49 protein-coding genes are annotated in these 57,671 nt (G+C 46.8%); 26 read left to right on the top strand and 23 right to left on the bottom strand.

Annotation, left to right across the window (positions count from 1 at the left end; translation table 11 throughout):
* Positions 1–112: 112 nt before the first annotated feature.
* The 4 genes from Q4Q49_RS01975 to Q4Q49_RS01960 form a co-directional block, all read right to left on the bottom strand.
* Positions 113–1,852 carry a GGDEF domain-containing protein gene (locus Q4Q49_RS01975; protein WP_311889325.1) on the bottom strand — a complete coding sequence of 580 codons (1,740 nt, stop codon included), beginning with the start codon at positions 1,850–1,852 and terminating at the stop codon, positions 113–115.
* The gene (locus Q4Q49_RS01970) at positions 1,839–3,242 is read right to left on the bottom strand and encodes an ABC transporter substrate-binding protein (protein ID WP_106649945.1); all 1,404 of its coding nucleotides are present in this window, start codon (positions 3,240–3,242) and stop codon (positions 1,839–1,841) included. Before Q4Q49_RS01970 ends, Q4Q49_RS01975 begins: the two co-directional genes overlap by 14 nt.
* Before the next feature lie 250 nt (positions 3,243–3,492).
* On the bottom strand, positions 3,493–3,960 hold the full coding sequence (locus Q4Q49_RS01965) for a CopG family transcriptional regulator (protein ID WP_311998500.1): 468 nt from the start codon (positions 3,958–3,960) through the stop codon (positions 3,493–3,495).
* A complete protein-coding gene (locus Q4Q49_RS01960) occupies positions 3,920–4,762 on the bottom strand; it encodes an AAA family ATPase (RefSeq protein WP_311998499.1) in 843 nt (280 codons plus the stop codon). The genes Q4Q49_RS01965 and Q4Q49_RS01960 overlap by 41 nt, the downstream gene beginning before the upstream one ends.
* Positions 4,763–5,290: 528 nt before the next feature.
* Between Q4Q49_RS01960 and Q4Q49_RS01955 the strand changes: the two genes are divergently transcribed.
* The 5 genes from Q4Q49_RS01955 (at position 5,291) to Q4Q49_RS01935 (ending at position 7,934) form a co-directional block, all read left to right on the top strand.
* The gene (locus tag Q4Q49_RS01955; RefSeq protein ID WP_006082495.1) at positions 5,291–5,761 is read left to right on the top strand and encodes a GNAT family N-acetyltransferase; all 471 of its coding nucleotides are present in this window, start codon (positions 5,291–5,293) and stop codon (positions 5,759–5,761) included.
* A gap of 161 nt (positions 5,762–5,922) precedes the next feature.
* Positions 5,923–6,132 carry a DUF3820 family protein gene (locus Q4Q49_RS01950; protein WP_006082494.1) on the top strand — a complete coding sequence of 70 codons (210 nt, stop codon included), beginning with the start codon at positions 5,923–5,925 and terminating at the stop codon, positions 6,130–6,132.
* Positions 6,133–6,257: 125 nt separating this feature from the next.
* Positions 6,258–6,560: a hypothetical protein gene (locus tag Q4Q49_RS01945; RefSeq protein ID WP_006082493.1), complete on the top strand. Its 303-nt coding sequence runs from the start codon at positions 6,258–6,260 to the stop codon at positions 6,558–6,560.
* Between the two features lie 172 nt (positions 6,561–6,732).
* A complete protein-coding gene (locus tag Q4Q49_RS01940; protein ID WP_311998498.1) occupies positions 6,733–7,242 on the top strand; it encodes a GNAT family N-acetyltransferase in 510 nt (169 codons plus the stop codon).
* Between the two features lie 167 nt (positions 7,243–7,409).
* Complete coding sequence (locus tag Q4Q49_RS01935) at positions 7,410–7,934, top strand: GNAT family N-acetyltransferase (protein WP_006082491.1); 525 nt, start codon at positions 7,410–7,412, stop codon at positions 7,932–7,934.
* Positions 7,935–8,184: 250 nt separating this feature from the next.
* Here Q4Q49_RS01935 and Q4Q49_RS01930 read toward each other — a convergent pair whose 3' ends face one another.
* Together Q4Q49_RS01930 and Q4Q49_RS01925 are read right to left on the bottom strand one after the other, a co-directional pair.
* Positions 8,185–8,895 carry a pirin family protein gene (locus Q4Q49_RS01930; protein WP_311998497.1) on the bottom strand — a complete coding sequence of 237 codons (711 nt, stop codon included), beginning with the start codon at positions 8,893–8,895 and terminating at the stop codon, positions 8,185–8,187.
* Positions 8,896–8,907: 12 nt separating this feature from the next.
* Entirely contained in the window at positions 8,908–9,351 is a 444-nt protein-coding gene (locus tag Q4Q49_RS01925) for a DoxX family protein (RefSeq protein WP_261271499.1), read from the bottom strand.
* Positions 9,352–9,581: 230 nt separating this feature from the next.
* Between Q4Q49_RS01925 and Q4Q49_RS01920 the strand changes: the two genes are divergently transcribed.
* Positions 9,582–10,475, top strand: a complete 894-nt coding sequence (locus Q4Q49_RS01920) for a LysR substrate-binding domain-containing protein (RefSeq protein ID WP_311898818.1) — start codon at positions 9,582–9,584, stop codon at positions 10,473–10,475.
* Between the two features lie 85 nt (positions 10,476–10,560).
* On the opposite strand, the gene Q4Q49_RS01915 is transcribed toward Q4Q49_RS01920, so the two are convergent.
* Together Q4Q49_RS01915 and Q4Q49_RS01910 are read right to left on the bottom strand one after the other, a co-directional pair.
* The gene (locus Q4Q49_RS01915; RefSeq protein ID WP_311998496.1) at positions 10,561–12,306 is read right to left on the bottom strand and encodes a bifunctional metallophosphatase/5'-nucleotidase; all 1,746 of its coding nucleotides are present in this window, start codon (positions 12,304–12,306) and stop codon (positions 10,561–10,563) included.
* A gap of 144 nt (positions 12,307–12,450) precedes the next feature.
* A complete protein-coding gene (locus Q4Q49_RS01910) occupies positions 12,451–13,542 on the bottom strand; it encodes a hemolysin family protein (protein ID WP_311998495.1) in 1,092 nt (363 codons plus the stop codon).
* A 150-nt stretch (positions 13,543–13,692) separates the two neighbouring features.
* Between Q4Q49_RS01910 and Q4Q49_RS01905 the strand changes: the two genes are divergently transcribed.
* The 8 genes from Q4Q49_RS01905 to der all read left to right on the top strand — a co-directional run bounded on the left by Q4Q49_RS01905 (position 13,693) and on the right by der (position 22,709).
* Entirely contained in the window at positions 13,693–14,814 is a 1,122-nt protein-coding gene (locus Q4Q49_RS01905) for a bifunctional tRNA (adenosine(37)-C2)-methyltransferase TrmG/ribosomal RNA large subunit methyltransferase RlmN (RefSeq protein WP_311998494.1), read from the top strand.
* A 32-nt stretch (positions 14,815–14,846) separates the two neighbouring features.
* On the top strand, positions 14,847–15,635 hold the full coding sequence (pilW, locus tag Q4Q49_RS01900; RefSeq protein ID WP_106649958.1) for a type IV pilus biogenesis/stability protein PilW: 789 nt from the start codon (positions 14,847–14,849) through the stop codon (positions 15,633–15,635).
* Positions 15,632–16,729 carry a RodZ domain-containing protein gene (locus tag Q4Q49_RS01895; protein WP_311889310.1) on the top strand — a complete coding sequence of 366 codons (1,098 nt, stop codon included), beginning with the start codon at positions 15,632–15,634 and terminating at the stop codon, positions 16,727–16,729. The genes pilW and Q4Q49_RS01895 overlap by 4 nt, the downstream gene beginning before the upstream one ends.
* A 48-nt stretch (positions 16,730–16,777) precedes the next feature.
* A complete protein-coding gene (ispG, locus tag Q4Q49_RS01890) occupies positions 16,778–17,893 on the top strand; it encodes a flavodoxin-dependent (E)-4-hydroxy-3-methylbut-2-enyl-diphosphate synthase (RefSeq protein WP_106649960.1) in 1,116 nt (371 codons plus the stop codon).
* A gap of 145 nt (positions 17,894–18,038) precedes the next feature.
* Positions 18,039–19,319: a histidine--tRNA ligase gene (gene hisS / locus Q4Q49_RS01885; protein ID WP_311889308.1), complete on the top strand. Its 1,281-nt coding sequence runs from the start codon at positions 18,039–18,041 to the stop codon at positions 19,317–19,319.
* 24 nt (positions 19,320–19,343) lie between these two features.
* Complete coding sequence (locus Q4Q49_RS01880) at positions 19,344–19,964, top strand: tetratricopeptide repeat protein (RefSeq protein ID WP_063883274.1); 621 nt, start codon at positions 19,344–19,346, stop codon at positions 19,962–19,964.
* A gap of 11 nt (positions 19,965–19,975) precedes the next feature.
* A complete protein-coding gene (bamB, locus tag Q4Q49_RS01875) occupies positions 19,976–21,163 on the top strand; it encodes an outer membrane protein assembly factor BamB (RefSeq protein WP_259562155.1) in 1,188 nt (395 codons plus the stop codon).
* A 79-nt stretch (positions 21,164–21,242) separates the two neighbouring features.
* On the top strand, positions 21,243–22,709 hold the full coding sequence (der, locus tag Q4Q49_RS01870; protein WP_106649962.1) for a ribosome biogenesis GTPase Der: 1,467 nt from the start codon (positions 21,243–21,245) through the stop codon (positions 22,707–22,709).
* A 241-nt stretch (positions 22,710–22,950) separates the two neighbouring features.
* On the opposite strand, the gene Q4Q49_RS01865 is transcribed toward der, so the two are convergent.
* The 5 genes from Q4Q49_RS01865 to Q4Q49_RS01845 all read right to left on the bottom strand — a co-directional run bounded on the left by Q4Q49_RS01865 (position 22,951) and on the right by Q4Q49_RS01845 (position 29,750).
* Positions 22,951–26,073, bottom strand: a complete 3,123-nt coding sequence (locus Q4Q49_RS01865; protein ID WP_311998493.1) for an NAD(P)-binding protein — start codon at positions 26,071–26,073, stop codon at positions 22,951–22,953.
* A gap of 235 nt (positions 26,074–26,308) precedes the next feature.
* Complete coding sequence (locus Q4Q49_RS01860) at positions 26,309–26,470, bottom strand: hypothetical protein (protein WP_006080915.1); 162 nt, start codon at positions 26,468–26,470, stop codon at positions 26,309–26,311.
* Between the two features lie 288 nt (positions 26,471–26,758).
* Entirely contained in the window at positions 26,759–28,150 is a 1,392-nt protein-coding gene (locus Q4Q49_RS01855; RefSeq protein ID WP_311998492.1) for an RsmB/NOP family class I SAM-dependent RNA methyltransferase, read from the bottom strand.
* 238 nt (positions 28,151–28,388) lie between these two features.
* The gene (locus Q4Q49_RS01850) at positions 28,389–29,057 is read right to left on the bottom strand and encodes a glutathione S-transferase family protein (protein WP_011846304.1); all 669 of its coding nucleotides are present in this window, start codon (positions 29,055–29,057) and stop codon (positions 28,389–28,391) included.
* Positions 29,058–29,123: 66 nt separating this feature from the next.
* Entirely contained in the window at positions 29,124–29,750 is a 627-nt protein-coding gene (locus tag Q4Q49_RS01845) for a glutathione S-transferase family protein (RefSeq protein ID WP_259589243.1), read from the bottom strand.
* A 212-nt stretch (positions 29,751–29,962) separates the two neighbouring features.
* Between Q4Q49_RS01845 and Q4Q49_RS01840 the strand changes: the two genes are divergently transcribed.
* Positions 29,963–30,553, top strand: a complete 591-nt coding sequence (locus tag Q4Q49_RS01840) for a TetR/AcrR family transcriptional regulator (protein WP_311998491.1) — start codon at positions 29,963–29,965, stop codon at positions 30,551–30,553.
* 87 nt (positions 30,554–30,640) lie between these two features.
* Here Q4Q49_RS01840 and Q4Q49_RS01835 read toward each other — a convergent pair whose 3' ends face one another.
* Positions 30,641–31,354 (bottom strand): DUF2461 domain-containing protein, encoded by a 714-nt coding sequence (locus tag Q4Q49_RS01835; protein ID WP_259581932.1) that lies wholly within the window; start codon positions 31,352–31,354, stop codon positions 30,641–30,643.
* Between the two features lie 336 nt (positions 31,355–31,690).
* Between Q4Q49_RS01835 and Q4Q49_RS01830 the strand changes: the two genes are divergently transcribed.
* Both Q4Q49_RS01830 and Q4Q49_RS01825 read left to right on the top strand, forming a co-directional pair.
* On the top strand, positions 31,691–33,910 hold the full coding sequence (locus Q4Q49_RS01830; RefSeq protein ID WP_311998490.1) for a TonB-dependent receptor domain-containing protein: 2,220 nt from the start codon (positions 31,691–31,693) through the stop codon (positions 33,908–33,910).
* 134 nt (positions 33,911–34,044) lie between these two features.
* Positions 34,045–34,608, top strand: coding sequence for a PhnA domain-containing protein (locus Q4Q49_RS01825; RefSeq protein WP_311998489.1), 564 nt, complete (start codon positions 34,045–34,047; stop codon positions 34,606–34,608).
* Between the two features lie 134 nt (positions 34,609–34,742).
* Here the strand turns inward: Q4Q49_RS01825 and Q4Q49_RS01820 are convergent, their stop codons facing one another.
* The gene (locus Q4Q49_RS01820) at positions 34,743–35,948 is read right to left on the bottom strand and encodes an MFS transporter (protein WP_311998488.1); all 1,206 of its coding nucleotides are present in this window, start codon (positions 35,946–35,948) and stop codon (positions 34,743–34,745) included.
* Between the two features lie 230 nt (positions 35,949–36,178).
* Here Q4Q49_RS01820 and Q4Q49_RS01815 point away from each other — a divergent pair, with 230 nt between their 5' ends.
* On the top strand, positions 36,179–36,775 hold the full coding sequence (locus Q4Q49_RS01815; RefSeq protein WP_311998487.1) for a MarR family transcriptional regulator: 597 nt from the start codon (positions 36,179–36,181) through the stop codon (positions 36,773–36,775).
* A gap of 136 nt (positions 36,776–36,911) precedes the next feature.
* On the top strand, positions 36,912–37,925 hold the full coding sequence (locus Q4Q49_RS01810; protein WP_006080925.1) for a succinylglutamate desuccinylase/aspartoacylase family protein: 1,014 nt from the start codon (positions 36,912–36,914) through the stop codon (positions 37,923–37,925).
* 154 nt (positions 37,926–38,079) lie between these two features.
* Here Q4Q49_RS01810 and Q4Q49_RS01805 read toward each other — a convergent pair whose 3' ends face one another.
* Positions 38,080–40,107, bottom strand: coding sequence for a methyl-accepting chemotaxis protein (locus tag Q4Q49_RS01805; RefSeq protein ID WP_259215387.1), 2,028 nt, complete (start codon positions 40,105–40,107; stop codon positions 38,080–38,082).
* A gap of 207 nt (positions 40,108–40,314) precedes the next feature.
* On the opposite strand from Q4Q49_RS01805, the gene Q4Q49_RS01800 reads away from it, so the two are divergent.
* The 3 genes from Q4Q49_RS01800 (at position 40,315) to Q4Q49_RS01790 (ending at position 42,225) form a co-directional block, all read left to right on the top strand.
* Positions 40,315–40,941, top strand: coding sequence for a fumarylacetoacetate hydrolase family protein (locus Q4Q49_RS01800; RefSeq protein WP_259563935.1), 627 nt, complete (start codon positions 40,315–40,317; stop codon positions 40,939–40,941).
* Between the two features lie 23 nt (positions 40,942–40,964).
* Entirely contained in the window at positions 40,965–41,576 is a 612-nt protein-coding gene (locus Q4Q49_RS01795) for a Crp/Fnr family transcriptional regulator (RefSeq protein WP_259563934.1), read from the top strand.
* Between the two features lie 139 nt (positions 41,577–41,715).
* Complete coding sequence (locus Q4Q49_RS01790) at positions 41,716–42,225, top strand: YgjV family protein (RefSeq protein WP_220592436.1); 510 nt, start codon at positions 41,716–41,718, stop codon at positions 42,223–42,225.
* A 110-nt stretch (positions 42,226–42,335) separates the two neighbouring features.
* Here the strand turns inward: Q4Q49_RS01790 and Q4Q49_RS01785 are convergent, their stop codons facing one another.
* The 4 genes from Q4Q49_RS01785 to Q4Q49_RS01770 all read right to left on the bottom strand — a co-directional run bounded on the left by Q4Q49_RS01785 (position 42,336) and on the right by Q4Q49_RS01770 (position 47,712).
* Positions 42,336–42,578 (bottom strand): hypothetical protein, encoded by a 243-nt coding sequence (locus Q4Q49_RS01785; protein WP_006080930.1) that lies wholly within the window; start codon positions 42,576–42,578, stop codon positions 42,336–42,338.
* A gap of 194 nt (positions 42,579–42,772) precedes the next feature.
* Positions 42,773–45,508, bottom strand: a complete 2,736-nt coding sequence (locus tag Q4Q49_RS01780) for a family 20 glycosylhydrolase (protein ID WP_311998486.1) — start codon at positions 45,506–45,508, stop codon at positions 42,773–42,775.
* 66 nt (positions 45,509–45,574) lie between these two features.
* Positions 45,575–46,423: an ROK family protein gene (locus Q4Q49_RS01775; protein WP_311998485.1), complete on the bottom strand. Its 849-nt coding sequence runs from the start codon at positions 46,421–46,423 to the stop codon at positions 45,575–45,577.
* Positions 46,420–47,712 carry an MFS transporter gene (locus tag Q4Q49_RS01770; protein ID WP_311998484.1) on the bottom strand — a complete coding sequence of 431 codons (1,293 nt, stop codon included), beginning with the start codon at positions 47,710–47,712 and terminating at the stop codon, positions 46,420–46,422. Before Q4Q49_RS01770 ends, Q4Q49_RS01775 begins: the two co-directional genes overlap by 4 nt.
* A gap of 539 nt (positions 47,713–48,251) precedes the next feature.
* Here Q4Q49_RS01770 and Q4Q49_RS01765 point away from each other — a divergent pair.
* Entirely contained in the window at positions 48,252–49,226 is a 975-nt protein-coding gene (locus Q4Q49_RS01765; RefSeq protein ID WP_311998483.1) for an AraC family transcriptional regulator, read from the top strand.
* 10 nt (positions 49,227–49,236) lie between these two features.
* On the opposite strand, the gene Q4Q49_RS01760 is transcribed toward Q4Q49_RS01765, so the two are convergent.
* Together Q4Q49_RS01760 and Q4Q49_RS01755 are read right to left on the bottom strand one after the other, a co-directional pair.
* Positions 49,237–50,772 (bottom strand): tryptophan halogenase family protein, encoded by a 1,536-nt coding sequence (locus tag Q4Q49_RS01760; protein WP_311998482.1) that lies wholly within the window; start codon positions 50,770–50,772, stop codon positions 49,237–49,239.
* A gap of 67 nt (positions 50,773–50,839) precedes the next feature.
* Positions 50,840–53,476 (bottom strand): TonB-dependent receptor, encoded by a 2,637-nt coding sequence (locus Q4Q49_RS01755; protein WP_311998481.1) that lies wholly within the window; start codon positions 53,474–53,476, stop codon positions 50,840–50,842.
* Positions 53,477–53,818: 342 nt separating this feature from the next.
* On the opposite strand from Q4Q49_RS01755, the gene Q4Q49_RS01750 reads away from it, so the two are divergent.
* From Q4Q49_RS01750 to Q4Q49_RS01740, 3 genes are all read left to right on the top strand, one after another.
* Positions 53,819–54,946 carry a polysaccharide deacetylase family protein gene (locus tag Q4Q49_RS01750; protein ID WP_311998480.1) on the top strand — a complete coding sequence of 376 codons (1,128 nt, stop codon included), beginning with the start codon at positions 53,819–53,821 and terminating at the stop codon, positions 54,944–54,946.
* A 214-nt stretch (positions 54,947–55,160) separates the two neighbouring features.
* Complete coding sequence (locus Q4Q49_RS01745; RefSeq protein WP_311998479.1) at positions 55,161–55,946, top strand: hypothetical protein; 786 nt, start codon at positions 55,161–55,163, stop codon at positions 55,944–55,946.
* Positions 55,947–56,126: 180 nt separating this feature from the next.
* Entirely contained in the window at positions 56,127–56,549 is a 423-nt protein-coding gene (locus Q4Q49_RS01740; RefSeq protein ID WP_311998478.1) for a DUF3224 domain-containing protein, read from the top strand.
* Between the two features lie 359 nt (positions 56,550–56,908).
* Here Q4Q49_RS01740 and Q4Q49_RS01735 read toward each other — a convergent pair whose 3' ends face one another.
* Positions 56,909–57,463 (bottom strand): BON domain-containing protein, encoded by a 555-nt coding sequence (locus Q4Q49_RS01735; RefSeq protein WP_259544089.1) that lies wholly within the window; start codon positions 57,461–57,463, stop codon positions 56,909–56,911.
* Positions 57,464–57,671: the final 208 nt, after the last annotated feature.

The raw sequence follows: 57,671 nt of genomic DNA, 5'->3' as shown, positions 1-57,671 counted from the left end.
TTATCTTAATATTAGCTAATGGGGATGAAGAGGGCTTAACTCAATCCTTTGCTGAAAAAAGAAGCGCGGTTGTTGCCGCGATTGGCGGCTAAGGGATAGACGAACCGGGGGGTTAGGCATAGTGAATGGGTTGGCAGAGGAGGGCCTCGGTGCGGTTACGCCCCGTCAGTTTGGCATGATAAAGGGCTTCATCGGCTCGATTAATTAAACTATTCGCATCCAGTAGTTGCGGTAGCTGCCAACAGGTAATCCCCGCGCTGATGGTAAGTATGCCCGAATGGGGAGAGTCTTCATGGGGGATTTCTAAGCTGATGATTTTCTCACGCAACTGTTCGGCAAATAGATAGATATCCTCGAGATGACTCGATGGCAGCACTAGCATAAACTCTTCACCACCATAGCGGGCAAGTATGTCAGTTGGGCGTTTTAAGAGGGATTTTGCGGCGTTAACAATTTTCTGCAGGCATTGGTCGCCAGCGACATGGCCATATCTGTCGTTAAATTGTTTAAAGTTATCAATATCAAACAAAATGATGCCCAGAGGCATATTATGATCCCTGGCATACTCGAGTTCTTTTTGGAGTTGCATGTCTAAATAGCGACGGTTGTAGCAGCCCGTTAGTCCGTCGGTTTCCGCCATTCCTTTAACTTGCGCCGCATAGCTTTTGAGTGTTTCTAATGAACTCACCATTTGCTGCAGCTCTAGGTTATCGGTGACAGGCATACGGGTGTCGAGTTTTTCATGGGCGATGGCATTCATGGCATCTCGCGTCGCCATCACAGGCTTGATAATCCCCTTAGTGATAAAGTGCCAGCTGGTGAGCCAGATGAAGAAGCAATACAAAATGCCACTGCAGAAAATCAATATGATAAATGCGGTGCTGTCACTTTTAAGCTCGCCGCCCGTTTGTTGGATTTCATTTTCGACTTGGTTAACCAGATTCTGGGTATAGGTCGCAACTATTTGCGCGGCATCGGCTTGGTACTCTAAATGCGCATTGGCTATATAGGTACTTTTAATGGCCTTGCGGGACAGTTCAAATAGGTTATCTTCACCGACCATGGTCTGCTTTATTTGCGATAACAAATTGAAATATAAACCGGTATCCCCGTTAATCCCTTCGAGAATCGCCTCCATATTTAACAGTAGCCGCATCGCTTCTCTTTGGGTGTGGTTAAGCTCAACTAGATTGTCGATAATTTTTACTTGAGAGAGGCTGGTAAATAAGTGTTCTCCCAAATGACTAAATTGAGACAATTGCTGATTGGTATTGATGTTCACCGAAATCTTGTCAAAATTTTTCAGCTTAAGTTGACGTTCAGAATCGGCATTGATACGGTGAAATTGGGTTTGCATTTCATCGGTAAATCCCGATGCCATTGAAGTTAAATTGGCTTGAATATTTGCCGCTTGTAAATTGGCTTGAAGGGCGGAATCGGTTAACTCGCCAAGTAATGGCAACTGTTGTAAATAGTAAAGTTGAATATCTAACGCGTGATTCAATTCTTGCTTACTGACAGCAGAGGTTTCAATGGACGTCAGTAATCGGGAGTCATTAATTAGTCGTTCCCACTGCGCCGAGAGTTCACTCAATAGACGAAGTCTTTGTTGTTCATTATCATAATGATTAAGACGCGCTGTGATGATTTGGAGTTTTTCACTGTTTTTTGCCAGTTGTAGCGCAGTGGTGACTTTTACCACATCGACGCCCACCAGTTGCTCAATTTCTGATTTCAGTTGCTGAGACAGTAGTATCGCAACAACACCATTAAACAGCGCCATGCCCACTATGATATAGAAGGCTAAGGTTATTTTTTGTTTTAGGCTTTTCAGCGGCTTAGTGCTTGTCATTAGTTTTCTTGTCAATCGCAGGTACCTCTCCATAGGTATTTTGGAGGTGTTTTATCTCTGCACTTAATTTAATAAAAATATCCTCGCTGTCAGCTGGCATGCGGCTAGCGCGATAACATGCATGGCTGAGTTCAGGGTAAATCTGTCCCATGGCTGTACTGGTAAAATGCCCAAGTTCTAACACCTTAGTTGACCAAAACATATTCGCGATATGGCTTGCTTCGAATGCGCCCGCTATGGTCCTTAATGATTCACTTTTAAATTCGTTGGCGGTCACAACATCCATACGACAGGGGTTACCGCCGCCCAAGGCATAAGCGTGTTGCGCCTCATAGGTGCCCATATATTTGATGAGCCAATAGGCCGCTTGGGGATTTTTGCTGTCATAACTCACGGCAAAAGCATAGGCGCCGTTATAGGGATAACCGCCGGGTACTTGACTCACAGCAAGGCGTGCGCCGGGAATATTTTGCTCAACTTTGAAGGATTTATGCCACAAATTATTGTAAGCGAAAGGCCACATTGCCGCTTGCCCTGTGGCGATTGCATTGGCAGCCTCATTGAAGGCAAATTGCTCGTTAGCAGGTACGGCATAGGGCATTAATTCGCGATAAAGCTTAGCGGCTTTGATGGCCTCATGGTTGATAGTCGGCACCTCAAAATGACTGATCTTTTTTTGTTCATTATAAATTGGCTGCATCCAAGCGCCGCCTAAGCTCCAGATCATGCTGGAAAATTCATCGTTAATATGTGGCTTATCACCCGACATTAGCGCCAAGCCATAAAAGTCGTGGGTTAACATTTTATCCGCCAACATAGTGCCCGCTTTACGAGTGAAAAACTGGGCTTGATCCCGTAACTCGGTTAAGGTTTTTGCTGGTGCGAGCGGGTAACCGAACTGGCTCTGAAAATGTGTTTTTTCAGTGTTATTATCGAAGAGGTCGGCTCGGTAATGATTACCCATCACATAGTTATTGTAGGGAATAGCATGGATTTCTCCATGGTAGGATAAGATGTTCAGTAGCGATGGGTAATAGGGTTCTAGGTATTTCTCCATGGCCTTTTCACCGTCGGGATCGTAGAGTTTTGCGAGTTCGACTAAAGGGACTGTGTAGCCATTTGCTGCCCATTCTTTTGCCCAGCCAGCTTCCATCGTCAGCAAGTCGTATTTGCCTGAACCTTGGAGTAAATCTTGGGTCTGCAAATTAAACATACTATCGAGTTCGGTGCTGATCACTTGCACTTTTACACCGGTTTTTTCAGTGAATTTAGGCAACATTTCTTGCGTTAAATAGTCGGTCCAAAATCCCTTTTCTGCGACTAAGGTGATGGGCGCTTTGTTCGTGAGCGGCGGGATTTGTGCCAATGAAAACTCAGCATAGCAGGGCATTAGAAACGCAGCGCTAAAACATAGACAGATAAGTTGGTTTGGCTTTCGCAAAAAATACACCTTAACGTTACTGATTCACTGTTAATAAATAACACTTATTCATCATTCTGTACATTTAAGGATAGGTGGGATCAGCACTTATGCCGCGATTATATTGTGGTTTATATTTTAGTTTTTTGTTCTTGAGTAAAAAAGCCGATAACCCGAGCTTAGCTGAGTTACCGGAAAAGGGTGGGAGTATTGCGAAGTGTTAACGGTTTTGGCGCTGTTGTTCTCGTAATTGCCTCAGGGCAATGGGCAGCTCGTAATGTTGTTCAATCAAGAATCGGAGCAGTTTCGATTTGGAGAGCGTGCTGTCTTGCGACAAGGTCGCGAGCTGGCCTATGGCCACTTCGCTGAGTGAAAAGGTTGCCTTGCGATAGTGAGTTTTTGCCTCTACTTTTGCTGGCGATAAGACTTCTGTCCCTAAGCTCTGTTTATGCAAGATCAGTACATTGGAATGATTCAGCCCAGTGTCAGTTGTTATGTTAGTGAACGTTTGGTCAGCGGTTTTAGCGTTCGTCGTCGCTGCTTCAAAAGCGAAATGACTGCTTTTTGTCTTATTTAGGCTTTGTCCCATTGCATATAAGTTGGCTGCCTCAATAAACTCATCTAACGAAAGCGACGGCTGTATGTTGCTAGATGGCATAGCGTTTTTCTTGAGGTCGCTGAGTCCCATTTTGCCCCCTTTGTTGAGTGGTAAGGTGAGTGGGTTGAGCTTGATGGTGCAAGCCATTATTGACCAAACTATTATTTATCAAACCATTGTGCATCTGACCCTTACCAGTACTCTGAGCAAGCTTTGCAGGGTGTAGGTTGTCTTCTAAACTCGCGGCGCAATCGACTTGGAACAATTCACAGGCAATAGTACGGATTTCTTCTGCGGCCTTTCCGCTAGGGTCGATTTCAATCACTGATAGTCCTGACTCTTCGCTGTCATCATACACATTACGGCAGTAGGTTATTGCATCAAGGACGTTGATATCATAGGTTTTACAGACTTCTTTGGCTTCTAAAATTCGGTTAGCTTGATTCGGTAAACTTGGGCATTGGGTAATCACAAATGAAGCCTGTAGCTTTGGATTTATCATCTTACAAGTCGCGACGATATCGTCCATGTGGCTAACGGTTTTCAAATCGCGACGCTTAGGTCTTAAGGGCATTAAAATGTAAGCGGCGACAGACATGGTTGCACGTAGCGCTAAGTTATCTTGACCACCACAGTCGACTATGACGACATCATAATGTTGTTCAAGACTGAGCAAGTCATTACGGATCTTGCCGTAAAGCTGCACACAATTAATGCTGGCCAGTTTGGGATTGTTGTTTCTCGCCTGGATCCAATCTGATGTGGTGCGTTGGGGATCGCAGTCCACCATGATGACCGAGGCATTGCATTCTGTGGTTAGAAAAACTGCTATGTTTTGGGCTAAGCAACTTTTACCGCTGCCGCCTTTTTCTCCGCCGATTAACACTATCATGACGCATTCCTTAATTCTTTTGATGACCCTTGGGCAGCGAGTTGATGAGTTTGGAGCTACACCGTTTTTGTGCTCTAAATCGAATGTAAACCTTATGTTAATCTCGGTCAATTGGCTGATTTTTGACGGTTTTTGATTAAATTGTCAGCAATGGTTTTTTGTCAGTATCTGGTCACGTGCCGTTAATTTGACAAGTAATAGTTGAGGAATAATTTGTGAGTGATATTTTTAAGTTTTTATTTTTAAAAGGTTTAATTTGAGTGGTATCAAGTTGCAAGCTTGTTTGTTGTAATCGATGGCTATGCACAGGATGTGAATTCTGTTTTTTTTATTTCTCTATCGGTATAAATGTTAATTTTATATTGCTAAATGTTATTAACAAATCTGTGTAAAGAATCGGCTTCTCAGTCGAAAGTGGTCTTGTTTGGCGCGGTGCTTGTCATCAAACTGCCAAATGCTGGCTTTATCATCTCTATAGACTGCCGTCTAAATCGCTTGAAATTTCAACCATGAGAGAAGGGATGCCAAATGGATATCAAAACTATTATGCCTATTAAGTTTGAACTCGTTGAAACCGCACCGTTATTCCATGAACTCCTCAATTTGCGTAGCACTGTGGGCCGCCCTTCTATCGGCGTTGAGCTTGCGGATGTGCAGGCACTGTTTTGGGTCTCTATCCGATTGAGTGACAATGCTGAAATGGAGCATGCTGGCGCGGGAGTCGCTAAGTCTAATCTATTAGCAACGGCGTGTGTTTACGGCAATAAGCCTGGGCATTTGGCCATTGAGGATTTTATCGTGTTGCCTGAATACCAATCCTATGGACTGGCGAAGATCATGCTTGAGCGAGTGATGGACTTTGTCGATGGACACGCAAGTTCTGGGACTTGTATCAGTATTACCGCCCATGGCGAGTCTGAGCGTTTATGCAGTGAATATGGTTTTCAATATGCGCCATGCGCTAACTTAGGGCCAAATCTATTAAAGATTGTCGCTTAGGGTTCTGCGTGGAGCATTTTGTGCGTCGATGATGCCAACTTGGCCTTTGGGCGTCGGGTCACTTTTGTGTGCGTTTTTGTATAAGCTAACGGCGACATTGATTGGCTTATGTTGTAGCATCCGTGGGATTATCGGGATGAACCTGCACGAGATAACAATTTATGGATCAGCAACTACTCATCGACGCTGTAAATCAAAAAATGCCCTTTGGTAAGTACGCTGGACGTAAGTTACTCGAATTACCCGAACCTTATTTGGTGTGGTTCCATAAGCAAGGTTTCCCCCAGGGAAAACTCGGTGAGCAATTAGCCCTAATGTACGAAATCAAGCTTAATGGTTTAGAAGGCATGCTAAAACCGCTGTTGAAATGAGTTCCCCTCTTTGAAGAAAAATACTGCTTTTGCGATAAGTGTTGTATTTCGTGATAGAGATTAGCGATTTATTGTTTTTAGCGTGCTTTAATGCAGCATATTAGCAAAACAAAAGGAACGCAGGCATGATGGCAAAATGGGTAAAATTAGCGGCGGTAGCGACTTTAGCGTTAGGCATGTCAAGTGCTTGGGCTCAGGGTGTCACCCACGAAGGTACTGTTGTTGATACGATGAACGGTGGTGGTTACACCTACGTACAGATTAAAGAAGCTGACACCACTTTTTGGGCTGCAGGTCCTCAAACTGAAGTGAGTAAAGGCGATAAAGTGGCTGTGGTTGAGCAAATGTGGATGAACGAATTCACTAGCAAAACCTTAAACCGCACCTTTGATAAACTGTTATTTGTCGGTCAAATCGATAAGAAGTAACAGTGACGAGTGCGCTAACCTGTGCGCCTCTTTAATCCAACGGCTTCGATACCTTCGAGGCCGTTTTTGTTTTTAGCCTTCAATGCCGCAAAATTTGAGCCTATCTCGATTAAGCGAAACGCGGCAAAATAGCGCTATTGCTAGCGGTTATTACTTAACAGAGAACACTTAAGTGACGGCGTTTGAACAGTTCGAGATCCAGCCTTATCAGTCATGTTATGCCCGTGAGGTGAGTGAGTTATTTCATCTTTGTGTGCATAACATCACCCATGCTCGTTATTCACAGGCGCAACTTTCTGCTTGGTCTGCGGCGCCAAGATCGGCTAAACATTGGGATTTGCGCTTAAACCGCTCGAAGGCGTGGGTAGTATTAGTCAAAGATGCAGCGACAGCTTCTTTAATTTGCTGCGGTTTTATCAATGTCGAAACTCATTTTGCCCACCAAGGTTACGTAGACAGCTTATATATCCATCCAGATTATCAAGCTAAGGGATTGGGTGAGCGTGCTTATCTTGTTTTAGAAGCGTGGGCTAAGGCGCAAGGCTATGCGCGCTTGAGTGTGGATGCATCTTATCTGTCTAAAGGGTTATTTACCCGTATGGGATTCATTCAAATACAGCGCAGTTATCAGCAAAAACTAGGGCAAGTGATCCCGGGCTTCTATATGGAAAAGAATATTTAACGTTTGCTTACTAGGGTTTCAACCAAAAAGTGATGTAAGGTATTCCACAGTAAAACATTAGCTTAACGCCGTTGAGTGACACTATTTAAGTTAAATCAGTACTATTTAACTTAGATTAGAATACGGTTAATCTTAAGCGATTAACAATTCAAGATGGAGGGCAGAGAATGAAGATCCGACTATTTACGCCATCGGATGTCTCGCAGTTGGCGGCGATCTTTGAGGCGAGTGTGATGCAAGGCTCTGGCGAGTTTTACTCGTTTGCCGAGCGCTCTGCTTGGGCTTATATCGAAGGTGAGATCCGCAGTGAGAACTATTGGCTCGAACGCTTAAAGGGCACCACGATTTGGGTTGCTGAAGCCGATAACATGCTGGTGGGATTTATCAATCTTAAGATAGGTGCCGACAGTGAAGTTGAAGCCGCTGCCGAAGTGGAATGTCTGTTCGTTCATCCCGAATATGCCCGTTCTGGGGTGGCCACCTCTTTGTATTTTGCGTTGTTTGAAGAAGTTAAAATTTTAGCGCTGAAACGATTAACGGTTGAAGCATCCTATCTCGCGCGACCTTTTTTTGAAAAACAAGGATTTCGCAGTATTCGCCGTAATGAACATAAGCGTTTTTTGAATGCGGCGGATAAAGCACAGGGCCAAGCCCAAGTGTTGGTTAATTTCAGCATGACACTCGCGCTTTAACTCAGCTTATCAAAGTGCGGGTCTGGTTCGCTCAACGAGGCCGTTAGCACTGCTTTTATAACATCGCCTTATAACATGACCATAAAAACGCCAATAAAAAACACTGCCAAAGATGACTTGTGGCAGTGCTTCTAGGTTTTCTAGGTGAGTGTTTATCAAGCTGGCATGTAATCACTTGCTCAATGACTTGCTTAATCGTTTGCTCAATCGTTAAGCGGCTGTACTGAGTGGTTCAGTTAAGCCGCTCGTATTACGCGTTAGCTGACAAGTCGAATACTAGTGCGATGATTTGGCCGCTTGTCGCCGTAAAGTCGACACTCGCAAGCTGGGTCAGATGTGCGCCGTCCCCAGTCGTGAGTGTTGTGCCATTGATATCCAGCGTACCTTCAATCAATTGCACATACAGATGACGACTCGCTTGTTCGGCGGTTCTGGCCATCGTCACTTTTTCGCCTTCGCTCAACATTAAACGATATAAGGTCGCATCCTGCTGCACTTTCAGCGTGCCATTTTCACCGTTTGGTGTCACCACGGCCGTCAGTGGTGAACTCTGTTCGAATGCCTTTTGCTGATAACCCGCATCTATGCCTAAGGTATCTGGACGGATCCAAATTTGTAAAAAGTGTAGCGGCTCAGTATTAGAAGCATTGAACTCGCTGTGGTAAATGCCTTTACCCGCCGACATCAACTGAAACTCACCAGCAGGTAAAGTTTTGATATTTCCGAAACTGTCTTTATGGGCGATAGTGCCAGATATCACGTAACTGATGATCTCCATGTCTTTATGTCCATGGGTATCAAAACCTGCACCCGGTGCAACTCTGTCATCGTTGATGACTCTTAGGGATGAAATCCCCATGTGCTCTGGGTCATAGTAGCTAGAGAAAGAGAAGGTATGTTGACTCTTTAGCCAGCCTAAATCTGCTTGACCGCGATCCTGTTCTTTTCTTAATGTGATCATCTTGCTTCCCCTTTATTTGATGCGGTTAGCGAATACGTTATCGACAGCGAACTTGCCTGCACCTGAAACCGCCAATGACACTGTGGCTGCGAGTAGGGCGAGACCAAATTCGTAACCGTTGTTGGCAAGGAACAGACCGTTGCCTATGTGTACTGAGAAAATCGCTATTATCATAGTGAATGACAATACGAGGGCGGTTGGGCGAGTCAGCAGGCCGAGTAACAGGAATAGGCCGCCGAAGAATTCACTTGAACCTGCCATCAGTGCCATTAAGTAACCTGGCGTCAAACCTATGGATGCCATCCATTGTCCAGTGCCTTCTAAGCCGTACCCACCGAACCAGCCAAACAGTTTTTGTGAACCATGGGCGATTAAGATAATCCCGATAGGAAGACGCAGTGCCAGTGGGGCAAGACTAGGGGCTGATTTGAGTGTTTTTGCGATGAGTGCTTTCATGGGGTATTCCTTGTTTCAAATTATTTGACAAGTGTTTAGTGTATTGTTTAATCAGTTTTAACTCAGTTTTTAAATCTGTTCTAACTTAACTTTACTCAGTGTCTACATCCGATTTCGGCAGTGAGTTCCGCAGAGCCTCTCCATTGCTAAGCAGTGTAGACTTGACCTTTGGCAAAGAAAATTGGAACATTTTCAATGCTGACTTCAAATAATTTGAATATGAGGTTTTTATGTTGCCATCTATTAGTCTCGATGGATTAATCGTACTCGATGCCATTGATAGAAAAGGCAGTTTTTCCGCAGCGGCCGAGTCCTTGTTCCGAGTGCCGTCGGCGCTGACCTACACAGTGCAGAAACTGGAAAGCGATTTAGGCACAAAATTATTTGAACGTAAGGGCCAACGCGCCGAACTGACCTTAGTCGGTCAACTTGTGCTGCGCCAAGGTCGAGAAATCCTTTCGGCAACGTCTAGGCTGGAAGAAGCGGTGCGTCAACTCGAGACCGGCTGGGAGTCTTCGTTAACCTTAGCAATCGATACTGTCGTGCCGGATTTACCCCTATTGCAGTTGATCGGGGAATTTACTGAGCTGGGTAAGCAAGTGACGGTGAACATCAGTGAAGAGTCCTTAGGTGGCGGCTGGGATGCGCTTTATTCGGGACGTGCCGATATTGCTATTGGTGTGACGGGTGAACTGCCAAAAGGTCAATATCATGTGGTCGAAATCGGTGAGTTGGAGTTTGTGTTTGCCTTAAATCCTGCCCACCCATTGGCGCAGCACGCCGGTCCTATTCCGACCGAGGCATTACTGCAATTCCCTTCCATTGTGGTGGCTGACAGTTCGACTGCCTTAGCGCAGCGCTCGAGCGGCTTATTTGATAGTCGTCAAGTGATCCGGGTGCCGAATATGCAGACCAAGATTAAAGCGCAGCAATTGGGACTTGGCGTAGGCTACATTCCAAAACACTTGATCTTAGATGCGTTGACGGCGGGAAGCTTAGTGGCTTGTCATGTGGAAATGCCGCGCCCACCCCAAGCTGTGTTTATGGCGTGGCGCAAAGACGCGCAGGGCAAGGCGCAGGATTGGTTTACTGCGCGTTTACCGCAATGTGATTGGCAATTTTAAGCTCAGGTTTGTTTAGCGCTTTGTAAGCAGCCACTCACTTTGCTCCTCACTGCATCAATGTTGACGCCATGGGGAGCATTGGCACTTAACCCATACGTTGGCTGTGGCTGGTGTAATGCACATGCTGTGACAGTAAATCAGACAGATTCGGTGAGCGATTTAAGAATCGAATAAATGCCTGTGGCAACGTCAGAGACTCCATCGACTCCTGCCAGCGAGCTTGCAGCAATGGATGATAGCCTTCCTTACCCGCAGCAGTGTAAGAGGTCGATACCCCGACATACAGTGACTCAGGCTCAACGGGATACCAAAGAGATTGGCTGTCCTGCTGCATCATCTCCAATCTAAATAAACGCTCGCCCAGTGGACGCCGGCCATCGTAGTAATACCGTAAGCCGTAGGTGTAAGGGAAGCTACCCGCACCAGTGCCACGGACGCTGTTGTTGGTCGCCGCGTTAATCGCCGACTCGAGTGCTTGATACAGGAACTGACCTTGAATTTCATACTTAACCAGCGGCAATTCGAAGGGCAGTAATTGCCCCATCACATCCGCCAGCGTCAACTGACCTTGGGCTACCGACTGGCGCACACCGCCGGCATTATGCAAGGCAAAGTTCACCCTAGGATCGACAAGCTTAGCTTCTTGGAACATGCTGCGACTGACCCAAGGCGCAATTTCACTGCCGTGGGGCAGGGCCTTAGACGGTAAGCGGGTATGGACTAAGTTTTTTGGCACCAGTGCTAAGACTTTGTTCTCCATATCCGCGATGGCGGGTTTGTAGATGTCTCGGATCACGCCATCAATATCGGCATCGGCATCATCCCAAAGGACATTTGGGTGCTGACTGAGCTGTTGACGCACCGCTTGGTAATCTTGATTATCGACAGCTGTGTTAGCACTTAAGATAAAGTGTTGATCCAGCATGAAATAGTTGCCGCCTGTTAGGCTCAGCACTTTACCTTCAGCATCAAACGTTATCTCGGCTAAGCCGACGACTTCGGCATATTTACCCGCATGCACTATCGGCGTGTTGTTGATGACTTCACCGTAGGGCAAGTTGCTCAAACCTAAGGCGCGAAAATCGCCCTGTAGCGTATGCGTGTGACCACCGACGATAAGGCTAATACCCTCGACTTCGGCCGCAAGGCGCTTATCTTGATCTAAGCCTAAGTGGCTGAGCACGATAATATGTTTGATGCCTTGATTTTTAAGGTGCTCAATCGTGCGTGCGGTTGTCGCGATAGCATCGACAAAATGAGTGTCTGGATCGGGGCGCGCGATCTCTTTCATTTGATCTAACGTAATACCGACAATGGCTAACGTCTTATCGTGGAAAGGCTTAAGCAGATATTTCGCGCGTTTTTGCTCATGATCATAATCTAAGATATTAGGCAAACCACGCAGACAACCGGGTTTGTTGAGATCTTCTTGGCTTAAATCCATGTTGCCCGCAAGCAATGGGAAATCAATCTGCTTAGCAAACTCGGCAAGTCTGGCGTTACCTTCATCGATATCGTGGTTGCCAATGACCATAGCATCGGGCGCTAACAGATTGAGTAAGTGGGCGTTGGCCTTGCCTTTAAAATGGCTGAAATAAAGCGTGCCTTGGAAGCTGTCGCCACCGTGCAGGAAAACAAACGGCGTATTGGTTTGTGCAGCAGCTTGACGTGCCTTAGTGATGTGGTGGCCGATGCGGGCATAACCACCGCTATGGCTGGTTACATCAAGCTTATGCTGGCCGAGGTTAAGACTAAATTGGACGCGGCAGGGCTCAAAATTCGAATGGGTGTCATTAATGTGCGCGAGTGAGAGTGTGTAGCTCTGTGTCATAACTTACCTCTATTACGGCGGGTGAGTATATACCCAAGCGACCTCAAAATGCGAGGCTCAGAGGGTTCTGAGTTATCCGCATTCTAAAAGAATAAAGGGAGCTAGGCTCCCTTTATATTAACAAGCACTAAACTGGCTTAGCCTTTAACCGGATTTGGCTTCGTCATCATCGGATGCGGCTTCAAAATCACCGTCATCGGATAGGCGAATGCCTTTTTGCTTCATGCGCTTAGTCCAAAGTTTACGTGCTAATTGCTGCATATCGGTCGCGGGATCGTTTAAATCGACAATCTCTAATCCTAGCATAGATTCGATAATATCTTCTTGAGTCACAATACCTTGGCTACTGCCGTACTCGTCGACCACCATAGCAATTTGGGTGTTACGTTTAATCATACGCTCAAACAGTGGCAGAATTTTGGCGGTTTCAGGCACCACAAATAAACTCCGTTTAAGCTCACCAATCGGTGCTTCTGGTGTGTAACGCTCAGCCAGCAACACATCGGTACGGGTGATATAACCGATAATATCGTCATGATCCTGATCGTATACTGGAATACGGGTAAAAGGCTTGTCGCGATATTGACGTACAAACTCATTTTGAGTCAGATCCACTGGCAGCGAGAACATCACAGTGCGCGGTGTCATGATTGCTGTAACGGGCATATCACGTACCTTGAGCATTTGCGTCAGAATTTTCGACTCTTGCTCGTCAAGCTCACCGGATTCATGGCCGATTTTTGCCATCGCGCTCATTTCTTGGCGGATATATTGGCCTTCATCGCCTTTGCCCATCAGGCGAGTGACTTGCTGCGACATCCAGATCAGCGGTTTAGTGACACGCTTCATCCACATCACGGCAACAGACACGCTCGGTGCGAGGCGACGCCAATGGTTGGCACCCAATGATTTAGGAATAATTTCTGAGAAGAACAGAATAATAAAGGTCAATACGCCCGAGAAAACACCCAACATATCGTCACCAAATACTTTCGCTGCTTGCGCACCCGCAACGGCAGCGCCAACGGTATGAGCGATAGTATTTAACGTAAGGATTGACACCAAAGGGGCTTCGACATTTTCTTTCAGTTTACGCAAGCGCGCGGCTGCGGCACTGTCAGTTTGTTCGAGTGATGCGATATAACTTGGGGTAACCGATAGCAGAACAGCTTCGAACACACTGCACAGAAAAGAAACTCCGACAGCGACAAGCACTATAATGATGAGGGTTAACATATAGGTGGAATTACAACTCCGTATTTTAGGCCAACATTAGCCCGTGGAGATTCTAGCATAGGTTAATTGAGTTACTGGCTAAAATTTATTTGCGTCTGTATAATTCGCCGCCCTGTTACAGGATCCGGTTTTGGTGTTGAGGTTAGCTATATGAGTGAAAAGAAGATCAATTTATTAGACCTTGATCGTAAGGCGATGCGCGCATTATTTGCGGACATGGGAGAGAAACCCTTTCGTGCCGATCAGCTCATGAAATGGCTATATCATTTCGGCGTCAGTGACTTCGAAGAGATGACCAACATCAACAAAGTGTTACGTCAAAAATTGGCGGCTCGCTGCGAGATCGTTGCGCCGGAAATTTCGAGCTTCCAAAAATCGACCGACGGGACGATTAAATTCGCAATCAATGTTGGTCAAGGCCAAGAAGTTGAAACGGTTTATATTCCTGAGGATGACCGCGCGACCTTGTGCGTTTCATCCCAAGTGGGTTGTGCACTGGAATGTACTTTCTGCTCTACGGGGCAGCAAGGGTTTAACCGTAACTTAACGGTTTCTGAAATCGTCGGCCAAATCTGGCGTGTATCGCACTTTTTAGGTTTTGCTAAAGACACGGGCGAGCGTCCTATTACTAACGTCGTGATGATGGGCATGGGCGAGCCATTGCTCAACCTAGCCAATGTGATCCCAGCAATGGACATCATGCTCGATGATTTTGGTTTTAGCTTATCAAAACGCCGCGTGACCTTATCAACATCAGGCGTAGTGCCTGCGTTAGATAAAGTGGGTGATGCGCTTGATGTGGCACTTGCAGTCAGTATCCATGCGCCAAATGATGAGCTGCGTGACATTCTGGTCCCAATCAATAAAAAATATCCGCTGGATGAGTTTTTAGCGGGTATTCGTCGTTATATCGCCAAATCTAATGCAAACCGTGGACGCGTGACGGTTGAATACGTGATGCTAGATCATATCAACGACAGCACAGATCAAGCCCATGAGTTAGCTAAGTTGATGAAAGATACACCTTGTAAGATAAATCTGATCCCATTCAACCCGTATCCAGGCTCGCCTTACGGCCGTTCATCTAACTCTCGTATCGACCGTTTTTCTAAGGTGCTAATGGAGTACGGTTTTACTGTGATCGTGCGTAAAACCCGTGGCGATGATATTGATGCAGCTTGTGGTCAGTTAGCTGGTGATATTCGCGATAGAACGAAACGTTTAGCAAAAAAACGCATGCAAGAAAACCAGATTTCAGTCACAATGAATTAACTCTTTGTTTGCACAGATTTATAGGCTTGCCCATGAAGCATGGATTGCCAAGGTTTTCGTTGATTTTAACCCTGTCATTATTGATGACAGGGTGCGTCACTGAGCGTACTTATACTGGGACAGATATTCCTGTTTCGGAACGAAAGTTAGACAAAGTCGCCGCCGCGCGCGAGCGTTTGCAGCTCGGTTTAACCTATTTAAATCGAGGTAATTCGGAACAAGCCAAATACAATCTTGATAAAGCATTAGAATATGCCCCAGAGCTTGAAGATGTGCACACCGCTTTGGCTTATTACTATCAAACCGTGGGCGATTTAGTACGTACTGAAGAGTCGTACATGAATGCCATTAGTACCAAGGACGCCTCTGGCGATTCCATGAATAACTTCGGGGTGTTTTTGTGCCAACAAAAGCAATACAACAAAGCTGAAAAAATGTTTTTGGCCGCAATCGAAATGCCCAAATATACGCGAACGGCCTCAAGCTACGAGAACTTAGGTCTCTGTAGCCGCGAAGCTGGACAAGCAGAAAAGGCACGACAGTATTTTCAGATGGCGTTAAAGTATGACCCGAGAAGATCGGTGTCGTTGCTGGAGTTGGCAGAGTTAGAAGTCGACCAAGGTGATTTTATTCAGGCGCGAAACCAATTAGCGCGATATCACCAAGTGGCTGAGCAAACTCCAGAAAGTTTAGCGCTCGGGATCAAAATAGAGCAGGCAGTGAATGATGATGCCGCTGTGAAGAGATTTGGTATTTTATTGCTTGCCAAATTCCCAGCATCACCTCAGGCCAAGCAATACAGAGTTAATTTGCATCAATGAAAGATCATGAAATCAATGCGCCAGTTGAGTCGGTAGCACCGCAATCTATCGCGCTAGATGTAACGCTTGGAACCTTATTAAAAGCTGGCCGTGAAAAAATGGGCCTTAGTATTCAAGATGCGGCGGTTAAATTGCATTTACGCCCTCGTATTGTTGAAGATCTTGAAGCCGACAATTTTACCAATATTGCCTCATCCACTTATGTTCGTGGTTATGTAAAAAACTATGCCCGTATGGTCAGCGCGGATGCGGCTTTGATTGAAGCGTGTTTAGTGCGCCAAGTGCCTGTGGTGACTGAGCCTGCAATGCAAAGCTTTTCCCGTAAAACGACTTATCAAGCCCGCGATACGCGTTTAACTTGGCTGAGTATTTTTATCGTTATTGTGTTACTCGGCTCGTTAGTCGTCTGGTGGATGCAAAAAACGACTTTGTTAAGCACTATTGATGTATCGAAACCCACGGTAGAAGAGGTCGCCGCCGCGAACCAAACGCTACCTGGTGACGTACTATTGACCGAAACCGATGCGAGTCAACAATTGACCGACATCGCGGCTAACGGCTCTATGTCAATTGACGGCCCGATTAAAGATACCGATGCCAGCACTATTGATGTGAGCACTGGGCCTACTGACAATAATTATCCTCAAACGGTTGATACGAGTAATGAAGATGGTGGCTCGGCTAATGCTGCTACCACAGCGTCTCAAACGGCCTCTTCGGTAGCTGAACAGATGGTAGCTCAACAGACGTTTGTGCAACAGCCTGCAACTCAGCCCGTTGTAACTGCAACGACTTTGCCTGTTTTAACATCGCCAGCCACAACGACCAATACTCTGGTGGCCACTGCCGGTGAATCGATTATCAAGGTACAGTTAACGGGTGATTGCTGGATTAACATTGTCGATGCTAAAGGTAAAGCGTTAGTCGATGGTGTGAAAGGCGCTGGCGCCACAGTGCAAGTGAGTGGTGTACCACCATTTAAAATTATTCTAGGTGCGCCGCAAGTGGCGACATTAAGCTTAGATGGTCAAATGGTTAGCTTAGCTGATGTCCCTAAGGGACGTGTCGCGCGCTTAACCTTACCTAAGGCTTAACGACCACCTAATGATCTACAGCACGTACCGAAATAGAGCGTATTAAGCATGTATAATGAAACTCCCATAAAAAGACGTCCTTCCACCCGCATTTATGTGGGTAATGTACCGATTGGTGATGGGGCGCCGATTGCCGTTCAGTCAATGACCAATACTAAGACCACAGATGTTGAAGCGACAATCGCTCAAATTCGTGCCTTGGAAAAAGTTGGTGCCGATATAGTTCGTGTCTCAGTGCCGACTATGGATGCGGCAGAAGCCTTTAAACTCATTAAGCAAGCGGTTAAGGTGCCTTTAGTGGCCGACATCCATTTCGATTATCGTATCGCCTTAAAAGTTGCTGAGTATGGTGTTGATTGCTTGCGTATTAATCCGGGCAATATCGGCAACGAAGAGCGTATTCGCAGCGTGGTGGAATGTGCCCGTGACCACAATATTCCTATCCGTATTGGTGTGAATGGCGGTTCATTAGAGAAAGATCTGATGGACAAGTACAAAGAGCCAACGCCTGAAGCCTTGCTCGAATCGGCCATGCGCCATGTAGATATTCTGGACCGATTAAACTTCGACCAATTCAAGGTCAGCGTGAAAGCCTCCGACGTGTTTTTAGCGGTTGAATCCTATCGTTTATTGGCAAAACAAATCCGTCAACCTTTGCATTTAGGCATTACCGAAGCGGGCGGCGCACGCGCGGGTTCAGTTAAATCGGCCGTGGGTCTAGGCATGTTATTGGCCGAAGGTATCGGTGATACCCTGCGTATTTCCCTTGCGGCCGATCCCGTTGAAGAAATCAAAGTCGGTTTTGATATTTTAAAGTCGCTGCGTATCCGTAGCCGCGGGATTAACTTCATCGCCTGCCCATCTTGCTCCCGTCAAGAGTTTGATGTGATAAGCACAGTCAATGAGTTAGAGCGTCGCCTCGAAGACGTGACTACCGCCATGGATGTGTCTATCATCGGCTGCGTTGTGAACGGTCCAGGCGAAGCCTTAGTGTCGCATATTGGTTTAACCGGCGGACACAATAAGAGCGGATATTACGACGAGGGTGAACGTCAAAAAGAACGTTTTGATAACGACAATATTGTCGATTCCCTCGAAGCGAAAATTCGCGCTAAGGCCAGTCAAATGGCGAACCGTATTCAAATAAAAGACACAACTGAGTAATATGCATCTGCATTTGGGCACAGATTACGCCTAATGATTTTGAGCTTGGCCCCGAAACCGACGGGGTCGTTTTACGTTTTACGTTCAAAAGCCTATAATGCGTGACATTTTTTATTAATTTAGCTAAATCGGACGAGTCGATACAGTGGCAAAACAGATCCAAGCGATTCGCGGAATGAATGACATTCTGCCAACTCAAAGTCCTCTATGGCAAAAAGTGGAAGCGGTACTACGTTCGAGCGTTAGTGCTTACGGTTACAGCGAAATCCGCACTCCAATAGTGGAAAATACCGATCTCTTTAAACGCTCTATCGGTGAAGTGACTGATATTGTTGAAAAAGAAATGTATACCTTCGCAGATAATAACGGTGACAGCTTAACGCTGCGCCCAGAAGGTACGGCATCGACAGTGCGTGCGGGTAACGAAAACGGTCTGCTATATAACCAAGAACAACGTCTTTGGTATATGGGCCCTATGTTCCGTCATGAGCGCCCACAAAAAGGTCGCTATCGCCAATTTAACCAATTTGGCGTGGAAGTGTATGGCATAGGCACAGCGGATATTGATGCTGAAGTTTTGATGTTATCAGCCCGCCTGTGGGAAAAACTCGGTATTAGCGATCACGTGTCGTTAGAGCTTAATACATTAGGTGATCCCGCTGAGCGCGCGGTTTACCGTGATGCCTTGATTGCGTTTTTAGAACTACATAAAGATGCGCTCGATGAAGACAGCAAGCGTCGCATGTACAGCAATCCGCTGCGGGTATTGGATTCAAAAGATCAAAATGTCCAAGCTATTTTGGCTGGTGCACCTGAGTTGATGGATTTCCTCGGTGAAGAATCCAAGACACATTTTTCACAATTGCGTGAACTACTTGATGCTGTGGGTATCAAATACACCATTAATCCGCGCCTAGTACGTGGTTTAGATTATTACAATCGTACAGTATTTGAATGGGTTACATCGAGTTTAGGCTCACAAGGTACAGTGCTTGCGGGTGGTCGCTATGACGGCTTAGTCGCCCAGTTAGGCGGTAAAGATACCCCAGCAGTGGGTTTCGCCATGGGCTTAGAGCGCATTGTCTTGCTGCTTGAAACCTTAGAGCTAAACAAAGATATTCCGCCAGAAGTGGATGTGTATGTTACTGCTATGGGTGATAGCTGTCTGGTTGAAGCGATTAAAGTTGCGCAGGAATTACGCAGCGCGCTGCCAAACCTTAAAGTGATGAGTCACTGCGGTGGCGGTAATGTGAAAAAACAAATGAAACGTGCCGATAAAAGCGGTGCAGCTGTCGCCTTACTGATTGGTGAAGATGAACTGGCCGAAGGCATGGTGACAGTGAAATATTTACGCAATGATAACGAACAACAACGGGTAGCTCGAAGTGCCTTAGGCGCATTTTTGGCTGAACTGGCCATTAAGTAATAGATCATATAAGGGGACGTGCGCGTGGAAATTTATAGCACAGAAGAACAACAAGTTGATGCTATCAAGCAGTTCTGGAAAGACTATGGAACCTCGATTTTTATTGGGGCGGTCGTTGGTTTAGGCGGCCTGTATGCGTGGAATTATTATTCTGACGTTAAAGTGGCCCAAGCGGAAGAAGCCTCAAAAGCTTTCCACGAGTTGACCACTAAATCAAGCGACGAAGCCGCTATGCTGGCGGGTGTGGCTGAGTTTTCTAAAAATCATGATCAAAAAGGTTATCAAGCGCTACTAGAACTGATCGTGGCAAAAACTGCGGTAGAAGCTAAGGATTACCCTAAAGCTATCGAAGCCTTGAACAAGGTTATTGCGGCTAAACCAGGTGCTGGTTTAGATATGATTGCAACTTTACGTGTCGCTCGAGTACAAGCCGAGCAAGGTCAAATAGACGCTGCTCTGGCAACTTTAGAGCAAGTTACAGATAAAGCCTTCTTCGCCCAGCGCGATGAATTAAAAGGCGATTTCTTAGTACGTCAAGGTGAAGTTGAGAAAGCGAAAACAGCTTATCAAGCTGCCATGGACAATGGTGGTGTGGTCACAAGCCCAGCGCTTAAAATCAAACTTGATAGCCTAAATCAGGCATAAGGGATCCCTTGATGAAGTCTTGGTGCAAAAACCTGCTAGCCGCCGGATTAAGTCTGGCCATGTTATCCGCCTGTTCGTCGAGCGATGTTGAAGACGAGCCTGTCAGTGAGTTAACTGCAATTCAGGCGACAGTGTTCCCTGAAGTAAGTTGGAGCGCCTCTGTCGGTGATGGTGTAGGTGATTATTACTCTCGCCTCGCTCCTGCCGTTCGTTATGGCAAAATATTTGCCGCCGATCGTTATGGTGAAGTCACCGCGTTTGACGAAGCGACGGGCGAGCGCGTTTGGACTAAAGATTTCAGCGAAGAATTTCGTGATAACGCCTTAGCAAAAAACAAAGGTGCGCGAATCGCCGCTGGCGTAACTGCTGCGCGTAATAAAGTCTTTTTAGGGGGAGAAAGCGGGCTGTTAGCCGCGCTGAACGCCGAAGATGGCCAAGTTTTATGGCATGTGGTTGCCGGTGGTGAGTTATTGTCTGCGCCAACGGTTGCCGATGACGTTGTGGTTGTCAGCACCAGCTCAGGTTCACTCGAAGCCTTTAACGTCGATACTGGCGCTAAGCTGTGGGTGTACGAAATGCAATTGCCAAATCTGACCCTGCGCGGTACAGGTTCTGCAGCTTATGAAGCGGGCGGTTTCTTTATCGGTACTGCCGATGGCAAAGTGGCTGTTGTGATTAAAAACAATGGTCAAGCTGCATGGGAACAGGCGATTTACAATCCAACGGGCGGTAACGAGTTTACGCGTATGGCCGACGTGGATATGACGCCGCTGATCCTTGGCGACAACTTATATGCGGTGAGCTACAACGGTAACTTAGTGTCGATGGAACTGCGCACGGGTCGAGTTGTGTGGACACGTAAGTATTCTAGCTTTAACGAGTTAGCATCAGCGGGCTTAAGTTTGTTCGTCGTTGACGACCACAGCCGTATCTACTCAGTTGATAAACGTAACGGTTTAGAGCTGTGGAGCAACTCTGAGTTAGCTAACCGCACTCTGACGTCACCAGCTGTGTATAAAGACTATTTAGTTGTGGGTGATTTCGAAGGTTATTTACACTTCATCGATCGCAGTACAGGGACGATTGTCGGTCGTGTCCAAGTGGACAGCTCTGGATTATACAGCCAGCCATTAGTGGTTGACGATAAAATCTATGTTCAAGGTCGCAGTGGAAAGTTAGCTGTTGTAACACTTCCATAGTTAAAAGTGTTATCCTTGTAGAGCCCCTGGAAGTGTGTTCCGGGGGCTTTTTATTGAAAAGTTTTTTAGAGGCAAAATCATGATCCCTGTAGTGGCCCTTGTTGGTCGGCCGAACGTCGGTAAATCCACCCTATTTAATCGCCTTACGCGCACGCGTGATGCGCTGGTTGCTGACTTTCCTGGCCTAACACGTGACCGTAAATATGGTCGAGCATTCTTATCCGGCTATGAGTTCATTGTGGTCGATACCGGCGGTATCGATGGCACTGAAGAAGGGATCGAGACGAAAATGGCCGAGCAATCCCTTGCCGCCATTGAAGAAGCCGATGTTGTTCTATTTATGACTGATGCGCGCGCGGGTTTAACCTCTGCGGATCTATCGATTGCACAGCACTTACGTAGCCGTGAAAAAACCACTTTCGTGGTTGCGAACAAAGTGGACGGTATTGATGCCGATTCTGCCTGCGCCGAGTTTTGGTCTTTAGGTCTAGGTGAAGTTTACCAAATGGCAGCGTCTCAAGGACGCGGCGTGACCAACATGATCGAATACGCGCTGACTCCTTATGCCGAAGCGATGGGCATAGTGCGTCAAGACGAAGGCGAAGTGACCGAAGAGCGTGAATATACCGAAGAAGAAGCCGAAGCTGAGCAAAAGCGTCTGCAAGATTTGCCTATCAAGTTAGCGATCATAGGTAAACCGAACGTCGGTAAGTCAACCCTGACTAACCGTATTCTAGGTGAAGAGCGCGTTGTGGTATTTGATGAGCCTGGCACGACCCGTGACAGTATTTACATTCCAATGGAACGTGAAGGTCGCGAGTACGTGATTATCGATACCGCGGGGGTTCGTCGCCGCAGTAAAGTACATCAAGTCATTGAGAAATTCTCAGTGATCAAAACCTTGAAAGCGGTTGAAGATGCTAACGTGGTGTTGCTTATCATCGATGCCCGTGAAGGTATCGCCGAGCAAGATTTAGGTCTGTTAGGGTTCGCGCTCAATGCGGGTCGCGCTTTGGTGATTGCCGTCAACAAGTGGGATGGTATCGACCAAGGGATTAAAGATCGTGTGAAGAGTGAGCTTGACCGTCGTCTTGGCTTTATCGACTTTGCTCGTATTCACTTTATTTCGGCGCTGCACGGTACTGGTGTTGGCCATTTATTTGAATCGATTGAAGAAGCCTACGACAGTGCCACACGCCGCGTTAGTACTTCTATGCTGACACGTATCATGCAAATGTCGCAGGACGATCACCAGCCGCCATTAGTGAATGGTCGCCGTGTGAAGCTTAAATACGCGCACGCAGGTGGTTACAATCCACCAATCGTGGTGATCCACGGTAACCAAGTTAGCAAGCTGCCAGACTCGTATAAGCGCTACATGATGAACTACTTCCGTCGTTCATTGAAAGTGGTGGGTACGCCAATCCAACTACGTTTCCAAGAGGGTGATAACCCATTTGAAAACAAAACTGAGAAGTTGACTATGAGCCAAGAGCGTCGTCGCAAGCGCGCACAAAGCCATATCAAAGACAGAAAAACCAAATAGTGTTTTTTACTAGACACATTTGAAACAAAAGGAACCTTAGGGTTCCTTTTGTGTTTTAAGACTGTTTAATCAGGGTTTACATCAATATCAATGTCCTCTAGAGAGTAGATTCCAATAATTAGATTAAATATGGCTAGCAGATTAAACCAGCAACATACCTAACTTAATATCTCGAATATTTTAGACAACTGTCTGTATCGGTCGTGCTCTTTTGTTTAGCATTTAGCTGCTCAATAGGAACTTAGAAGTCTTTCTCGCCTTTTATTAAGGCTGGATGACCCGATATGGCTTTTGAGGTGTGCATACCCGCCATCGTCGCGGCTTCGACGCAGCCCACATTAAGGCCTGTCTTTATCCAATCGCCCGTCATATACAAGTTATCTATTCCTGTACCATCTGTTGTGATGCGATACTGCGAGCTGTCCTTAACCGATAAGACATAACGTTCGGATGGATCTACATTTGCACGCCAATATTGGCTATCGAAACGGGCAACGCCTTGACGGTCTTGTTCATCGTGAAGCCATTCCCAAGGGAAGCTATCACCGACATTTTGCCAAAGTTTATGGATTTCGGTATTGAGCTGGTGGATAGCACCGGCTTTAGCTTCTAAGGTTTTCCGTTGTTGGAAATCCACATCCGAGCTTGGCGGATAGGCTTCGACAGGCAATGCCGAGCAAAAATAACTGGCGTTTTTAGGTTCTAAACCGCGCCAATCTTCTTTGTCTAACAGTTGGTTCATCGATGCCCAAGTATCGTAGGGTTCGGTGAAGCCCGATAATACTGGCTCCTCGCCATCTTCAGAATAATTTGGCCAGCCTATTCCATTAAGATCTTGGTTCATCCACAGTTGATAGGCTTGAGTGGCAACGGTTTGTACCTTATCAACGCAAAGTGTGAGGGCTGGGCTTTGTGCCATCACTTCACTCGCCACATGGGGCACAGAACCGATGGAAAGACCGAAGATGACTTTGTCGAAATCCACACCTTTGACTAAGCGCTTTTTCGGTAGGGCTTTGCCAAAGTGCGTTTCATATACGCTGTCCCAATCGCTCCAGAAGTGTTCCAGATTGATATTATGGGCTTTAAGCAGTGCCGCTTGTTCAGGCTCAAGCTGCTCATAATTGGGCGTACTTGGCCAGCAGGCGAGACCTTTAACATCAACCAAGGGATCGTAGCTTGTGATAGCTGGTGCCAAGGCAACTTGCTCGGTGATTTCAATTGCTTGAATACTTTGATTGCGGCATTCGAGATTATCGACGCGATTGAAGTAGTGGAAGTTGACACCTCGGCGTTTGAGCACTTCGTAGAAAGGCGTAAAGACCACATCGCCCATGCCGGCCTGCATTTTCCACATTACGCCACCTTGATAGCACAGGGCGATACGTAGCATAGAGCGGATAATCGTCCCCGCCTCGACATTGGGTTTGTCGAAGTTGCCTTTTTCATAGGCGAAGACTAAGTCGTAAAAACCACGCACGGGTGCGCTGTCGACTGTGTACTTAAGGCTGGCACCGTGTTTGGTTAACCATTCGCGATAATCATAGCCATTGATGGCATCGAAGCCTTTTTCAAATACATCATCGGCAAACATGCCCTTGAGTATCGTAAGCCCCAGATCGGCGGCTATATACAAGTGGCGCAGTTCGTCATTGTTATCTAAATGGCCGCTAAAGCGTTTGACGAGTCGTTTATGCAGGGCATCGACGGCCGATTCGACCAAGCCATCGTCACTTTCACTATGGACATGCTCATCGCACTCGCGGCCAATCATTTGATTGAAATGGCATTCGAGCTTATCGCCGAGCGCGTCAAGTGATTCTTTAGCATCTTCGACCGAATCCTCTAACTTATCTTTTAAGCGTTCAAACCAGCTATTATCGAGCCAGTTTTTAGGTGTTCCCATGGCTTTTTCATCAGCATCAAGCAAGTCATCCATGTCCTTGAGCCATTCCTTGATCCACGCAAAGGCGACTTTAACAACTTTCCAGAAGGTGAGGGTTTCGGTGCCATCACCAGGGATGCCCGGTAGTGTAGGGAAAGTGATCGGCCAGCTTACCGAACGGCCTTTGACTTCTTCCTGTAATACGATGAAGTTATGGGGTTTAAAGGCATCAAAAAAGGTCGCGAGCGGCGCGTCTGCTGGCCTATCTAATTCTTCATACGCTTTACGCATTAGGGCAAACGCGTTTTGATAGAAACCAAACCAAATATGTAATCCATGTTCTTCAATGCGTTGTCCCATTGCAGCATTGCGGCCACTTGCCCCTTTGCCGCCGATACGCCAGCCGAGTTGATAGACATCAATCTCATATTGATTCTGCCAGCCGGGTTTGTCGGTCAGATAACAGGCTGCGGTCATGGCCGCGACACCGCCACCGAGAATGGCTATTTTCTGTTTTTTGATTTCGGAGTTATCGACTAATACTTCACCGGGCGGCACTTCAAAATCAAAGTTAACATGGTAAGGCAGTAAGACATGCTGCTCGCCAATCTCAACCCCGAGTGTGTCCTGTAACGGGAAGCTGGCATTATCAAAAATGGTCGCGACAAAATCATTTTTGAGCAGGGCAACACTGTGCACTTTATTCACTTGGGCAGGTGCGGCGACGATGGCTTGATAAATGGCTTTTTGACCTGAAGAGTCGGGGAACTGCTTTAGAAATACTTGATCGATTGCGGGTTTAAATAGCAGATGAAATAGCTGCTCTTCGCCGAGCTGATCGAGCTCTGGTATGAAATCGGTTTGTTCTTTAAAGAGTTGCCAGGTTTGGGTTATCGCTTCAAGGGTGGAAAGCTGCGCCTCGGGTTTGGCATCGCAATTCACTTCAATCAATGGATGCAGGGCGAGTTCAGTTTCTGGCGAAAAATGTAAAAAACTTTTGGCAGCAAGGGATAATCGCGTCAGAGGCTCACCCACAGCTGGCATAGTGTATTCACATAAATATTTAGGATAACCAAAGAGTTCACGGCCATTAATTAAGGCCATGGCATCGTTCACCCAAATGTGTAGCGGCTGAAAATAGACTTGGCTGATTTGTGTGCTGTCGCTGCTATCTTGGCGCCCGACCATGACCCAAGTGATGATGTCCGTTTCTTGGATCCAACCCTTGGCTCTGTCTTCTGGATAAGCGGAATAGGCTTTTTCAATTTGAGTGAAGGTTGTCAGTACGTAGGGAGATAACACCTTAAAATACATTGCACTACCGGCAACTTGATTCAAGGTCTTATCAATAGAGCGTTGCAGGTTTACTTGTTTCCCCTTTAGAAAAAAACCGTACATATCGGCTTTATTTAACACTAAGGGGGAGTGCATCAACATACTGCCTTGGGGATAAATAAAGTCGGGGCGCTGTTTTTCCATGGTGTTCATCCTTAAATTTCAGTGTAAGTCCAATGGCTTGGGAGTCATAACCCAAAAAGCATAGGGCAAATAAGCCATTAAGCCCATTGATTTTACAATTGATTTTTTAAGAATTTGAGAGGGTATCGCGGGATTGAGTAGCAAGTTGGATATTATCCAACTTGCTCAGATTTGGCAGGCTTAGCACAGAACGAATTCGTTAAACAAACCCGTGGGCTAGGGTACTTAGATTCAGTTACTTCGATTTATTTTGGTAGAAATCCACCTCTGTATTATCGTCCGAGTAACGTCGCTTAGTATCCCTGCGGCGCTGTTTCACGCGTTTATTCTTTTGCTTACCTTTGACGTTATCGCCCCATGGCGCATCATCGTCGTCAAATTCATAGGAGTGTGACATGGTCAAAATTCCAAAAATACCTGTGCCATTCGCAGCACCCGATCTTTTTACCCAAAGGTGAGATGAAGCTAAAGCGAAATATTTCATCATTGATGGTGAAAAGTTTTGCCCAAGAGCGATATCTTGCCACTGAAATGGACGTATCTGAGATTTTAACTGGGAGGATGTGGTTTATCTTTATGATAATAAAAGAGTAAATCTGATTTTAATCGTAAGACACAGTATACGATTGAACTTGGCGCCCAGAACGGAGGGCGCCAAGTTTTGATACAAAATAATGAGTTAGTGTTACTTGCTGCGGAGCATACGTGCGACGAACATGCCATCACTGTTGGCCTCAAAGGGCCACACGGTCAACATTTCTGTTTGTTCACCGCTAAAAGGATGGCGTATCGGCGTGAGCGTGAACTCTGGATGTTGCTGTAAAAACGCCGTTACCACGTCTTGGTTCTCGATGGGCGACAAGGAGCAAGTGGCGTAAACGAGGATACCGCCGGCCTTAACTGCGCGGCTACTGCGGCTTAAAATATCGAGCTGTAACGCGGCTTTATCGGCCACGGCTTCAACACCATCCAACCAACGCATATCAGGATTACGCCGCCAAGTGCCAGTACAACTGCACGGGGCATCGACTAACACACCGTCAAAATGATCCGCAGGCACGGGCAGGGCATCACTCTTCCAACGGGCCACACTAATGCCATTAAAGTGGGCTCTTTGGGCGCGTTTAGTGAGTTCTTCTAGGGCATTGGAGCGAATATCGGACGATATGATGCTGCCCGCAGATGACGTTTGGTTATCAGCAGCTTTAGCTAGCATCAAAGAGCGCAGTTGCAGGGTTTTGCCGCCAGCACCGCTACAAGCATCCCACCAATGGGCATAGGGTTCAGGCGCACAAATTTGACCAATGACCTGTGAAGCCAAATCTTGGATCTCGATGTTACCGTCTTTATACAGGGCTATTTCATTAAGATTCATACTCTTACTGCCAAGATTGATGGCATCGCTAAAGTAATGACCATAACTTGCTTCTATACCGAGCGCTTGCAGTTGTGTCGCTGCATCTTGACTCGTGATCCCTTGCGCGCGTCCCCAAATTGGCGGGCGACTGGACATAGCTGCAATTAATTGGGTTTGCTGCGCCGCATCAACAGGGCACACTTGCCAGAACCAGTCGGGTAATAAATCCTGTGCTTTAAACTCAGTCGCGGGAAATAAATACTGTATCAGTGCCAATTTGTCGTCGAGACTTTCAACGGCAAGTGCTTGAGCTTGCTGATAATCGATGGGCGATTGTGATAACTCATGCCAAGCGTTGGCGATATCTTGCCAAGCATGGGCTTCCAATAGGGCACTGGCGCTTAGGCTGGCAAAATAAATCGCTGATTCTTGTTGATCGTCTAATCGCTGAAACCACCCCCACCAGCGGAACAGACTAAATAAGGATTCACGAATGACTTTACGATCCTTTGAGCCGTGTTTTTTATGTTCTCTAAAGTAATTTGCCAAAATACGGTCGGCGGGCATTTTACTGCTTTGAATTTCATCGAATAATTGCTTAATTGTGCTGGCGTAACTGAGCGCACGTTTTTGCGCTGGGGTGTTCGCCTGAACATTTAACGCCGATGATGTGACTGAGTTGGATGCCATACCGGAAGAGAAGCTGCTTGGATTACCCATAAATTTAGCCTAGATCATGCTTCTGTGACTGCGCCTTTATGTAAGAGGCATAGCTGAACAGAGGAGAAAAATAAGTGGCGCAGAGTGTAGCAGTTTTGCCCGATAACAGGCAGTAAAAAAGCCCCGAATTAGCATCTGCTAATGGGGCTTTTTGTGTTTGAGTCACTGAGACTCATGGTGTATTCAGTACCTAAGGGCTATTTGCAAGCTATTCGCGCAACGACCGTTTAGCAGATGACTATTTCGTCACCATCTTTTGGATTTGTTTAGCTCGTTCTTCATCACTCATTTCCACCGGTGGCGGCGTAACTATGCCTTTTTGGCAAGCAGGTCTGAGCGCTAATTCATCTAACCAACGTTGCAAATGGGTCAAACCTTCCATATTGATGCCGCTCCACTCGTGGATACGTACCCAAGGCCAAGTGGCGATGTCGGCAATCGTGTATTCGTCACCAGCAAGATATTGATTTGTGGCGAGTTGAGTATTCATGACTTCGAATAAACGTCGACCTTCTTTTTGATAACGGTCAATCGCTGCGGGGATTTTTTCTGGGAAGTATCGGAAGAATACGTTAGCTTGACCCATCATGGGTCCGACGCCGCTCATTTGGAACATTAACCATTGGATCACCTGTGAGCGCTTTTTAGGATCGGCTGGCAGGAATTTACCTGTTTTTTCGGCGAGATACAGCAGAATTGCACCGGATTCGAATACCACAAAATCTTCGTTGTCGCGGTCGATAATGGCGGGAATTCGGCCATTTGGATTAATGGCAATAAACTCAGGCTGTTTTTGTTCGTTGGTGCTGAAATCTAGCTTATGGACGCGATATTCTAGCCCCATTTCTTCCAATGCGATGGAGATTTTAAAACCGTTAGGGGTCGCGGCTGTGTATAAATCTATCATGATGATTCCTTTAGGTTATAACGCTTATAGCTACTCACTTTTGTGCCTATTCAGGCATTTGTGCCGCTATTTTTTAGGGGTTAACGATACTATGGCAGGACGCTGCGCCATAGTGATAAACCAAGCTTTAAGATGCGGCAAGTTGTCAGTGACTTCAATATCTAAATTCTTAATAAAGCTGATAAAAACGTAAGCCGAAATATCGGCAATGCTGAATTCATCGCCTGCCATAAAGGGCGACTTGCTCAATTGTTGGTCTAAGCTTGGTAGGAAGTCAATGACCCTTTGGCGTGATTCTGCACCCCAAGACTCGACACAATTTTCCCTGTCTTTATAGACACCGCTTAAATTACGAAAGGCTTGAAACCCAACCATTAAGCCTTGTAACTCTATGATACGTTGCCACATTTCCACTTTTGCGCGCTCAAGTGGCGTATTACCAAACAGCGAGTGAACACTTGGGTGGATTTCTTCTAAATAGCGGCAAATGGCAACCGATTCACACAGGTAGCTGCCATCATCGAGTTCGAGTAATGGAATGCGGCCATTTACACTTTTGGCTTTAAATTCGGTACTTAAATTCTCCCCACCGCGGATATCGACGTTCACTCTTGCCACTTCTATGCCTTTTTCCGCAAGAAAAATACTGACGCGACGCGCGCTGGGAGTCGGAGCTAATTCGTAGAGTTTCATCTAAAGTCCTGTAGTTTTTATCTGTGCTTTATGCTCGATTTGAGCATATAAGGCTTTAACGGAACGATCGGTTAGGATAGAATTTACGCCATATCTAAACGATCAGTCAAGAATGATTTGCCCCTCAACTTTCTGTTGTAAAGAGGAGTGTGTTAAAGAGGAATGGTAAAGCTGATCGTGAGCGCGTATTCAAGAGATTAGGTCGCAGGCTTATGGCACGAAGTTGTAATTTTGATCGGCAGGAAAAACTCATATTGGCAATGGAGCTTTTTTGGCAAAAGGGCTTTGCCGAAACCTCGATTTCCGATCTCGTCGGCCATTTAGGCATTAATCGATTTAGCCTTTATAACAGTTTCGGCGACAAGCAAAAGCTATACCGCGAGTGCCTCAGTTTCTACCTCGATAACTACTCTTTTGGTGCCTCAGATACTCTGCTGCATGAAAAAGCAGGCTTGGCCGAAATAACAGCTTATCTAGCCCGCTTCGTTGCCCTGCAGCGGGAACAAAAATACGGCTGTTTTATGCAAAATGCCGTGTTAGAAAAGAGCCTCGACGATGAGAGTGTACTGCAGGAGTGTCAGCGTTTATTTTGCCGATTACAGACCTCATTCACCCAAGTGTTGCAGGACTGCCAAGCGCGAGGTGAGTTATTGGCCAATGTACAGCCGCATCAGGTCGCTGCATTTTTAGTATTGCAATTACAAGGGATTAGGGTGTTAGGTAAAGCGGGTGAATATGAGCTGCTAGACAATGCCTTTGCAGTTTTACAGAGTTACTTGGGCACTTTAAATACAAAAGTTTAAGTGCAAATTAAGCCATTTAAGGTGCAAGTTATAGTTTGAATGGCCTAGGTTTTTCGCCTAGGCCATGTTGCTTTTAGCAGTCTATTTTTAAAAATCCAAGTCCAGCGCGAAACACAGATAGGCCATCAACTGAGAGCAATGCGCAAATTGCTCGGCACAGAAACTGGCGGCATCTGGGCGACAGAGTTCTTCAAAGGTGATATTTTTTATGGCGATAAAATCTTTGCGTTTTAGCTCCGCCAGCATAGGGTGGTTTTTATCAAACCCTTTTGGTGGTCGAGTTAAGCTGTCACCGTCCATGTTAAATCCATGACTCTGCAAGGTTTGTAGTGCCTTTTTATAGCCGTTGGGATTTTCATCGATACAAGTGCGAATGGCATTTAAGGCTTTCGATTCTGGGTGCCAAATCCCTGCGGCAATAAAACAGCCATCTTCGGCAATGTGTAAATATAGTCCCGGCGCATGCACGTCTTTGCCCTGAAAATGGCGGAATTGAATACCAACATTGGTTTTATAGGGCGTTTTATCTTTGCTGAAACGGCTGTCTCGCTGCGGGCGCATAAGACTGCCACCGACTTTTTTCGGTACGGCAGTGAGCCGAGGCGAGAGGGCGAGGATACTGGGCTGCATTTGCTCGATAAACTGCAGCGCAGGGGTTCGCACTGTCTCTTCGTATTCCGCCTGATGGGCTTTAAACCAGTCGCGGGAGTTGTTTTGCGCCAGTTGATTTAAAAATTGCAAACTCGCGGCGCTGAACGTTGCACCTGTCGCAATAGGGATTTTAGTCGTGAGCGTGGCCATTATCGGTGAACCTTATTAATGCATTTGAAACGAGTGCCAACAGCCTAGATGCGCCAAGATACAAGCAGTGCGAACGTCAGGCGAGTCGCCCGTATATTCACTCGTACTGCAAGGTCGTGCACTCTTAAGAGGATGAAAGGCTGTCAAATATGGCACCAATACTGCCATCCTTCGGTAAGATCTTCACTTAATTTTTTGAAGTGCGCCGCTTCTCTTTTGTTTTCAACCAGCCCGTTATTTACACGTAAAGCCAAGTGAGAACTATTCTTATCCTCTTCATTCGTGCCTATAATGCCGCCCTATTTTTAGATTAGTTTGTTAATAGGAAGACGTTAAATGGGTTGCCTGCCTAAATTTGGGAAATGGAAAGCGAGTAGAAATCTGTCGCTGATGGGATTATGTTTGTTGCCCTCAATGCCCTTGTACGCAAATGAGGTATTGGGCGAGCCTAAGGTTGAGCCGATTGAAATCCTGCAGGTTCATGGGCAGCAATATCGTAGGGCCATCACAGTCGCTAAACCGGGTGAAGCGATTATTTCCATGGAACAAATCGAGGAGATGCAGGCGACGACCTTCGCCGAAGTGATTGATGATATGGCGGGGGCGCATATCGATGGTGGCACCCGCAGCGGCGGTGAGCGGATTAATATCTGGGGCTTTGGCGAGACCGAAGATTTTAACGTTTATGTGGATAATGCTCCGGTGGGATTTGAGCAGTATCGCTATGGCTCATTTTTCCTCGATCCTGATCTCATCAAACGAGTGGAAGTGATCAAAGGCGCCCATGATGTGCGCTCGGGCAATGGCGGTTTTGGTGGGGCCATGTATGTGGTCACTAAATCGGCCGATGATTTTCTTAAATACGATCAAGCGATTGGCGCGCGAGTCAAAACCAGCTACGCCAGCAATAATGACGCTATGGGTTATACGGGAACTGTCTATGGCAGGGTGAATCCACATTTATCGGGGTTGTTGCACCTTACACGCCGTGATGCGGGGGATGTGACTTTAGCTAATGGCGATGAGTTTGAATATTCGGGCTATGAGCAAGATAATTATCTAGGCAAGATTGATTATGAGCAGGGCGATCACCAACTTGCCTTGAGCGTGACCCATTATCTCGATGAGGGCCGCAAACCTTGGGCTAATCGCCGTGGCCCCATGCCTGCCATCTCAGACTACAACATCAAAAAGTACGGCTCCTACGAGCAGGCGCTGTATGCCACAACCGCCTATAACACCTATGAAGACAACACTTGGTCTGCCAATTATCGTTATTCGCCGAGCAATCCGCTGATTGATACTCAAGTGGTGATCTCCCATTCGGCGAATGTGCGTCACTGGGTAAGACCCGATATTGCGTGGGAGAAAATGACGGTTTCCGTAGGTAACTTCGGCCACGAATCTTGGCTAGATTACAAACGTGATTATATTGATATCAACAACTTGAGTTTGATTGGCGATCACGAGATCACCACTGGATTGCAGTACCGCAGCCTCGACCGTACTTCGCTTGTGTTTAACAAGAGTTATGAGAAGAATCCTGAGAAAAACTTTGGCTGGTACACACCTTATTATCAACCTGAAGGTCGCCAAGACACCTATGCCGTGTATGTTCGCGATGCGATTCATCTCACCAACGACTTAACTGTTACTCCCTCGCTGCGATATGACTTTATCTACAGCATAGGTCGGCCAAATATTGCGCCAGATTATAACGACATCAGCGCGGGTCACGATTATAGCTCGACTCACCACTCGGGGTTCTCACCAAGATTAGGCATAGATTACCAACTAACAAACTACGCTCGGTTAAACTTTGATTACGCTTATAGCCTGCAGGCCCCTGTGGTGGATGAGATTTATGCCGTGCAATACGCGAAAGCCAGCATTACCGGCACGAGTCGCGACATCGATGTCGAACGCTTACACGCTTTCAAGCTAGGCTTGATGACACAGCACCAGCATCTGATTGCCAACGATGATGCGCTGTCGACGCAGCTCACTCTGTTTGCCAACCTAGGCCGCGATGATATCGCCCAGCGCCGTGGGGCTAAGTCTGATAAAACCCAGTTAATTCAAAGCGGTTACACCAATCTTGATGGTTACCATATTTACGGTGCTGATTTTGAGGCCCAATATCGCTATCAAGACGTGTTCAGTGATCTGGCGGTTTCATGGCTGCAAGGTCAACACAATGGGTCACTCAGAGATAGCCAAGATGACGACGAGTATTTAGCCAACATGGCACCGCTCGATATTCGTTTGCGTTTAGGCATGTATATTACAGATGATATTTCAGTAGCTTGGCAAGGTGCTTGGTATGATGCGCAAACTAATGTTCCCCACGGCGATATCTTTAATGCCGAGTCGCCGAGCGAAAATTACTTCTTGCAGAACCTGTACCTCGCCTATGAGCCCCAAGCTGGTTTAAAGGGATTAAGCGTGCGTTTGATGGTGAAAAACCTCACCAATCTGCAAGTGGTGCCGTTTCTCTCCGATGGGATCCCAGCTGCTGGGCGCGATGTTCGCTTGAGTTTAGCTTATGAATTTTAAAGATTAATCACTAAGGCAGTGTGGGCGCGGTTTATAAAACTTATAAAAAATAGGGTTATATTGCCTCAGCCCCCTGCCGAAAAAAGCCCGTTTATGGCATAATCCGCGTTTTACTAGGCATATAGAACAGAAAAATGACTGAAAATGAATTGCTAAGTCGCTGTGGCGGCAAGTGTGAACTGTGTGGCAGCGAGATCGAACTCTCTATTTATGATCTGCCAGCCTCCGATGGCCGTGACAATGAGATCATGATTTGTGAAACCTGCAGTGGCCAAATTGCGGCACCGGATACCATGGACATGAACCACTGGCGTTGTCTGAACGACAGCATGTGGAGCCCTGTACCGGCAGTTCAAGTGATGTCATATCGTATGCTTAAGCGCTTAAATGGCGAAAGCTGGGCGCAAGATTTACTGGATATGCTTTACCTTGAAGACGATGTAAAAGCGTGGGGCGATGCTGAAGTTGCCGCCGCAGGTGACGACACAACCCCAACGTTAGACAGTAATGGTGCCGTGATTAACGCTGGCGATACGGTCGTGATCATCAAAGATTTAAACGTGAAAGGCACTAGCTTTGTGGCTAAGCGCGGCACAGCTGTGCGTAACATTTCTTTGACTAACAACCCAGAGCATATCGAAGGCCGTGTTAACGGGACTCGTATTGTGATCCTGACGTGCTTCGTTAAAAAGTCTTAAGTTCAACCTAGTGTGGGCTCGATTTATCGAGCCGCACACCATAAAAAGCCGCCATGCTCGTTAATCGACATGGCGGTTTTTTTATGCCGACATTATTCCCGTAAACTGCTGCGCCATTCCACCCGATTAGGTACTTAAGATACGCAGCGCGCGACTTGATATTGGCGTGCATAACCCTGCGGATTAAATTGCCAAGATAGTATCCACGCCATCAGGCTGATGCCACCGAGTAATAACCAAGCACTGTTAAAGCTGTTGAAATTATCGCGAATTAATCCGGCAATCCAAGGCGAAATGGCGGCAATCGTATAACCCACACCTTGTACAAAGGCGGTTAATTTACCCGCTAACATCGGATTTTGTTGATGATCCATAGTCACAATTAATCCGAGTGGAAAAATCCCGCCTATGCCTAATCCTGCCAGTCCCGCCCATAAAAATAGCGACACTTGAGGGGCGAGTGCGAGCCCCATAAAACCGATGAGTTGCAGCAAGCACAGTAGGGCTATGATGGCGCGTCTGTCCGTCGACTTGCTGGCAAGCCAAGGAAACACTAAGCCCGCGATCACTTCCATGCTGGTTAAGAAACCTAACACTAATCCAGATTGAGTCTGGCTATAACCTAGCTCGACCGCGTAGGGGGCTAACCATGCAAGCACGCAGACATAACAGCTTGTACCTAAAGCAAAAAATATCGCCAATAACCAACTGCGACGAAAACGCCAAAAGCTAAGCGGCACAGTTTGCTCCGTAGTTTGATTCGCTAATACGGCTTTGTGTTTAACCATCAGCCATAGCGCCAGTGCCACTACGCCCAACCATGTCCAATGGCCTAAGCCCGCACGCCAACCTAAGTTCATCCCGATAAAAGGCGCACTGCTGGCGGCCAAAGCAGCGCCGCCCATAATGGCGGTGACGTAAAGCCCCATCATTAAGGGCACCCGTTCACCGAAATTGAGTTTGATCATGGCAGGCATTATGGTTTGAATAAGGGCGATACCGACTCCGGCCAGTAATGCTGAGCAGATAAGCCAGCTTGCATCCATCGCCCAAAAACGCATTGCCGTGGCGACGATCAAGAGGAGCAACGATCCCGTCATCACGGTATTAAAACCTAACCGTTTAGCAATACTAAAACCCGCAAAGCAGCCCAGTCCCATGGCGAGCACGGGCAGCAATGTCAGCATAGACGCTAAGGTAAAACTTAAGCTGATATTCTCTTGTATGCTGGGCAGCAAAGGCCCGACGGAGGCGAGAATGGGGCGCAGATTTAGACCGATAAGAATGAACGCGATTCCGAGAAGCAATAAATTCGCTTTCTCTGACTGGGGTGACCGCATGGATTGTCTCCAAAAATAAGCTGAGTTTGATTTGCTGAAAGAGTGACCTGTAGCGGCATTTAGCACATTTACGATGATTTCCTTTCAACTACAGTAAGTTGAAGCAGCATCGCTACAGTTCAAAAAGAATCTCTTTCAGATGTATCTTGATATAAAGATATTTTAATTCTGCGAGAAAATGACTAAGATGTAAAGAATGATATAAAGAATCTTTATGTTGAGATAAAGCTATGACAGCGAAAACGACATTCACGCACATGAGCCCTGCGGATACTAACGCGAGTTCTGCGGATAAAGACCAAGCAGCTTCGAACACCAAAGCAGATGGCCTTGAAAGCGAAGATGGTTTGGATAGCATTGTCGGCCAGTGGCAGCAACAAGGGGTGACTGATGATTTGATCCCTATGGCTGTGCTTGGGCGAATCGCGCGTTTAACGAAATATATTGAAGTTGTACTGCTGCAATGCCACGCCGAATTTGGCTTAGGTCAGGGCGAGTTCGATGTGCTTGCCACCTTAAGGCGTTCGGGTGAGCCGTTTACACTCTCACCTTCACAGCTTTATCAGAGCATGATGCTAAGCTCTGGCGCTATGACGAGCCGTTTAGACAGACTCGAAAATAAGGGGCTGATAGAGCGGGCGCACAGTAAGGAAGATCGCCGCGCCGTACATGTCTCGTTAACTGCTGAGGGTAAGGCGCTCATTGATAAGGCCTTGCCGCAGCATATTCAATGTCAGAGTGCGCTATTAGCGGGCGTGAGCGTTGAAGATAGGCCTATGTTGTTGCAGATTTTAAAATCTTGGCTGAACCAATTTGAGCCGCAATAAATCGTTTAAACTTCACGTGAGTATTTAGTTTTTTAGTTTCTAGTGTTAGACATCTGGCGAGAAGCGATAGCCGAGCGCTATTGGCTAGTATGGATCAACCGCGCGGGACAACATTCGATAGTACAAGGGAGTTGCCATGGTAAAAAGACGTGAAGCATTTGAATTAGCAGGTAAACGAGTCACAGCAGGGACTCAACTGGGGATCAAGCTGGCCGCCGCTAAGTTGTATACCGATACGCAACTCGATATTCATGTGGAAGTGTTTCACGGGGCCAAACCCGGCCCAACTTTACTGGTTTGTGCCGCCATTCATGGGGATGAACTCAATGGTATCGAGATTTGTCGGCGACTATTAGCCAGAGTCAATCCCAAGAATCTGACGGGCACCTTAATTGTGGTGCCGATTGTGAATGTGTTTGGTTTTATTCAGCAATCCCGTTATTTACCCGATAGGCGGGATCTCAACCGCTGCTTCCCAGGCTCCAGTAAAGGGGCACTGGCAAGTCGGTTAGCCAACCTGTTTGCCACTCAGTTATTAGTCCATGCAACCCATGTGATTGATTTGCATACGGGCGCGATTCACAGAGACAACTTGCCGCAAATTCGCTGTGATACCAGCGATGAGACTATGCTGGCCATGGCGAATGCCTTTGGTGCACCGCTGATTATGCATTCAAAAGCGCGCAGTGTTTCCATGCGGGGTTATGCTAATCAGCAGGGCATTCCGTGTATTTTGTACGAGGCGGGAGAGGCGCTACGTTTCAGTGAATTGTCGATAAAATCCGGCCTTAAGGGCGTGCTTAATGTGATGCGCAGTTTAGGCATGTTGAAGGGGCGGGTGAGCAATAAGGGATCGAGTGTCAGCGCCATTCGCAGTTATTGGGTGCGCAGCGAATCCGACGGTTTAGTGAATATGAAGCTCAAGCTCGGCCAGCGGGTGACTAAGGGTTATATCATTGCCCATATCGTCAGCCCCCACGGTGGTGACAGTGTGGCCATTCGTGCACCAACCGACGGCATTATCATAGGGATCAGCAATATTCCCGTTACTAACGAAGGCGAGGGCATGTTCCATATCGCCCAGTTTGAAGGTGACGAAATTGAAATGGCTAATGAACAGCTCGATGAATTTTTGATGGAATATGCTTAACCGCAGATGTGTTGAAATTGGATATAGCCACAGAAGTCGCTAAGATAGTTTTGCGACTTCTGTGATCATTTTTAAGTGCTTATTTTTACTTCGCTAACTTCTGCCTAGTCATCCTACGAATGCCATTTTCGACATTCCCAAATATCTAAACTCACTAGAGTTTAAACCGTTCCACTGAGCTGGTGAGTGAGTGGGCAAGCGTGGTGACTTCGTTGCTGCGTTTGGCCATGTCCATGGCTTCATTGGCATTTTGATCCGCCGCTTGCGCAGCCTCGCTCATGCTTGATTCAATACGTTGACTGTAATCTAACTGCTCATGGGCGGCGTGGGTGATCTCTAGGCTCATGTCATTGAGCGTATGTAAGGTGCTTTCTATATGGGCGATAGCATCCTGCAGGGTTTGGCTTTGTCCGACACATTCGTTTGCCTGATTTTGACCTGTGGTAATTGCACTCGCTGCCGTGGAGGTCTCTTTTTGCAGGGCCGTGATCATGGTTTGAATTTCAGCGGTGGCAGCTTGGGTACGTGAGGCCAGGGATCGCACCTCATCGGCCACAACAGCAAAACCCCGTCCATGTTCCCCCGCTCTGGCGGCTTCAATGGCGGCGTTCAGTGCCAGCAAATTGGTTTGTTCGGCAATGCTACTAATGGTGGTTAAAATGCTGCCAATATTATCGCTTTGAATGCTCAAGCGAGACATGACCTCAACCGAACTACTTAAGCGGGCGCTCAGTTCGGCAATTTTATTGCGATTATCATCGGCAATTTGCTTCACTTGATTGCCGTATTTCGAGGCTTGGCTGATTTGTTTCGCCGACTCACTGGCCTGTTCAGTTACTAAATTAGAACTGGTAAACATCTGTTCAGCTAAGGCTTTAGTCTCATCGACGCGGCTGATTTGCGCGGTTGCGGCATTGGCAATGCGCTGACCTTGCTCATTGGTTTGGGTGGCAGAGCTGTCCAGTGAATGGGCATTTTGGCTGATATTGGTGAGTAGCTTGGCAAGGTCATCACTCAAGGTATTCATGTTATCAATTAGGGCGCCAAATTCATCATCATGGCGTTTGTGAATGCGTTTAGATAAATCCCCTCGGGCGATGCTTGCGAGTGCGCCATTCACTAAGGCTAATGGATTGAGCATGGCCTTGGAGGTGAAGAAGGAAATAAAACTCACCATAACGATAAACACCAATGCGAGCACTATCGCTAAGGTTTGCCCTTGCTCAATGGCATTACTGGCAATGGTTTGCAGGCTGCTAAATCGGCGATCGGCTAAGGTGATTAACTTGTCTAAGGCGAGATTATTGGCGTTAAATTCTTTATCGGCATCGAGGTAATGTTGCTCGGCTTGAAGCTGCGCCTCAACCACGGCTTGTTGTGTTTTATAAAGCTCGGCAGGGGCTGCGAGTAAGGTGTTGATAATTGCATATTGCTGTTCGAAGGTTTGCAGCAAGCCTAAGGTATCAAGCCCATCAGTTTGTTGTTTTAAAAAGGTAAAGTTAGTGGTGAGGTTACCCAGTAAGATGCTGACATCTTGCTGGTGCGATTGGATCACCTCCAAACTTTGAGTGTGGATCAGCTCTCCCATAGTGTTGGTTAGCGTATACAACATGTCGTCGATACGCGTGCCTGTACCGACAATCTCTTCGAGCAGAGTGGGATTATCGGGGATGGACAGGGTTTCGAGATCGATCATCGCATTACTGGCGTTGGTCTTGGCATCGTTAAAGCGTTGGAAAAGTTGTTGGTATTGCTGCTTTGCTTGTTCATTGGCGAGTTTCGCACTAAACATGGCTTGGCTTTGTTGCAAATAGGCTTGGTATCTTGCCTGCGCCTCGTGCAGGGAAGTCTGCATCTTAGATTGATCTGCCACTCGCTCCGTTAACTCATTTTCGATACTTTGATATTTCTTCTGCAGCGCCGTAAACGCTTGCTGACTTTTGGTTAAGGCGGCTGTGTCTTGCTGGCTATGGGCCAAGGTGGCAAGGCGTGACATTTTCAACAGCACCAGTTGCAAGCTATTACTCTGCTTTTGCACCGGTACGGCTAAGGTTTCGATATTTTGATAGGCGGTTTGTACTTGTGAGAGTGAATAGTAGAAGAAGCTGCTGCCAGCGATGAGCAGGGCGCCGATGGCACTAAAGCTAAAAATGATTTTTTGTTTTATGGTAAGCGTCAACATAGTGCGAAAACCTCTTCTATGACTGTCCCTGTAAAATGGGTTTAATAATGATTAGATCGCTGTTTTTATTGAAATATTAATTCAAGTGTAGCAGAGTTCGTCACAAGTAAAGTGAATTATTCTATTGAGAGTTTAGCGCTAGTTAAGGTTAACTTCTTGGTTTGATTATTTAAAAATAATCTCGACCGTATCTTAAAAGGATTGAAAATGAAATCAGTCGTGTTGGGTGAAAAGCGTATCGTACCGACAAAAATTGTCTGCATTGGGCGTAATTATGTCGACCATATCCATGAGTTAGGCAATGACATACCCGATGACATGGTGGTGTTTTTAAAGCCCAATTCGGCGATGTCGACAGTGCTACTTTCTGAGCATCAAGGTGAAGCCTTGCACTATGAAACCGAGCTGTGTTTTATGTTGCAAGATGGCCGTTTTAGCAGCGTTGCCATTGGCTTAGATCTCACTAAACGTGATTTACAAAGCAAGTTAAAAGCCAAGGGATTGCCTTGGGAACGGGCAAAGGCTTTCGATGGTGCGGCATTATTCAGCCCCTTTGTGGCGATTGATGATGCCGAGGCGCCGCTGCATTTTACCTTGAGTATCAACGACAACTTGGTGCAAGAGGGACATATCGATTTAATGATCTACAAACCTCAGACTATTTTATCTGAGCTGCAAGCCTTTATCAGTCTAGATGACGGCGATATTGTGATGACAGGCACCCCCAAGGGCGTGGGAAGTATTCCCGCTAAAAGTGTATTCAACGTGACGCTGAGCCGGGGTTTGCAAGCGAGTGCTGAGCCCTTACTCGAATGGCAATGGTTAAGTGTTTAGTGATAAATCGCTGAGTAGCTCGCATGATTGAACCTGATGACGTAAAAAAGACTGCTGTATTGCAGGTGTCAATTTGCCAGCCTCTGCAACAATTTTTGCTTGCGTTAGGGGCGAGTCAAGCTGCTGTTGAACGTTACTTACCACAGTTTAAAGCGTTGAACGTGCCGGCGGGAGAGGTGCTTCTTGGCCAAGGAAATGAGCAGTCACAGGCATATTTTGTTGTGGATGGTATCGTGCGCGCTTGCCATTATACTCAGGAGGGCACAGAGCGCTGTAAGGAGTTTTATTTCGAGGGTGAATTGTGTTTTTTGTATGTCAGTTGGCTGAAGCAAATTCCCGCTCGTTACCAATTAGAAGCTTTAAGCGCCTGTAAACTTATCCAAATGCCGTTATCCGTGTTGGATGATACTTCGCTGCAGCCCGTGCAACTAGGGTTACTTAAACAGCAATTATTGTATAAAGAACAAAAGGAAGCCTTTTTACTGCTGCACACACCTGAGCAACGTTATCTGTATTTACGCGAACATTCACCATTTTGGCTTGAGCGGTTAAGCCAAGGTCAGCTAGCTAATTATATTGGTATTACGGCAATCAGTTTGTCGCGTATGCGTCGACGACTTCAAGACTCTTTTTAACGTTTTTTGCCCCCAGTTAACTTAGGTTAATGCGCTAAAGCGCGATTTCCATGATGCTGAGCCTTAAGTTGCGCTCTCAAGTCTGTAAGGCTTGCAATCTGAGTGCGCATTATTGCTTAAAGCTAAGGGGCTTAATAAGTTGACTGCGTTTACTTTGTCTCAAATTTTGGTGGCGATAGCCATTATCTTCGATCTGATTTCGTTTCAATTTAAGGCGCGGGAGCGGATTGTCGCCTGCCTTTTTGTATCGGGTATTCTGATTTCTATTCATTTTTGTCTGTTGCAGCAATGGACTGCTGCAGGCTTAATGGGCATAGCCACAGTGCGTTATCTCACCAGCATGTTTACGACGTCAAAGGTGGCCATGTGGTGTTTTTCTAGCGCAGCAGTGGCAATGAGTATCGTGACCTTCAATGGCATAACGACAGTGATCAGTTGTATAGGTACCTTGTTTCAAACCCGCGCCGCATTCTGTCAAAGGGATAAAGATCTTAGATTACTGATGATAGTCGGAACCAGTTTTTGGCTTGTTCACAATGCCTTAGTGGGATCGCCCGTGGCGGTATTGATGGAGATATTATTTATTGGCAGTAATTTGCTGGGCTATTATCGGCATTATTTTCGCGGGCGGCTTAAGCAACTTCCGTGATCAGCCAAGGTCATCTCTAGCCTTAACTGAGAGGTTAAATTTTTAGCGCTTGCATAGTCGTTTTGGCGTTGATGTGAAGAGCATCTTTGTGCGTGATTAATCTAGGATAGCTAGAGTCCCGCGACGGCTTCCATATCGAGTTCGATATCTGTGCAGCCTTTAGCACAGTAAATTCCTGCGGCTTGTTCTGCCTTTGCCTGCTCAGGCAATATGACTTTAAGTGTCTGTTTACAGCTAGGACATTGCACTGGCTTACCTTTAAATACCCGTTTAATTAGATTTTTCTGTTCATTAAACGAGGTCGCTGTGGTTTGGTTTAACACGGCAAAGGGGCTAGTAGAAGCAGTTGTCATCGGTTGGCGGATCCTTAGGCTTGATAAAGTATTATCACGAGAGTGTTATCGCGAATAGCGAGATTATAGCCTGAGTTGCGCTGTTATTGAAAAGCCTCAATGTAAGCTCATGCTTAACCCATCGACCAGTGGTATTAATAGTCAATTAACGTATCGACCATCACATATGATGGCCGACATTGTGCGAGAAACGACTAGAGGGTGTTTTGCCAAGTCGATGGGCGAGAGTAACGTGCGCCATCTTTGACTCTAGCGCGGATGTGTTTGACATCATTAAGCTTGAACGCTTGGCGGTAGCTTTGCCAAGGTCCTGAGTCGAGTTGGTATTCCAGCTCGGCATTGGGATACAAGCTATTGAGCACTAACTGCTGATGTTCAACACGTATTCCAGGCGGTGCTATGCGATAGAAAACTCCCGCTTTTGCTAACTTAGGTTGCACTTTATTGGCGTAAACTGCAGCGAAGGTTTGCCAATCCTGTTTGAGGACTTGCTCGGCTTGGCCATTGAGTTGGCGGGCAAAATGTTGAGTCTGTTGGCTATAGATTTTACCTTGATAATCATAGGCTAATTCCCATGGTGCCTTATGCCATGCCCGTTCGGCGAGGGCGACCATGCGCGGAAATAGCATGTACTCTGCTTGCTCGTCCGATTGCACCATTTCGCTCCAAAGATGCCCCTGTAAGCCGTAAAAACTGTGCCCCGGTTTGAGCTGGCTGTGGCTATCGTCCGACACAAATGGCTGATTTAAGCTATTGTGCCAGCGCTCGGCATGGGCGGGCAGGTTGTCGGGCATAAAGCTAAACACCTTAAAACTGTCTATTCCCCTCGAGGCCCAATGATTACCGCGCTCATCTGGATGGCTAACATAGGGAAAATCAAAATAGGTGACTTCCGGCGTTGAGAGCACGACCTTCCAGCCAAGATTGACTTGCTTATGGGCGATTTGATGGCCGTTGTCTGAAATCAGTGACCAAGCGTTAGATTGCACTTGGGCGGGCATGTTTTCGGGGCGCACTTCACCCATGCCATCATTCCAGCCAGCGGCAATAATCCCTTTATCTGCCAGCATGTTAGCAACGCGTTCGATAAAGTAGCCATTGAGTGAGTGGAGTCCAGCTAACTCATCGGCTTTTTGTTTTTTCATTGCGATACACGCGGGGGATTCTACCCAAGCGCCCGCGGTTTCATCGGCGCCTATGTGGTAATGCACTAAAGGAATGCCTACGGCTTGGTGCATCTTTTTAACTTCATCAATCACAGTATCGATAAAGTGATAGGTGCTCGGCAGACACACATTGAGTGTGTTGTCGTGGTAATACTGAATCGACGAATATTGGGTTTTATCTGTAAATTCAGTCAGTAAAAACTCCTCCGCCTTAGCTTTGTCTCCCTTGGCGAGGTAATGGTGATAACGCGCCTCCATGGATTTTATTGCGGCGCGTGAATGCCCCGGCATGTCCAGTGAAGGGATCACTTCGATGTGGTGAGCATCAGCCAGTTGTAATATTTCTTGGTATTGCGCCACGGTTAAGTAGCCATCGACGGGGTTTACGTCCGCTATGCCGCTGCCCAGTTGTGGCAATAAACAGGTTTGTTCGGTTAAATCGAAACAACGTTTTGCGCCCACATCGGTCAGTTCGGGTAAGCCGGGGATGGCTAAACGCCAGCCTTCATCGTCGGCTAAGTGCAAATGCAGCTTATTGATTTTATAGGCGGCGAGCTGTGGGATAATGCGTTTAATAAAATCGAGCGAGTGAAAGTTACGGGCTAAATCAATATGCAGGCCGCGAAAGGCGTAGCGAGGTTGGTCTTGGATCTCGATGGCGACGAGTTGATCTTCACTTAAACTGATTAGCCCAGCTAGGCTTTGTAGGCCATAGAAGAGTCCCGCCTCAGTGCCCGCTCGAATACTGATTTGCTCAGCTGTTATGGTTAACCGATAGGCTTCGCGGTTTTTAATTTCACTATCATGGGCTTCAGTGCTTGCGACTTTAGGAGCTTGAGCATCGAGTTGCAATAATAGCGGCGTGCCTTTGTCCTTGGCCGAAAAGCCTAAATAATCGAGGTAATCAAACGCCGCTTGCCGCCCCTTAAAATCGACAGTCGCAGCCGTGAGTCGATAACCTTTAGCAAGGGATAAAGGCGCCGAGTTTAGGCTTTGGCTATGAAGTGGTGTGGGGATAAGTTTGCCGCTAATGTCAGGTGCTTTGTCTGCGGCTAAGGCTTGATATTGCTCTGCTAAATACTGGCCATCGGCAAAGGGGGTTGCATCGTTTTTTGCTAGTAAGAATTGTTTCTCTGCATTAAAGGGCGCCAGGTAGTCTTGCTCGGCTAAACCTGTTTCTGGATCGCGCCTTGTTTGAGTGCTCTTTATGACCTGCGCCTTATCGCCCATAGCGACAAAGAAGTTTGGCATAAACTCGGAACGGGTGATTTGGCTGCCTTTGCTATAAAACTCAATGCGATAAACTTGATTGGCGACGAAGCCCTTAAAGCTGGCTTTAGGAGTGATTTTATGTAAATCGCCATTGATATGCTCAATGTTAAAGTCACCCGCATCGACGAAATAAACGGGCGATAATTGGCTGAAATAAATTTGCCAGTCGCCGTAATTTAACTCTTCGCTGGATAACTTGTCGTTCGATAGCTGAGTGGGCAAGGTCAGCTCAATGGCAGAGCGATAGCATTGGGCTTCTTTAGCGGGACAGGTTTCAAGATAACTGGCGGTTAACTGATAATTTAATTGGAGTTTATCGGCCAATTGATTCAGCGCGACATTATTTGCCTCCTGCACGGCGTTGGTGGCCTGTACTGATGGCATAACAAGTATTGAAAGCACTGGTGTCAAGGGAAGCACTGCCATTACGCCGCTGACTAAGGCCGTCTTAATCCCCTGCCACTTTATTTTCCCTTTCGTTAGTCCTTTCACTTAGCTAAGTCCTTTTGTTGTAAAAACCACTGCGCCGTGTCGATCAATTGCTGGTGCATTGTGATGTTAATTGAAATCGCTTGATTTCTGTTGTTGTAAAAACCATTGCGCCGCGCCTATGAGTGCCGCATTGTGATGTTGGCTGGCTGAAATCGTCAAGTCCGCCAGTTGGGGGCCATAGACTAAGCTTTGCAATTTCTGTTTAAGCGCTTCAATAAAGAAGGGAAAGCTTTGGCTGACTGAGCCGCCAAGGACGATATCTTTGGGATCGTATACCAGTAAGGTTTGGGCGATCATGTGCGCCAAGTGTTCACCAAAATGGGCGAAGGCTTGCAGCGCTTGGCTGTCTCCTTCACAGGCTTTTTGATACAAATATTCGCCACTTATGTGATGGTGAGTGGTGAAGTATTGCCCCGAGCAGTAGTGCTCAATAATGCCATCGCGATAACTCAAGCTGCCGATTTCGCCTGCGGCGCAATGTTTACCCGAATACAGCTGACCATTAAAAATCACCCCAGCGCCCACGCCTGTGCCTAAGGTAATCCCGAGCATGTCTTGATTGTGATTGAGCACAGCTTCGCCAAGGGCAAAGAGGTTCGCATCGTTATTTACAACCACATCCATTTCAAAGGTATTTTTAAGCTGCTGAGCTAACTGCGTTGCCGTTAATGCAGGGATATTGAGCACTTCGAGTAAGGTGCCGCTGTGCATATCCACCATGCCGGGTATCCCGATGGAAATACCATAGGTTTCAGGCGTGAGGTGGCTGTGGATACAGGTCACGAGGAAATCGAATAATTGTTCGAAATTGCCATCGGCGGGAACGGGATACCGCCAAGTGTCGAGTAAGGTTTTACCTTCCACCTGTGCCAACATCAGTTTAGTTCCCCCAAGATCTAAACATAGGACGCTCATAATAGCTTGTTGCCTCTCGTGTTGTTTGTTGCCATCGGCTCGTCATTCTTTGAGGCCGTTTTAGCAGAAAATAGGGTGGTGTTTTTAATCAAGGGGCGAGCCGTTAGCGCGACATAGCCTATGTATGCCATAGGGATTAACAGCACTAACATCCCGAACCGTAACTCGCCGTACAGCTCACTGATAACACCAATGATCGGCGAGATAAACGCGCCGCCGATAATGCCAGTGCAGAGAATGCCAGCGAATGATCCATGATCTTGGGCGCGAGAATTGAGCGCCAGCGAGAAGATCACCGACCACATGATAGAAATGAAAAAGCCAACCAATGGGAAACAAATTAATGCTAGTTGGCTCGGTCCCCAAATCGCCACCAGAAAACAAACCAGTGAACTAAGGGAAAAACTGAGCAGCAAGATCTGACTGTCGATAAGCTTAAGTAGCAGCAAACCGAGTAGGCAGCCGAGCGTCATGTAAAACCAAAAATCGCTAACCACATTGGCGCCGACACTTAAGGTATCAAGACCATGATATTGCGACAAAAAGACTGAGATACTGTTAGCAAGCCCTTGCTCAAGTGCAACGTAGGCGGCGATAGCGAAGAAGAATTTCAAAACGGTTCTATCTTTGAAAAGGCGTAAATGGGTCTCCAGAGCACCCGCAGACTCATCGGCCAATTTATCCACTTTGGGCATCTTCACTAGGCTGGCAAAGAGCACCATGGCGAGCGTGACTACGGCGAATAACCAATACATGGCGAGCCAACTCATGTTCTCGGGCAATAGCTGTTGCACATAGTTGGCTGATGCAACACTGGCTTGATCTAAGGCGACAAAATGCTGGTATACCAGCGGCGCTAAGGTCGCGGCGCCGCCAAAGGCGAGTTGGGCTAGTACGGAGAAAAAGGCAAAATGCTCTGGCCCCGCGGCTTGGCGCAGTAAGGGATTGACTGCTACCTGCAATAAACTCATGCCAGTGCCGATACAAAACAGGCTAAACATGGCGATGCTAAAGGTAGGCAGACACACAAAAGTCACGGCGCCGATGAACGCTAGGCTAAAGGCTAAGATGATCACCCGCTTTTCACCGTACTTGTCCACCAAAATCCCCGCAGGAATCGATGTCACGCCGTAGGCGATAAAAAATGCAAAGGGAAATAACCCCGCCAACGTCAGGCCGATAGCATAACTGTCAATTAACGCAGGGAAAATCGGCCCCATGCTGTTGGTCATCAAGGAAATCACAAAGAAAGTGCAGAGGACAAACAGGATGATGAGTTTGTGTTTCATGTGCTTAGCCAATTGAATTAAGTGAAATTCATTGTGGACTGACGCTCGCTATGGCGGTGATACGAATGGTGCCTCTGTCGATACTTTTCTCACATATGTAAATCCTGTTCGCGCTGATTTAGCTGATTTACATCAGGTGCAGTTAATACGGACTGTAGATACTTGTAAATACTGGCGATAGATAATGGTGATAGATACGAGTTGCAGTTAGCTGCTGCGGATAGGCATAGGTAAAACCGTGTTTTAGTATCTGCTGATAAAGTGTTTGCTTGTAAAATAGTTACCTTTAATTAACATTGGATAGAATAGTATTAGAGTAACGGAGTTGAGTATCACAGTAGGGCTGACTTGCTATAGACAATAGTGCGCGAGGCACAGCGATTTCGCCGCGCTGATAGGTTAAGGCTGGCATTAAAAATAAGGTCTAAGTAATTGAATAATTTAACAGGATGGAATAACGGCTAGCTTGAGTAAATGGCGTTGATCTGTAAGGGCGGATTGAAGCTAAGGTAAAGGAATGAGTAACTGGAGTTTAATGGATGAAACCTCTGTGTGAAAAAGTGATCCCCGATGAAAACAGCTCTTGGCGTTACTTTCGTTATGAATGGGACCACATGGATCTCAACTGGCATTATCACCCCGAGTACGAAATCTGCTTAACCCTCAACAGTTATGGCATGCGTTATGTGGGCGATCATATTGCCCGCTATGGCGATTATGATTTAGTGATCATCGGCCCAGACATGCCCCACGGCTGGCAATCCGAGGCTAACCTTGATCTTTCACCTGACGAGGCTTCAAAGAACGATTGTTTGAAAGGCGGCGCTTCAACTGCGGTCGGTTTGAAAGAGCCCAGTTTGAAGGGATCCGCTTCGAAAAATCGAGTGAAGGAAGTCGTGTATGTGGCACAAATTCCCGCAGCCTGGCTACACCAAATTGTGAATGAGCAGCGCGAGTTAGCATCCTTGCATTCACTGTTGACCCATGCCAAACGGGGCGTGTTATTTAGTGAGGAAACGGCGCGCAAGGCCCATAACGTGTTTATCGCGATGGAGACGGCTAATCCCTTTAAACGCTATATTTTGTTATTGGAATTATTAGCGTTATTACAACAGGATAGTCAGCAAGAACTCTTGTCCAGTACCTTGTTCACCCACGGCAGTAAGCTCGACTTTACCGTGAAAAAGCTCGATAAAGTGATCGAACATATTTATGACAATTACACTCAGGCCTTGTCGGCACAGGATTTGGCAAAGTTAGCGCACATGAGCACCAATCACTTTCATCGCTTCTTTAAAAAACGTACCGAGAAAACCTTAACTGAGTTTATCAATCAACTCAGGATCGCTAAGGCGTGCAAGTTATTACTCTCGAACCAGAGCCCGATTTCAACCATCAGCGATCAGTGTGGTTTCAATAATTTATCTAATTTCAATCGACGCTTTATTCAATTTAAAGGCGTCACGCCGAGTCGTTTTCGTCAGCGCTTTAGCAGTAAACAAAGGGCGATTTAACCCCTTACTATCACGAATACTTAGGCTGAAAATACTGATCCACTAAGGTCTGGCAGTAGCTTATCGCCTGCGCGGTGATCTCCGCTGAAATCGGCTCAAATGGGCGCTTGAGTTTTGGGTCGCGGTAATCCATTCCCGCTAACAGTGCATACCAAGAGGGGCGAAAGTAGGCGAGCTGCTGGTCGTATTGGTAAAGCAGCAGATCAAAGTCATCCCCTTGATACCAAGCTTTTAATAGTTGCGTCAGCCTTTGGGAAATGGCGACTTTTCTCGCTGCGACCCAATAGGCTTCGCTGCGCTGGCTGGTGACATAATGGGCCTGAATGTAATCCTTTATGCCGAGCACTAACTGCATTACTGCTTGATTTAATGTTTGCCGACTTAAGGTTTCTGCCTGCTTATTTAACTGATAACGCTCGAATAACGACATAAATTTTTCAAGGGTGAATTGGGTCATCATGATCGACGTGGCTTCGAGTGGCTCGATAAAACTTTGCGCAAGTCCTATCGCCAGAACATTGTTGTGCCAAGCCTTGTCACTGACGCCGACCCGCAGCTTGAGAAACCGCACTTGGGTCGACTCGGGTAAATTTACACTGTGCAATAATTCCTTAGCCGCGGCATTGGCACTGAGGTGGCGACTGCTATAAACATAGCCATTGCCAAGCCTGTGGGTGAGGGGGATTTGCCATAGCCAGCCTGCACTGAGCGCTGTGGCGCGGGTATGGTACTTTGCCTGCTGCGTTTGAGTGGAGTCCATTAATGCAGGAACAGGAACAGGAACAGGAACAGGAACAGGAACAGGAACAGTGACGGCGCTGTCGTTGAGTAACTCATCGGCGAAGGATTGAAAGGGCACGCCTAGGGCTTTATGAATTAACTTAGCGCTAAAACCGCTGGCATCGATGAAAAAGTCGGCGCTCAGTCGTTCGCCATTTGCCAGGATCAGCGTCTCAATCTGCTGGTGTTGGGAGGTTGAAACCTCGACCACATCAGCAATGATCTGCCGTACGCCGCGTTGGCAGGCATAATCTTTTAAGTAGTTGGCCAGCTCAGTGGCATCGAAGTGATAGCCGTATTCGTTGGTGCAGGGCAGTGTTTTATTCGGCCTTGGGCTGAGATTGTGTTTGGCCAGTACGCCGCTAGAGAAAAACGCATCAGGTTTAACGGCATTGCCATGCCCTCGGCGTCTTGCATTGGCGTTGATAAAAAAGACTTCGGCGGGTTTTACATCCATTTGAAAATAGAAGGGGTGGAAATATTGCTGGCCGTCACCATTCCAATTGATAAAGTCGATGCCGGTTTTATAGCTGGCGTGGCATTGCTCCATCCAATCTTTTTCGCTGATGCCTAAGTTGTCCATAAAGCGTTTTAGGTGTGGCGTCGAGCCTTCGCCAACGCCGATAGTGCCTATATTGTCCGATTCCACTAAACAGAGTTCAATGGCGGCAAATACGGGGTTATTCGCGAGGGCGGCCGCGGCCATCCAACCTGCGGTTCCGCCACCTAAGATAATGATTTTTCTGATTGCTTGCTTCGCTTTCATGGCTTATCCCCGCTGCATTATCAACGCAAAAAGCCGACCCTAAGGTCGGCTATGGTGTGACTCAAGTTTAAAATTTGTAGCTGGCACCGACGAAATAGCGTGAACCAAATTCGATGGTGTTTTGGGTCAATCCGTATTTAACATCATAGGATTGCACCACTTCGTTGGTTAAGTTTACCCCTTCGAGTGAGACATCTAAGTTTTCCATCGCATGCCAAATAATCGAGGCATCGACTTGTTGATAGCTGTCGTTTAACACGTTTTGAATGTTACCCACGCCTAAGTATTCTGAACGCCAGTTATAGGCGATACGGGCGCTGAATAGATCATCTTCGTAGAAGAGTGAGCCGTTGAAGGAGTTTTCTGACACGCCTTCAATCATCTGTTCAGTGCCATCGGGGCGCGTGCTCTTACTGTCAACATAGGTGTAGTTGGTCAAGAAGCCAAAACCGCTTTCAAAGTTATGCTGTAGCTGGATTTCAAGCCCAGTTACTGAGCCGCTGCCGCCGTTGGCAGGAGCTGTGACGCGGCATTTATCCCACTCGGATTCTGACGCGCCGCAACCTTCAATGTACTGAGTCGACTCAGTGACAAACACTACGTTATCAATATCTTTGTAGAACAAGGCCGCCGACAGCATAGAAGATTCAGTGAAGTACCATTCGATGCCAAGGTCGGCTTGGTTCGCCTTATAGGGTTTCAAATTGGGATTACCGCCGCTCGCAGTACCAAAGTTTTTTGCTATGGCTAAGCCAGGTTTTAGATCGCTGTAGTTGTTACGCGCCATCACGGAAGAGGCCGAAGCACGTAGGATTAAATCTTCCTGCAGATCGAAGGCGACGTTGATACTCGGTAACCAATTATCGTAATTAACTGATTCATTGTAGGGCTTGCCATCGGCAAAACCGGTTGAGGTTTGGTCAGTGTTAACGTAACGCACGCCAAAGTTACCACGGTAGAATTCGCCGCTGAAATCCGCTTGGGCGTAAAGGGCCAACATATCCTCTTCGACAGTGAAGGTGTTACCGAGATCGGCGACTTCCACTAACTCGCCATTGGCGTATTTCTCGCTGATAAAGGCCCACCATTTGTCTTCATCTAACTTGGCATAGGAGTCGAGTACATTGCCGCCGCTCTGGGAATGTAGCCCAGACAGCACGCCATCACTCCAGTTAGCGAGGTTGCCATTAGGCACGAAACCTAGGATTTCTGCGGGGTTACGGTTGAAGGCATTACGCTCGAAATCACTGGTGTTGTACTTAATCCCGACCGCAATTTTGTTAATAAAATCATGGTCGAGTTGATATTCGAAATCGGTCTGTGCGTAGGTCACTTTATGATCTTGCACTGTGGTTTCGTAGTTCGCCTCTTGGGCGTGCTTGAATTGGCTAGCATCGTTAGCATCTAAACTCGTCAGCACCACTTGGTAGGGACCGGTGGCATCGTAACTAAAGCCACCATCGACACTGCCTTGACCATTAGGGAAGGCGGGGTCGCCAATTTTACCGCCTTGATCCGTCGCTGGGATCCACCAAGAAGATGAACCGCCTTGGGTGCCGCCATCTGAGGTCGATTGGCCAATGACGCCGCTCACAGTAAAACTGTCCCCGACGTATTTTCCGGTCAAGTTGAGTACGTCAGATTTCATATTGACCGCGTGGCGCACCACAGGGTTATAAATAATCGACGCATACGCCGGCAGAATCGTTGCCGACGCTGTGCCGCCTTGGGCGTTGTTCACTACGTTGGTGGAGCCTGAACCGCGCGCGCCAACGGTTAAGAAGTTATGGTTTACGTGGGGGATATCGAGTTCAAAATTAAAGTAATCTAAGGTGAACTCGGTATTGTCAGTTGGCGCAAATTGCAGTGTGACTTGGGCGCTGGTCCGTTCACGTTCGGCTCTAAAGGCCTGCGAGCCAATGCCCCAAGCGCCAACGGTAGATTCTTGATTTTGCGCGGGATCGGCGGCGAAGTATTCATAATAACCACTGAGAGATTCCAACACTTGGCGGCCGCTGGTAATTTTTTCTACTGAATAGGCGCCTAAAATGCCGAACTTTTCGTCGTCATTTTTCCAGCTTCCAAGGAAAGAGCCACTCGGGTCTGTTTCATCGTACAGGCTGCTTTGGCTCAGCTCGCCAGCGACTTGATAGGTGTGGGCATCGAGATCTAAGGGCTTGCGGGTTTTGAGATCGACAGTACCGCCCAGCGCACCTTCTTCAAGTCTGGCGGTCGGGGTTTTGTGCACTTCAACCGCACTCACTTGCTCTGCCGACAACAATTCCATATTGAAGGTACGAGTGGCAGGACCCAAGTCATACCAAGAAGTGCTGGCAACGGTTTGACCGTTAAGCAAAATACGACTCTGCTCTGGCGCTGTACCGCGAATAGTGACGCCGCTTACTTCGCCGTATTGCCTATCGACCGTGACCCCAGAAATTCGCTGCAGCGCATCACCGATGTTTTTATCGGGAAACTTACCTATGTCTTCCGAGGTGATGGCATCGACCGTGGAGTCGGCGAAGCGTTTGGTATTCAATGAGGCTTCAATCGAGCGACGTATGCCGCGTACTTGGATTACCTCCATATTTTCTGCCGTTGCCTCTTGTTGCTCCGCCGCGACTGCGGTTGAGCTCATCCCGAATAAGGCATTAGCGATACACAATGCGAGCAAAGAGCTCTTAAATAATTGACCTTCTGACATGTTATAGCGTCCCTGTAGTGCTTTAGTGTTGTTTTTTTCTTCAGTTAACTTACCTGTTATCGAATTGTTGATGCGGTACTTTTCACACTAGGATTGGTATTTTTCTATTGTGTTTAACGCGAGGGCGGCGGTGATTTCAACTTGAGTGGTGATGGGAGATTTATCAACTTAGCGTAGAAAAGTATGGCTTGTTGCTAGGATGGTATAACTAACGCTGGCTAGATTACTCACTATAGATAAGCCGAGCGAATGAGTGCGAGACTGTGTGCGAATTGAGATGCATGGGCGTTAACTCATTGCTTTTTAATCATTAGCCTCAAACATTATCTATAGGATGAGATCATGAAACTGAAATCGATAGCCGCCGCAGTTGGACTCTGTTTAGCGAGCGTAAGTCCTGCCCACGCCAGCGATAAAACCATTTACCTCACCTTTGATGATGGTCCAATTGACGCGACTTTAGGGGTATTGGATGCGCTAAAGGATGCCAATATCAAGGCGACCTTCTTTATCAATGCATTTCATATGTATGGCGAAGGGGATGAAAACGAAGCGTTAGCGGCTGTCGCCCTGCAACGTTTATTAGACGATGGTCATATTCTGGCGAACCACAGTTACGATCATATGCTGCATAACTGCACCGATGGCGTGCAATCGGGGGCGGTTTATTGCAATCAAGTGGGTCTATGGCCGGTGAAATCCTATCAAGATGCGGCCACCGACTTTACCTACTTTGTGACGAACACCGCCAAAGTGGTTGAGCTTATCCCTAATGCCGCCAGTTATCCTAACAACAAGATGACTAAGTTGGCGCGTTTGCCCTATACCAATGGCTGGCGCGTGACCAGTAAACTTAAAGGCGACGGCTTGTGTGCAACCTCTGATACTGTGCCGCCTTGGGACCCTGCTTTTGCTTGTACCGCCGAAACCTCTACCAACAGTTCGCAAGTTGCGGTGCAAATTCAAAATATACTCGCCGAGAGTGATTATAAAATATTTGGTTGGGACTTTGATTGGGGGCCAGAGGATTGGGGCGTGGCTTTTCCTGCTGAATCTATGGCCGATGGGGTTGAGCTGGTGGATAAAATCAATCAAGTGATCAACACCTGTGCGGGCACCACAATGAACCCTCTCAACAGTCGCACGCAAAACTTAGACTGCAGCGATGGTTTGCACGACGGTAAAGTGGTGATCTTGACCCACGACTTCCTGTTTGAGAATGCGCACCGTGGTCAAGGTGCGACCATCAATTTGCCTAAAATTAAACGCTTCGTGGAAGAGGCGCAGCGCCAAGGATACCGTTTCGACACGCTAGATAACTATGCCCCTGCTTGGCAGGATCAGCATGATTATCAGCAGCCTGATTTTGTCTCGTATCAAGATAAAATCTATTCCTTAGTGCAAGCCCATTTCTCCCAAAGTAATTGGCAACCGAGTCAAACCCCAGCCTTGTGGAAAAACGAGAAGTAGCTAAGTGTTTGGCTGAGTATTTACTCGGCCCATAATATTCACCGAGTAAAGGACATGTTGCTGAACTTAGCCTGACAAATTTCAAAATAGCGTCACTTTTTTACACTTTACCCACTCCGCTTTAACTCAGTATCTGTAATACTGCTCCGACATTGATTTGAAGTTGATCAGTGTTAGAAAAGCAGCGCACAAAGCGCGCGATTGGGGAGAGAAAATGAGTACGTTTGTAAAGTTAACCTTAGCGGGCACCTTAGTGATATTAGCCATACTCGCCGCAGGTATTTACCGTTTCAACATGACCAATGATGATATTTATATGGTGATGGAAGATGGTAAGGTCATGCAATACGACGAGGCCATGGCGCAGGAAAAAACGCAGGCACAGGCCAATGAGGTTGAAGTAGTGACACCGCTTGAGGTTAAGCCGGTGGCGAATGCGTCGGAAGTGATGCTTAAACTCTTTAGCTTAAATACCGCTAACCCGTTTGAAATTACCCTACCAGAGGGCGGTAAATCGGTTGCCTTGACCCATTTTATTAAGATCAAGCAAACGGAATTTGCGATGGGCGATTATCAAGATGGCGAGGTAAAAGGCCGAGTATTACTGGATTATTTGCGCATTACGCCGTTAAATTTCGATCCCGCTTTAGAGCCCGACACCCAGAGTAACGCGCCAATTCAAGATGATCCTAAAATGCAGACTATGCCCTTTGTGGCGCCGTTTATTGTGACGACCCAAGGTTCGGGGGTATTTTGGTATCTTGGTTTGTTTAGCCTCGATTTTGAACACAATAATTTGAAGCATTTAGGCAGCGTCGTGCTGGGCGATCGCATTGAGGTGGACAGTATTGAACCTGTTTATCCCTTCGAAGTTCCATTCAAAATTGCCGTGACTTATCGCGATAGAGCGCCTGACCAACCTATGTCTGAAAGCCCTGAAATCGTCAAAACCACAGAAGTGGCAGTGAGTGAAACTGGCATCAGTCACTTAACTCAGTAGTCAGTTGGCGTGTGCAAGGGGCGTGTGTAAGGTAAGTGTGTAAGGTAAGTGTGTAAATGCGATTATGGATCTGCGCAGGCTTGTGCTAAGTTATTTTTCGTTCCGTGAATCATGCTTGCCGCAGCGGCAAGCAATCTCGGGTAGATAGACTTGGCATAAGGTTTTGACAAGGAGAGTGTCATGCAAGTTAACAAAATTACGGGGAAATTTGATGTTAAGCTCACCCCAGATAGCACTTATGCTACGGGTGTGGGCGGCGTAACGTTAGGTCGTATGGGTTTAGATAAAACCTTTTATGGCGAGCTTGAGGGCCGTAGCCAAGGGGAAATGCTCAGTGCAATGACGTCAGTAAAAGGCTCGGCTGGCTATGTGGCGATTGAGCAAGTGGTTGGCAAGGTGTGTGGTAAGCAGGGCAGTTTCGTGCTGCAACATTTTGGCATTATGACCGATGGACAAAACCGTTTGATCTTAGAAGTGGTTCCCCATTCCGGTGCGGGCGAGTTGCAGGGATTAACGGGCACTATGGCCATCAGTATTGAAAATGGTCAGCATTTTTATGAGTTCCAGTTTGGCTTTGAAGCCAGCGCTGAGCCAGCATTTTAACGCGACTTCAGGCATTATTTTTTAGGCATGATTGTTTCTGAAAATATAGTTTCAGGCACTATTGCTTAAGGTGTTATCGCTTAAGGTACTATCGCTTCCAGCATTAGCCTGATGTCGTTCAATTTTCCTACCTTGATTTCGTTTTCTCAAACCTAGTCTTATCTACGTGGCCTAGAAGACCTTGCTTGATTGAGTGAAATAATGGACATAAAAAACCAGCCTAGGCTGGTTTTTTGTTATTACTCTCTCTAATCAATCGAGCTCAAAAGTTGAGGCAAGATTAACGCCTTTTACTTAACTCTGACTGTTAAAGCGCTACTTTTGAAAGCTAGTTTCAGAAAGTGCAGCTTTAGCTAGCGTTAAGAGGCTTTTTTAACGACTTTGATTTTATCGACAACTTTTTTCACGTCGTCGGTATTCTCAGCAATTTTCAGCGCTAACTGACGTTCGGCATCGCTAGCCACTTCACCTTTTAAGGTGACGATACCATTGGCGACATCAACATTAATCTGGGTGCCAGAAACATCGGTTGAAAACAGTAAACGGGTTTTGACGACTGTGGCAACCTTAGAATCGGTCAAAGTAGCGACAACGTCACTGGTGCCTTCTTTCTCATTCATTACAGTGAGTTGGTTATCGACATCTTTTACGCCGTCTAAACTTTTGATCAGTTCAGTGGCAAGAGCTTTATCGACACTGCTTTCCACTTTACCTGTTAATGTGACGTTTCCGTCTTTCACATCGGTGATAATGTCAAAGGAATTGAGGTTAGTGTTGAGCAGTAAAGTGGTTTCAGCTTTACCATCGATCCACGCATCCTTTGCCCCGTCCTTCCAATCTTGAGCTGCGGCGACATTTAAACTGATTGAACCGACAAGTAAGGTCGCTAGTACTGATGCTGTTGTGGTTTTCATAATCATATCCTCCGTTGTTTTCTCGATGTTAGATAATGCGTGAATCGTGCCAGTTTTATTAAGTTATTGACTTAAATGCTTTTAGTTGATGATTTCGATATTTTCATGTCTCAGCGATTTCCCCTAAGTCGGTCTTTTTTACCGACAAAATGTAATTTTTGCTGGTAAGCAAAGCCGTCTTTAGAGCATAAAAAAACCGCACCAATAA

Source organism: Shewanella sp. SP1S1-7, assembly GCF_031932105.1.
Lineage (GTDB): Bacteria > Pseudomonadota > Gammaproteobacteria > Enterobacterales > Shewanellaceae > Shewanella > Shewanella baltica.
Note: the sequence above shows the minus strand (reverse complement) of the source record. Positions and strands in the feature narration are given on the sequence as shown.

What these genes read in the sequence shown, in the direction of transcription:
- Q4Q49_RS01975 (WP_311889325.1), bottom strand. Translation starts at nt 1,852, where the DNA reads ATGACAAGCACTAAGCCGCTGAAAAGCCTAAAACAAAAAATAACCTTA.
- Q4Q49_RS01970 (WP_106649945.1), bottom strand. Translation starts at nt 3,242, where the DNA reads ATGCCCTGCTATGCTGAGTTTTCATTGGCACAAATCCCGCCGCTCACG.
- Q4Q49_RS01965 (WP_311998500.1), bottom strand. Translation starts at nt 3,960, where the DNA reads ATGGGACTCAGCGACCTCAAGAAAAACGCTATGCCATCTAGCAACATA.
- Q4Q49_RS01960 (WP_311998499.1), bottom strand. Translation starts at nt 4,762, where the DNA reads ATGATAGTGTTAATCGGCGGAGAAAAAGGCGGCAGCGGTAAAAGTTGC.
- Q4Q49_RS01955 (WP_006082495.1), top strand. Translation starts at nt 5,291, where the DNA reads ATGGATATCAAAACTATTATGCCTATTAAGTTTGAACTCGTTGAAACC.
- Q4Q49_RS01950 (WP_006082494.1), top strand. Translation starts at nt 5,923, where the DNA reads ATGGATCAGCAACTACTCATCGACGCTGTAAATCAAAAAATGCCCTTT.
- Q4Q49_RS01945 (WP_006082493.1), top strand. Translation starts at nt 6,258, where the DNA reads ATGATGGCAAAATGGGTAAAATTAGCGGCGGTAGCGACTTTAGCGTTA.
- Q4Q49_RS01935 (WP_006082491.1), top strand. Translation starts at nt 7,410, where the DNA reads ATGAAGATCCGACTATTTACGCCATCGGATGTCTCGCAGTTGGCGGCG.
- Q4Q49_RS01930 (WP_311998497.1), bottom strand. Translation starts at nt 8,895, where the DNA reads ATGATCACATTAAGAAAAGAACAGGATCGCGGTCAAGCAGATTTAGGC.
- Q4Q49_RS01925 (WP_261271499.1), bottom strand. Translation starts at nt 9,351, where the DNA reads ATGAAAGCACTCATCGCAAAAACACTCAAATCAGCCCCTAGTCTTGCC.
- Q4Q49_RS01920 (WP_311898818.1), top strand. Translation starts at nt 9,582, where the DNA reads ATGTTGCCATCTATTAGTCTCGATGGATTAATCGTACTCGATGCCATT.
- Q4Q49_RS01915 (WP_311998496.1), bottom strand. Translation starts at nt 12,306, where the DNA reads ATGACACAGAGCTACACACTCTCACTCGCGCACATTAATGACACCCAT.
- Q4Q49_RS01910 (WP_311998495.1), bottom strand. Translation starts at nt 13,542, where the DNA reads ATGTTAACCCTCATCATTATAGTGCTTGTCGCTGTCGGAGTTTCTTTT.
- Q4Q49_RS01905 (WP_311998494.1), top strand. Translation starts at nt 13,693, where the DNA reads ATGAGTGAAAAGAAGATCAATTTATTAGACCTTGATCGTAAGGCGATG.
- pilW (WP_106649958.1), top strand. Translation starts at nt 14,847, where the DNA reads ATGAAGCATGGATTGCCAAGGTTTTCGTTGATTTTAACCCTGTCATTA.
- Q4Q49_RS01895 (WP_311889310.1), top strand. Translation starts at nt 15,632, where the DNA reads ATGAAAGATCATGAAATCAATGCGCCAGTTGAGTCGGTAGCACCGCAA.
- ispG (WP_106649960.1), top strand. Translation starts at nt 16,778, where the DNA reads ATGTATAATGAAACTCCCATAAAAAGACGTCCTTCCACCCGCATTTAT.
- bamB (WP_259562155.1), top strand. Translation starts at nt 19,976, where the DNA reads ATGAAGTCTTGGTGCAAAAACCTGCTAGCCGCCGGATTAAGTCTGGCC.
- der (WP_106649962.1), top strand. Translation starts at nt 21,243, where the DNA reads ATGATCCCTGTAGTGGCCCTTGTTGGTCGGCCGAACGTCGGTAAATCC.
- Q4Q49_RS01865 (WP_311998493.1), bottom strand. Translation starts at nt 26,073, where the DNA reads ATGGAAAAACAGCGCCCCGACTTTATTTATCCCCAAGGCAGTATGTTG.
- Q4Q49_RS01860 (WP_006080915.1), bottom strand. Translation starts at nt 26,470, where the DNA reads ATGTCACACTCCTATGAATTTGACGACGATGATGCGCCATGGGGCGAT.
- Q4Q49_RS01855 (WP_311998492.1), bottom strand. Translation starts at nt 28,150, where the DNA reads ATGGGTAATCCAAGCAGCTTCTCTTCCGGTATGGCATCCAACTCAGTC.
- Q4Q49_RS01850 (WP_011846304.1), bottom strand. Translation starts at nt 29,057, where the DNA reads ATGATAGATTTATACACAGCCGCGACCCCTAACGGTTTTAAAATCTCC.
- Q4Q49_RS01845 (WP_259589243.1), bottom strand. Translation starts at nt 29,750, where the DNA reads ATGAAACTCTACGAATTAGCTCCGACTCCCAGCGCGCGTCGCGTCAGT.
- Q4Q49_RS01840 (WP_311998491.1), top strand. Translation starts at nt 29,963, where the DNA reads ATGGCACGAAGTTGTAATTTTGATCGGCAGGAAAAACTCATATTGGCA.
- Q4Q49_RS01835 (WP_259581932.1), bottom strand. Translation starts at nt 31,354, where the DNA reads ATGGCCACGCTCACGACTAAAATCCCTATTGCGACAGGTGCAACGTTC.
- Q4Q49_RS01830 (WP_311998490.1), top strand. Translation starts at nt 31,691, where the DNA reads ATGGGTTGCCTGCCTAAATTTGGGAAATGGAAAGCGAGTAGAAATCTG.
- Q4Q49_RS01825 (WP_311998489.1), top strand. Translation starts at nt 34,045, where the DNA reads ATGACTGAAAATGAATTGCTAAGTCGCTGTGGCGGCAAGTGTGAACTG.
- Q4Q49_RS01820 (WP_311998488.1), bottom strand. Translation starts at nt 35,948, where the DNA reads ATGCGGTCACCCCAGTCAGAGAAAGCGAATTTATTGCTTCTCGGAATC.
- Q4Q49_RS01815 (WP_311998487.1), top strand. Translation starts at nt 36,179, where the DNA reads ATGACAGCGAAAACGACATTCACGCACATGAGCCCTGCGGATACTAAC.
- Q4Q49_RS01810 (WP_006080925.1), top strand. Translation starts at nt 36,912, where the DNA reads ATGGTAAAAAGACGTGAAGCATTTGAATTAGCAGGTAAACGAGTCACA.
- Q4Q49_RS01805 (WP_259215387.1), bottom strand. Translation starts at nt 40,107, where the DNA reads ATGTTGACGCTTACCATAAAACAAAAAATCATTTTTAGCTTTAGTGCC.
- Q4Q49_RS01800 (WP_259563935.1), top strand. Translation starts at nt 40,315, where the DNA reads ATGAAATCAGTCGTGTTGGGTGAAAAGCGTATCGTACCGACAAAAATT.
- Q4Q49_RS01795 (WP_259563934.1), top strand. Translation starts at nt 40,965, where the DNA reads ATGATTGAACCTGATGACGTAAAAAAGACTGCTGTATTGCAGGTGTCA.
- Q4Q49_RS01785 (WP_006080930.1), bottom strand. Translation starts at nt 42,578, where the DNA reads ATGACAACTGCTTCTACTAGCCCCTTTGCCGTGTTAAACCAAACCACA.
- Q4Q49_RS01775 (WP_311998485.1), bottom strand. Translation starts at nt 46,423, where the DNA reads ATGAGCGTCCTATGTTTAGATCTTGGGGGAACTAAACTGATGTTGGCA.
- Q4Q49_RS01770 (WP_311998484.1), bottom strand. Translation starts at nt 47,712, where the DNA reads ATGAAACACAAACTCATCATCCTGTTTGTCCTCTGCACTTTCTTTGTG.
- Q4Q49_RS01765 (WP_311998483.1), top strand. Translation starts at nt 48,252, where the DNA reads ATGAAACCTCTGTGTGAAAAAGTGATCCCCGATGAAAACAGCTCTTGG.
- Q4Q49_RS01760 (WP_311998482.1), bottom strand. Translation starts at nt 50,772, where the DNA reads ATGAAAGCGAAGCAAGCAATCAGAAAAATCATTATCTTAGGTGGCGGA.
- Q4Q49_RS01755 (WP_311998481.1), bottom strand. Translation starts at nt 53,476, where the DNA reads ATGTCAGAAGGTCAATTATTTAAGAGCTCTTTGCTCGCATTGTGTATC.
- Q4Q49_RS01750 (WP_311998480.1), top strand. Translation starts at nt 53,819, where the DNA reads ATGAAACTGAAATCGATAGCCGCCGCAGTTGGACTCTGTTTAGCGAGC.
- Q4Q49_RS01745 (WP_311998479.1), top strand. Translation starts at nt 55,161, where the DNA reads ATGAGTACGTTTGTAAAGTTAACCTTAGCGGGCACCTTAGTGATATTA.
- Q4Q49_RS01740 (WP_311998478.1), top strand. Translation starts at nt 56,127, where the DNA reads ATGCAAGTTAACAAAATTACGGGGAAATTTGATGTTAAGCTCACCCCA.
- Q4Q49_RS01735 (WP_259544089.1), bottom strand. Translation starts at nt 57,463, where the DNA reads ATGAAAACCACAACAGCATCAGTACTAGCGACCTTACTTGTCGGTTCA.